Source organism: Streptomyces sp. NPDC020489 (genome assembly GCF_044386545.1).
Classification (GTDB): Bacteria; Actinomycetota; Actinomycetes; order Streptomycetales; family Streptomycetaceae; genus Streptomyces.
Genome location: NZ_JBIRUZ010000007.1, coordinates 484,430 through 527,921 on the forward strand (window position 1 = coordinate 484,430; position 43,492 = coordinate 527,921).

Consider the following 43,492-nt stretch of genomic DNA (forward strand, 5'->3'; position numbering starts at 1 on the left):
CGACCTCGGCGCCCTCGGCCCGCAGGTGCTCCACCAGGTGGCGGCCGACCTTCCCGACGCCGGCGACGCCGACCTTCCGGCCGGCCAGTGAGGGGCTGCCCCACAGGTGCCGGGCGGAGGCCCGCATGCCCTGGTAGACGCCGAAGGACGTGAGCACGGAGGAGTCCCCGGCGCCGCCGTTCTCGGGGGACCGCCCGGTCGTCCAGCGGCACTCGCGGGCGACGACGTCCATGTCGGCGACGTACGTACCGACGTCGCACGCGGTGACGTAGCGCCCGCCGAGGGAGGCCACGAACCGGCCGTAGGCGAGCAGCAGCTCTTCCGTCTTGACGGAGTCCGGGTCGCCGATGATCACGGCTTTGCCACCGCCGTGGTCGAGACCCGCCATGGCGTTCTTGTAGGACATCCCGCGCGAGAGGTTCAGGGCGTCGGCGACGGCCTCCTCCTCGGTCGCGTAGGGGTAGAACCGGGTGCCGCCGAGGGCGGGGCCCAGCGCGGTGGAGTGGAGGGCGATGACGGCCTTGAGGCCGCTGGCACGGTCCTGGCAGAGCACGACTTGCTCATGACCGCCCTGGTCCGAGTGGAACAGGGTGTGCAGGACGCCGGCTGATACGTCGGTCACTGTGGTGACTCCTGGGTAAGTAGCCGCTGTTGGGACCAGCTCCCGTAGGGGTGGCGGGCGCTGTGAGCACGAGATTAGAGCCTGGCCGGCCCCGCGGACCTCGCCGTGCTCAGGATCACCCCCTCGCGGAGTACGCCCGTGCGACGATCTGCGGGGATTTCCGGCTCGTCCGTGAGCGGGTTCCGCAGGTTTTCCCGGCAGCGGGCGGGGGAGGGAGCAGGCGTGCCCAAGGTGTCCTCGGTGGTCGTCCCGTACGCGACCTATCTGCGCGTGTACGAGCCTCTGGCGGCCTTCCCGGAGCCGGAGCGCGGTCACTGGACGCGCTACGCGCGCCGCCCCGACCGCCCCTCGTACCAGGACGAACTGCGCCGCTCCCTGGCCGACTTGCTGCCCACCCCGCCGATCGCGGTGCCGGTGCACGAGAGCGGCGACGCGTTCGTGATCGACGTGGACGGGGTGGTCTGCGTCTGCCCCTGGCGGACCCGGCTGCGCGGCTGGCTGGCGCTCCAGGAGCTGGACGAGGAGCTGCCGGGCCCGGTCCTGGACGCGGTGCTGCCGGAGGTCGTACGACGCCAGGCGGCACAGGACTACGAGCGCTGGCTGGTCCGCAACCCCGACGCCCGGCCCTGGATCCGCACCTCGACCTGGCAGGTCCCGCTGCACTGGTTCGTGCTGGTGGCGGACGAGGAGCGGGCCTTCGACAAGGGGTCCGGGCAGGATCCGCCGACGCTGCGCTACCGGACGCCGATGGTGCAGGCGCGGCGGCGGGTGGCGCGGGCCCTGCGGACGCTGAAGGACTCCGTCGAGGAGGGGCCGCTCACCGACGGGCTGGTGGACGTGGGGCGCTGGCTGGAGGAGTTCCATCCGCGTTCGCACGTGGAACTGGACTACGGCGGTCTGGTGCACGCCCTGCCGCCGGGGGAGCTGGAGGACGACCACTCGGCGGCCGACGTCGCCGCCGGCATCGAGGCGTTGCGGCTCGGCGACGGGGCGGCCGCGGGGGAGGCGTACGCGCGGCTGGTGGAGCGCTGGCGGTCGGTGCGGGACCGTCGCTCGGCGAACTGAGTGTGCTTCAGGTCACTTTGGTCACGGACCGGTGCGCCTTCGATCACGAACTGACGTTTGACGAGACGCCCGTTTTGGGGTTTCGTCCTCGGTCAAGGAGTCACCAAGTTTCGCCTGATGCTCAGCCAACAAGGGACGTAGGTCCCTATCCGGGCGTACGCCTCACAGAGTGTCAAGCGTGACGGACCGCACGTACCCGGCCCTTGCATCTCTTGCCCCTCCTCATGCCAAAATAGGACAAGGGGCCCGGGGGAGGTTCCGCTTTGGGGGGTCTGGTGACTCCTGATCGCCTCTGTGACTGATCGTCACAGTGGCGTGACTGTCCGCTATGGCATGGTCCATCGGCCTCTGTCGCCGATGAACGTCTGGGGGGCAATTCCATCGGTTTGGCCGACGCGGCTGGACAGATGGTGTAGTTGTAGTGCCGAGGACAAGCCGTTCGTCCTATAACCGACTCGACTCGCGTCCGCCATTTCGGGCAACGCGGGTCAAGGTGCAGAATTTAGAGGAAAGAACCGAGAAGGTTCGGTTCTCCCGAGGAGGCCGCTCATGACCGCTCGCACCCCTGATGCCGAGCCGCTGCTGACCCCGGCTGAGGTCGCCACGATGTTCCGCGTCGACCCGAAGACGGTCACGCGGTGGGCGAAGGCTGGGAAGCTCACGTCTATCCGTACGCTCGGCGGGCACCGCCGCTACCGCGAGGCGGAGGTCCGTGCACTGCTCGCGGGCATCCCGCAGCAGCGCAGCGAGGCCTGAACCAACTGAATAACGGACAAACCGGCAGGTCCCCCAACATGCCGCGGCGTCCGTGACCCAAGCTCCAAGCGACGCGGGTTCTGCCCCAACAGGGCCCACGCCCAAGCTCGTCCAAGAACATCACAGGGTGCGTCGTCGATCGCGCTGGACTCCGCCGAGTCCAGCGCGATCTTTTTTGTGCGCGGAACGGGCCCTTGCGCACGGCGCTGTGAGCGGGCTTGTCGGAGTCTGGGGAGGGGTGTCGGATCTCCTGTGGGCCCTCGCGGACGTACCGACGGGTCGGCCTGCGGGCTGGTGCAATTGCACATATTAAATTGACCAGTTGTAGGCGGGTCGTAAGTACCGCAGTTTCAGAAACTCATGCGGTGACACCCGTCACATGCCAGGGTCCTTGTTGCCCCTGGCGCGGGTGCGCTAGAGGAGGCGCTTGTTCCACCGTCCCACGCCCGCACGGGTGTTGGGGCCGCCGTTGGTCACGCGTCGGCGGGACTTTCGTCCTCGACGGCCTCCCCGGCCGTCTCGCCGGCCCGGGAGGCGGAGGGGGCCGTGGGGGCGGTGGGGGCGGAGTCCAGGGCGAGCCGCAGGAGCTGGTGGCAGATGGGGCAGTGCCGCGTCAGATGGCGATAGGAGGAGGCGGCCGCCAGATGCGCACGGAGCAGCGCCCGCGTCTCGTGCCGAGCCGAAGCCGCCATGCGCCACCTCCAGGAGGCCGCCCCGGAAACGGCCCTGGTTTCTGGAGTACCGAGCGATTGTCACGCCGTCAAGACGGCCTGGGACGCCCGCGGGTGCCGCGACCGGGCGCGCTCACCGAGCCGGGGCGCAGTGGGGCACGCCGGTGCGCACCGGGAACGAAGAAGAGCCCGGATCCGAAGATCCGGGCTCTTTCACTGCGGTCCTGACGGGATTTGAACCCGCGGCCTCCACCTTGACAGGGTGGCGAGCACTCCAAACTGCTCCACAGGACCAGGTTTCGCAGTGCGATTCGTGCGTTGCGCTGCGAGAAGGACTGTACAGGAGGGGGAGCCTCCTGCGCGAACTCACCCAGGGTGCGGGGTCCGTCACGGTGCGGCGGCGTCGATGGCCTTCACGATCCGCTTGTCCGAGACGGGGTACGCGGTGCCCAGCGCGTGCGCGAAGTAGCTGACCCGGAGCTCCTCGATCATCCAGCGGATGTCCAGGACCGACGCGGGCACCGGACGGCCCTTCGGCAGCTGCTCCAGCAGCCACGCGAACTCGTCCTGCATCTCGTGGACCTTCTCCATGCGGGTGGTGTCCCGCTGGACGTTGGTCGGCATCTGCTGGAGCCGCCGGTCCGCCGCGACCAGGTACCGCATCAGGTCCGGCAGCCGCCGCAGTCCCGCCTCCGTGACGAAGCCGGGCTTCACGAGGGCGTCCAGCTGCTTGCGCACGTCCGTCAGGTTCGCCAGCAGCGCGGGGCTCCGTACGGCCTTCAGACGGCGCTCACAGGCCTGCCAGGCGGCCAGCACCTGCTGCACCTGGCCCACCGTACGGACCGTCAGGTCGACGATCTCGGCGCGCACCTTGTCGTAGAGCTTCCGGTACGACTCCTCGTCCCACGCGGGCCCCCCGAAGTCGGCGATCAGCCGGTCCGCCGCCGCCATCGCGCAGTCGTCGAAGAGCGCCTGGATCGTGCCGTGGGGATTGGCCGACAGGGCCAGCTTCTGGGGGTTCGTCAGCTTCTCCGAGGCGAACTTCCCCGGGTTCACCGGGATGTTGCGCAGGATCAGCCGGCGGGTGCCCTTCCACATCGCCTCGGCCTGTTCCGCCTCGGTGTCGAAGAGGCGCACGGAGACCGTGTCACCGTCGTCGACCAGCGCCGGGTACGCCTTCACCGGCTGCCCCGCGCGCCGGGTCTCGAAGACCCGCGTCAGCGTGCCGATCGTCCAGTCCGTCAGGCCCTTGCGTTCCAGGGACTCGCCGCCCTGGCGCTCGGCGGTGGCGGCGGCGGCCTGGGAGAGCGCCTTGCGCGCCTTGGGCTTCAGCTGGAGCTTCAGCGCCTCCAGGTCCTTGTCCTCGGCGATCTTGCGGCGCCGCTCGTCGACGATCCGGAAGGTGACGCGCAGGTGGTCCGGGACCTTCGACCAGTCGAAGTCCTCGGCCTCGAAGGGCACCCCGACCATCCGCTTCAGCTCGCGGGCCATCGTGAGGGTCAGGGGCTCCTGGAGCGGCACCGCCGTGGCCAGGAAGCGCTGCGCGAAGTTCGGTGCCGGCACGTAGTTGCGCCGGATCGGCTTGGGCAGGGAACGGATCAGCTCCGTCACGACCTCTTCCCGGAGCCCGGGGATCTGCCAGTCGAAGCCCTCGTCCGTGACCTGGTTCAGCACCTGGAGCGGGACGTGGACCGTCACACCGTCCGCGTCCGCGCCCGGCTCGAACTGGTACGTCACCCGGAACTTCAGCTGCCCCTGCCGCCACGAGTCCGGGTAGTCGGCCTTGGTGACCGCCTCCGCCGACTCGCGGATGAGCATCTCCCGCTCGAAGTCCAGGAAGTCCGGCTGCTCGTGCCGCTTGTGCTTCCACCAGGAGTCGAAGTGGGCGCCGGAGACGACGTGTTCGGGCACCCGCTGGTCGTAGAAGTCGAAGAGGGTGTCGTCGTCGACCACGATGTCCCGGCGCCGGGCCCGGTGCTCCAACTCCTCGACCTCGCTGAGGAGTCGGCGGTTGTCGGCGAAGAACTTGTGGTGGGTGCGCCAGTCGCCCTCGACGAGCGCGTTGCGGATGAACAGCTCGCGGGAGGCCTCTGGGTCGATCCGGCCGTAGTTGACCTTCCGCTGGGCGACGATCGGCACGCCGTACAGCGTGACCTTCTCGTACGCCATCACGGCCGCCTGGTCCTTCTCCCAGTGCGGTTCGGAGTACGTCCGCTTCAGCAGGTGCTCGGCGAGCGGCTCGACCCACTCGGGCTCGATCTTCGCGTTGACCCGGGCCCACAGCCGCGAGGTCTCCACCAGCTCCGCCGACATGACGAAACGCGGCTGCTTCTTGAAGAGGGCCGAGCCGGGGAAGATCGCGAACTTGGCGCTCCGGGCGCCGAGATACTCGTTCTTGTTGCCGTCCTTCACGTCCTTCATGCCGATGTGCGAGAGGAGGCCGGCGAGCAGGGAGACGTGGACGCTCTGGTCGGCCGCGTCCTCCTCGTTGAGGTGGATGCCCATCTGCTTGGCGACCGTGCGCAGTTGGGAGTAGATGTCCTGCCATTCGCGGATGCGCAGGAAGTTGAGGTACTCCTGCTTGCACATCCGGCGGAAGGACGACGAGCCGCGCTCCTTCTGCTGCTCACGGACATAGCGCCACAGGTTGAGGTAGGCGAGGAAATCGCTCGTCTCGTCCTTGAAGCGGGCGTGCTGCTGGTCGGCCTGGGTCTGCTTGTCGGCGGGCCGTTCGCGCGGGTCCTGGATGGAGAGCGCGGCGGCTATGACCATGACCTCGCGGGCACAGCCGTTCTTGTCGGCCTCCAGGACCATGCGCGCGAGGCGCGGGTCGACCGGCAGCTGGGCGAGCTTGCGGCCGGTGTCGGTGAGCCGCTTGCGGACGTCCTTCTGCGCCGGGTCCAACGCGCCGAGTTCCTGGAGGAGTTGGACGCCGTCGCGGATGTTGCGGTGGTCCGGCGGGTCGATGAAGGGGAACTTCTCGATGTCGCCGAGGCCGGCCGCGGTCATCTGGAGGATGACGGAGGCGAGGTTGGTGCGCAGGATCTCCGCGTCCGTGAACTCCGGGCGGGCGTTGAAGTCCTCCTCGCTGTACAGGCGGATGCAGACGCCGTCCGAGGTACGGCCGCAGCGGCCCTTGCGCTGGTTGGCGCTGGCCTGCGAGATCGGCTCGATGGGCAGCCGCTGGACCTTGGTGCGGTGGCTGTACCGGGAGATGCGGGCGAAGCCGGGGTCGATGACGTACTTGATGCCCGGGACGGTCAGCGAGGTCTCGGCGACGTTGGTTGCCAGAACGATCCTGCGGCCGGTGTGCGGCTGGAAGACGCGGTGCTGCTCGGCGTGCGAGAGCCGGGCGTACAGGGGCAGGACCTCGGTGAAGCGGTAGTTCTTCTTGGTGAGCGCGTCCGCGGTGTCCCGGATCTCCCGCTCGCCCGAGAGGAAGACGAGGATGTCCCCCTTGCCCTCGCCCTGGAGCTCCTCCACGGCGTCGCAGATCGCGGTGATCTGGTCGCGGTCGGCGTCGTCCGAGTCCTCTTCCAGCAGGGGCCGGTAGCGCACCTCCACCGGATACGTCCGGCCGCTGACCTCGACGATCGGGGCGTCCCCGAAGTGCCGGGAGAACCGCTCGGGGTCGATGGTCGCCGAGGTGATGACGACCTTGAGGTCGGGGCGCTTCGGCAGCAGCTGGGCGAGATAGCCGAGCAGGAAGTCGATGTTGAGGGACCGCTCGTGGGCCTCGTCGATGATGATCGTGTCGTAGGCGCGCAGCTCGCGGTCGGTCTGGATCTCGGCGAGCAGGATGCCGTCCGTCATCAGCTTGACGAAGGTCGCCTCCGGGTTCACCTGGTCGGTGAACCGCACCTTCCAGCCGACGGCCTCGCCGAGCGGGGTGTCCAGTTCCTCGGCGACCCGCTCGGCGACGGTACGGGCGGCGATCCGGCGGGGCTGGGTGTGCCCGATCATGCCCTTGACGCCCCGGCCGAGCTCCAGGCAGATCTTGGGGATCTGGGTGGTCTTGCCGGAACCGGTCTCACCGGCCACGATCACGACCTGGTGGTCGCGGATGGCGGCCGCGATGTCGTCCTTCTTCTGGCTGACCGGGAGCTGCTCGGGATACGACACGGCGGGCACGCGGGCCCGGCGGGCGCCCACCCGCTCCTCGCCCTTGCCGATCTCCGCCTCGATCTCGGCCAGCACGGCGGACCGCGCCTCCGGCTTGCGGATCCTGCGCGCGCCTTCGAGCCTGCGCCCGAGCCGGTGCGCGTCACGCAGGGAGAGCTCGGTCAGGCGGGCGGCGAGGTCCGCGAAGGCGGGGGCGCCGGGGGCGGGGGCAGGGTGCGTAGACATACGCGATCCAGGATCTCATCCCGGGGAAATTACTGGCGAACGGTTTTGCCCCGGCATACACCAAGACCCCGATCCGAAGATCGGGGTCTGTGCTGTGGCTGGGGCCGGGGTCGAACCGGCGACCTATCGCTTTTCAGGCGATCGCTCGTACCAACTGAGCTACCCAGCCACGAGGTTTCCGGGGAAACCTCAGCGGTCCTGACGGGATTTGAACCCGCGGCCTCCACCTTGACAGGGTGGCGAGCACTCCAAACTGCTCCACAGGACCAAGCTGTGTGCGCGAACAGTCTCGCACACGGTGTTGCGTGCCCCCAACGGGATTCGAACCCGTGCTACCGCCTTGAAAGGGCGGCGTCCTAGGCCGCTAGACGATGAGGGCTATCGGCCCGCCTTGCGCTTCGCAGCGCGTCGGGGACGTGAGAAGCATATGGGATGCCGGGAGGTATCGCCAAAACGGTTTAGGGAGCGCTCGGTGAGGGGGTGGACGGCCGGGCCGGGGAGGACGGCCGCGGGGTGGGCGTCGGCGTCGGGGTGGCCCCGGGCTGGTTCTCCTCCGGCAGGTGGCGGCTGACCTCGGCCGTCGTCAGGCCGAGCCCGCCGAGCCTGATCTCGTCCCAGGCCTGGAGGCGGCGGGAGTCACGGTCGAGGTAGAGGATCGAGGCCTCGATGGGGTCCGGGTACGTCCCCTCGACGGCACGCAGGCCGCTGCCGCCGGTGGAGCCCTCGACGCGCAGCCGGGTGCCCAGGCGCATGACCTCCATCTCCTGGTGGTGCAGATGCCCGGAGAGCACCAGCGGCACCGACCCGTCGACCTCCCGCGCGGCCGACGGCTCGTGCACGACGGCCACGTCGACCGGCTTCCCGGCGGTCGTGTAGTCGCGCAGGGCGGCGGCCAGCCGGGCGCCCGCGGCCTCCTGGGACTCCTCGGCGCCGGGCTTCTCGCTGCGGTCGGGGGTGTACTGGGGGTCGCCGATCCCGGCGAAGCGCACGCCCGCGACGGTCTGTGCCCGGCCGTCGTCGAGGACGTGCACGTTCTTCAGGCCCTCCAGATAGCGCTGGGTGATCCGGGAGTCGTGGTTGCCCCGCACCCACACGTACGGCGCCCCGAGGTCCTCGACGGGATCGAGGAAGCCGTTCTCGGCGGCGGTGCCGTGGTCCATGGTGTCGCCGGAGTCGACGATGACGTTCACCTGGTACTGCTCCACCAGCGAGGCGATGATCTTCCAGCTCGCCGGGTTCAGATGGATGTCGGAGACGTGCAGGACGCGGATGGTGGTCGGGTCGGGCGCGTAGGCGGGGAGCGTGGAGGTGACGTCGTAGAGCTTCGTCACGTTGGTCACGAGGCGGGCCAGCTCGCGCTGGTAGACGTCGAACTCGGTGACGATGTTGCGGGCGTTGCCGACCAGGGACGGGGCCGAGGAGAGCAGTCCGGAGAACCTCGGCTCCAGGACGGAGTCGGGGTTCCAGGTGGCGTACGCCGTCCCGCCGGACGCGGCCAGCAGGCCGAGGGCGAGACCGCCGGCGGCGAGGGCGCGGCGGGGGCGGCGGTAGACGGCGAGACCGAGGGCGGTGGCCCCGCCGACGACGGCGACGCAGGACCGTACGGCCAGGTCGAGGGTGCCGTGCTCGACGTCCTCGGCGACCTCCTCCTGCAGTCCCGAGATGCGCTCGGGGTGGTCGACCAGGGCCTGGGAGCGGGCCGGGTCGAGCTGGTCGACGTTGACGTCCAGGCGGACGGGGGCGTGGTGGCTGTCCAGCTGGAGGGCGCCGAGCGGGGAGACGTTGATCTTCGTGCCGCCGGTGAAGGACGGGCGCAGGGTCATCGTCGTGTTCATGGGCCCGACCGGGGTGCGGACGTTGCCGACGATCAGCAGGCCCAGCCACGCCCCGAGCAGGACGACGGCCACCAGACCGAGGGCCCGGGTCCAGGGGTGCGGCTGGTGGACGAGTTCGAGGGTCGGCTGCGGGCGCCGGGTGCGGTAGCGCCGGGCGAGGGCGCGGGGGGAGCGGCGGACACGGACCAGGACGTTCAGGACTGCGGCGGGGACGCGGGCCATTGGTCCCCTATGCCCAGGTGCGGGGGTCGGTATGCGGGCGCCGAAGGCCCGCCGTGATCAGCCCCAGCCCAGTTCGTGGAGGCGTTCGTCGTCGATGCCGAAGTGGTGGGCGATCTCGTGGATCACGGTCACGGCGACCTCGTGCACCACGTCGTCCTCGGTCTCGCAGAAGCGCAGGGTGGGGCCCATGTAGATCGAGATGCGGTCGGGCAGGACGCCTGCGTACCACTCGCCGCGGTCGGTGAGGGGGGTGCCCTCGTAGAGGCCGAGCAGTTCGGGGTCGTCGGCGGGCGGCTCGTCCTCGACGAACACGGCGACGTTGTCCATGACCCGGGTCAGCTCCGGGGGGATCCGGTCCAGGGCCTGGCTCACGAGTTCTTCGAAGGCTTCGCGCGTCATCTCCAGCACAGGGACATTGTCGGGGACGCGGTGCCCGCAGCGGAGGCGGCCCGGGACGGGGCTCGCGCGTGTCCTCTTGTGGGCGGCGGGAGTTGAACGGGTTGACTCCTCACAACCGCCCTCGGAGGTGGCTGCCCGTGCGCCCCATGTACGTACCTGTCCGTCTGGCCGCCACGGTGCTGGCGGTCGCCGCCGCCACCGGCTGCATGAGCGTGGGTGACGACGACGGCGGCAAGGACGCCAAGCCGTCCCACTCCACCGGGCAGCGCGGCGGGAAGGCGCCGGACGGCGGTCCGGCGGTGTCGGGCGGGGGCGGCGGGTACGGGGCCGCCGCGGCGGACGCCAAGCACGGTCGCAAGAAGGGCAAGGGCAAGGCGGACGCGTCGGCGTCGCCCTCCGCCTCGGAGTCCGCCGGCGCCCAGGCGTCCCCCACCCCGGGGGGAAAGCCCGGCAAGCCGGACCAGCCGCAGCCGACGCCGACCAAGGCGCAGCCGACCGCGACGAAGCCCGCCGAGCCCACCCCCACTCCGACCCCGGAACCCCCCACCCCCACGCCGACGCCGACGGTCGCCGAGCCCTCCTCCTCCGCCCACCCGGACAACCAGCCGCAGCTGGCCCAGCGGGAGCCGGCACCGGCGGCGGGGGCGCCCGCGTAGGCGGACTCGCATCGGTGTGACGTACGTCTACGGGGGTCGGTTTGCCTTCAGGGGTGATGGGTGCGTATGGTTATAGATCGTTTGATTCATTTGCCCGGCGCCAACGCAGAAGCGCGCCGTGTGGCGCGTTCTCTCCCCTTACCGTGGCTGACCGCATCGAGGCGGTCGTATTGCGAAATCACGGAGTTGACGGGCGCGTGCCGACGAGACTCCGGAAGGTTTCGCATACGCATGTCCATTTCCAGTTCTGATCACGCCGTCATGCCCGGGAACGGCGAGAACGAGATCGTCGAGGAGACCCCCGAGGTCACCTTCGCCACGCTCGGTCTCCCGGAGGGCGTCGTGCGCAAGCTCGCGCAGAACGGCGTGACCGCCCCCTTCCCGATCCAGGCCGCGACCATCCCGGACGCCCTGGCCGGCAAGGACATCCTCGGCCGTGGCCGCACCGGCTCCGGCAAGACCCTCTCCTTCGGTCTGCCGACCCTGGCGCGACTCGCCGGCGGCCGCACCGAGAAGCACAAGCCCCGCGCGATCATCCTCACCCCGACCCGCGAGCTCGCCATGCAGGTGGCGGACGCGCTCCAGCCGTACGGCGACGTCGTCGGCCTGAAGATGAAGGTCGTCTGCGGCGGTACGTCGATGGGCAACCAGATCTACGCCCTCGAGCGCGGCGTCGACATCCTCGTCGCCACCCCGGGCCGGCTGCGCGACATCATCAACCGCGGCGCCTGCTCCCTGGAGAACGTCGAGGTCGCCGTCCTCGACGAGGCCGACCAGATGTCCGACCTGGGCTTCCTGCCCGAGGTCACCGAGCTGCTCGACCAGATCCCGGGCGGCGGCCAGCGCATGCTGTTCTCGGCCACGATGGAGAACGAGATCTCCACGCTGGTCAAGCGCTACCTGACCAACCCGGTCACGCACGAGGTCGACAGCGCCCAGGGCAACGTCACGACGATGTCCCACCACATCCTCATCGTGAAGCCCAAGGACAAGGCGCCGGTCACCGCCGCGATCGCCGCCCGCAAGGGCCGCACGATCATCTTCGTCCGCACGCAGCTGGGCGCCGACCGTATCGCCGAGCAGCTGTGCGAGTCGGGCGTGAAGGCGGACGCGCTGCACGGCGGTATGACGCAGGGCGCCCGTACCCGCGTGCTGGAGGACTTCAAGAAGGGCTACGTCAACGCGCTCGTCGCCACGGACGTCGCCGCGCGTGGCATCCACGTCGACGGCATCGACCTGGTGCTGAACGTCGACCCGGCCGGTGACCACAAGGACTACCTGCACCGCGCGGGCCGCACGGCGCGTGCCGGTCGCACGGGCACGGTCGTCTCCCTGTCGCTGCCGCACCAGCGCCGCCAGATCTTCCGCCTCATGGAGGACGCGGGCGTCGACGCCGGACGGCACATCATCCAGGGCGGCGCCGCCTTCGACCCCGAGGTCGCCGAGATCACCGGCGCCCGGTCGATGACCGAGGTGCAGGCGGAGGCCGCGGGCAACGCGGCCCAGCAGGCCGAGCGTGAGGTCGCCTCCCTGACCAAGCAGCTGGAGCGGGCGCAGCGGCGCGCGACCGAGCTGCGCGAGGAGGCCGACCGTCTCGTGGCCCGGGCCGCCCGTGAGCGCGGTGAGGACCCGGAGGCCGCGGTGGCCGAGGCGCAGGCCGCGGCGGTCGTCGAGGCCGCCGAGGCGTCGGTGCCCGAGCAGTCGCCGGCGCAGGACGCCGACCGCGCCGAGGGCTCGTCGTACGAGCGTCGTGACCGTCGGGACAACGACCGTGGCGGTTTCCGCCGTGACGAGCGTCGTGACGACCGTGGTGGCCGTTCCTTCGAGCGCCGCGACGACCGCGGTGGCCGTTCCTTCGAGCGTCGGGACAACGACCGTGGCGGTTTCCGTCGCGACGAGCGTCGGGACGACCGTGGTGGCCGCCCCTTCGAGCGCCGCGACGACCGCGGTGGGGTCAACCGCGACCGCGGTGAGCGTGGGTTCGAGCGTCGGGACAACGACCGTGGCGGGTTCCGCCGTGACGAGCGTCGGGACGACCGTGGTGGCCGTTCCTTCGAGCGCCGCGACGACCAGGGCGGCCGTTCCTTCGAGCGCCGGGACAACGACCGTGGCGGCTTCCGTCGCGACGAGCGTCCGGCCGCCGGCCGTTCCTTCGAGCGCCGTGACGAGCGCGGTGGCCACCGGGGCAGCGACCGCCCCTTCAACCGTGACCGCCGCGACGACCGCCCGGGCTTCCGCTCCGGCGGCCACGAGCGCCCCTACGGCCGCCGTGACGACCACCGCGGTACCGGCACCGGCACCGGTACGGGTTCCGGTTCCTCCTTCGGCCGCCGTGACGACAAGCCGCGCTGGAAGCGCAACGGCTGACGGCCCGTAGGCACCTAGGCACATAGCTGCGCGAAGGGCCCGTACGACTCCGGTCGTACGGGCCCTTCGGCGTTCGTTTTTGGCCATGCTGTGACGTGTGTCACGCCTCTCGTGAGGGAATTGCTGGGGGCATGACAGATGACGCGATAGCGAGCGGGCAGTCCAAGGGCTCATCCGGCCTGTCGGACGAGGAGCGGCTGGCCCAGCTCGGTTACACGCAGGTCCTGGCCCGCCGCATGTCGGCGTTCTCCAACTACGCGGTCTCCTTCACGATCATCTCGGTGCTGTCGGGCTGTCTGACGCTGTACCTGTTCGGGATGAACACCGGGGGCCCGGCGGTGATCACCTGGGGCTGGGTGGCCGTGGGCCTGATGACGCTGTTCGTCGGGCTGTCGATGGCCGAGATCTGCTCGGCCTACCCGACCTCCGCGGGCCTGTACTTCTGGGCCCACAAGCTGGCCCCCACCCGCACCGCCGCCGCCTGGGCGTGGTTCACGGGCTGGTTCAACGTGCTCGGCCAGGTCGCGGTGACCGCCGGCATCGACTTCGGCGCCGCGTCCTTCCTGGGGGCGTACCTCAACCTCCAGTTCGACTTCGAGGTGACCCCGGGCCGCACGATCCTGCTCTTCGCGGGCATCCTCGTGCTGCACGGGCTGCTGAACACCTTCGGCGTCCGGATCGTCGCGATCCTCAACAGCGTCAGCGTGTGGTGGCACGTGGTGGGCGTGGCCGTGATCGTCGGTGCGCTGACCTTCGTACCGGACACCCACCAGTCCGCGTCCTTCGTGTTCACCGAGTTCGTCAACAACACGGGCTGGGGGAGCGGGGTCTACGTCGTCGCGCTGGGCCTGCTGATGGCCCAGTACACCTTCACCGGCTACGACGCCTCCGCCCACATGACCGAGGAGACCCACGACGCCTCGACGGCCGGCCCGAAGGGGATCGTGCAGTCGATCTGGACCTCGTGGATCGCCGGATTCGTGCTGCTGCTCGGCTTCACCTTCGCCATCCAGTCCTACGACGGGGCGCTGGGGTCCCCGACCGGCGCGCCCCCCGCCCAGATCCTGCTGGACGCCCTCGGCGCGACCGCGGGCAAGCTGCTGCTGCTCGTCGTGATCGGCGCGCAGCTGTTCTGCGGGATGGCCTCGGTGACGGCCAACAGCCGCATGATCTACGCCTTCTCGCGCGACGGCGCCCTGCCGTTCTCGCACCTCTGGCACACCGTCAGCCCGCGCACCCGGACACCCGTCGCGGCGGTGTGGCTGGCGGCGCTGAGCGCGCTGGTGCTGGGCCTGCCGTACCTGATCAACGTGACCGCGTACGCGGCGGTGACCTCGATCGCGGTGATCGGGCTCTACATCGCCTACGTCATCCCGACCCTGCTGCGGCTGCGCCGGGGCGAGGCCTTCGAGCGCGGGCCGTGGCACCTGGGCCGCTGGTCGAGGGCGATCGGCGTGGTGTCGGTGGTGTGGGTCGCCGTGATCACGGTCCTCTTCATGCTGCCGCAGGTCTCGCCGGTCACCTGGGAGACCTTCAACTACGCCCCGGTGGCCGTGCTGGTGGTCCTCGGCTTCGCGGCGACCTGGTGGTGGGCGTCGGCCCGGCACTGGTTCCTCAACCCCGAGCACGAGCGGACCCGGGCCCGTGAGGCGGCGCGCAAGGGGGCCCCGGAACCGGTCGATCCGTGACCTTTCCGCCCCGACCCGCCCATCCGGCGCGGCCGTGTCCCCGATACCCGATCGGAGAGGCGGCCGCGTCCGGCTATGCTCGGGGAGGCAACATCGCCTGGGCCCTTAGCTCAATTGGCAGAGCAGTGGACTTTTAATCCATTGGTTGTGGGTTCGAGTCCCACAGGGCCTACCCGCGAGCCCCCGCGTCAGACGGTTCTGAGGTGGGGGCTTCGGTGTGTCCGGGGGACCCGCCCGGTTAGCCGGCGATCGGTTCCGTCAGTTCGGTCAGTGGCAGGGTGTGCTGGGTCTGGAGGACCTTGGCGCGCAGGTAGCGGACGTTGTGGGCGGTGGTGAAGACCCCCGTGGGGACCCGGTCGTGGACGTCGATGCCGAGGGCGCGCAACTGGCCCGCCTTGTCGGGGTTGTTGGAGAGCAGGTCCAGCCCGCCGATGCCGAGGGCGTGCAGCATCTGGGCGGCGGCCGTGTAGTCGCGGTCGTCCTCGGGCAGGCCCAGCGCGGTGTTCGCGGCGTAGGTGTCCAGGCCCTGGTCCTGGAGGGCGTAGGCGTCGAGCTTGTTGTAGAGGCCGATGCCGCGGCCCTCCTGGCGCAGGTACAGCAGGACGCCGCCGTGGTCCGCGATCCGCTCGACCGCCTCGCGCAGCTGGGGGCCGCAGTCGCAGCGCGCGGAGCCGAAGACGTCGCCGGTCAGGCACTCGGAGTGCAGCCGCACCAAGGGGCGGGGGCCCGGTTCGCCGAGGACGACGGCCACGTGCTCCTGGCCGTCGACCAGGCCGTGGAAGGTGACGAGCTCGGCATCGACGCTGTAGCCGTCCCCGAAGCGCAGCGGGACGCGGACGCGGGAGCGGGGGGTGGCGGCGGGGAGGTCGATCATGCGGTTACTCCGGTCCGTGGGGTCCGTAGCCTGCGTGGGCACATATCTGCTTAAGATTTGAAGCATCTCTACGGATCGAGACCCTACCTCATGCTTGAAAGTTGAAGCAAAGGGTTTGTGGAGTGGCTCAGGAGCACGAGGGCGAGGAGCGCCGCCGCCACGGCACCTCGTCGCCCGCCGGTTCCTGGAGCCCTGCCGCGATCCCCGAGCAGATCTCCTCCAACTGGGCCACCTGCTCGGGGGTGAGCCGGTCGAAGAGCGCGGAGCGGACCGTCTCGACATGGCCCGGTGCCGTCTCCTCCAGCACCGCCATGCCCTCGTCGGTCAGCACCGCGACGCTCCCGCGCTTGTCCCACGGGCAGCTCTCGCGCCGGATCAGCCCGTCCTTCTCCAGTCGTGTCACGGCGTACGTCAGCCGTGGGCGCGTGATCTTCAGCCCCTCGGCGAGATCGGTCATGCGCAGCCGCCGGTCCGGGGTCTCGGACAGGAGGGCGAGGATGGAGTAGTAGAGATGGGGCATGCCGGCGTCCTGCTGGAGCTGCCGGTCGATCGCGTCCTCCAGGAGGTGCGTCGCGGCCACGTAGGCGCGCCAGGCGCGCTGCTCCTCGGCGGTGAGCCAGCGGGTCGTCATGCCTCCAGTGTAGGTTTGCTTCAAAATTTAACCAAGCTCGCCGTCCGTCGACCGGAGGAACCGCGCCGATGTCCCACCCGTACGTCCTCCTCTCCGCCGCCGTCTCCCTCGACGGCTACCTCGACGACACCGGCCCCGACCGCCTCCTGCTCTCCAGCCCCGCCGACTTCGACCGCGTCGACGAGGTCCGCGCCTCGGTCGACGCGATCCTGGTCGGCGCCGGCACGATCCGCGCCGACAACCCCCGCCTGCTGGTCAACTCCCCCGAGCGGCGCGCGGCCCGGGTCGCGGCGGGCCTTCCGGAGTACCCCCTGAAGGTCACGGTCAGCGGCTCGGGCGACCTGGACCCCGGGGCGAGGTTCTGGCACACCGGCGGCGACAAGGTCCTCTACACGACGGAGAAGGGCGCCGAGCGGGCCCGCGCCGTCGGTCTCGCCGCCGACGTGGTCAGCCTCGGCACCGACCTGCACTGGCCCCGGCTCCTGACGGACCTGGCCGGCCGCGGTGTGCGGCGCCTCATGGTCGAGGGCGGCGGCACCATCCACACCCAGCTCCTCCAGCAGGGCCTCGCCGACGAACTCCAGCTGGTCCTCGCCCCCCTCTTCGTCGGCACCCCCGAGGCGCCCCGCCTCTTCGGCCCCGGCGCCTACCAGGGCGGACGCCTCCGGCTGGTGGAGTCGAGGCGGATCGAGGACGTCGTCCTCATGCGCTACGAGCCGACCGCGCCGGGCGGTCCCGCCGCCGACCGCCACTGGCTCCGCCTCGCCTGCGAACTGGCGGCCCTGTGCCCGCCCTCGCGGACCGCGTTCAGCGTGGGCGCGGTCGTGGTCGCCGCCGACGGCACCGAGCTCGCGCGCGGGTACTCCCGCGAGGGCGGGGACGAGGTGGTCCACGCCGAGGAGGCGGCCCTGGCCAAGATCGCCGCGGACGACCCCCGGCTGGCCTCGGCGACGGTGTACAGCAGCCTGGAACCCTGCGCCCGCCGCGCCTCCCGCCCCGCCCCCTGCGCCCGGCTGATCCTGGACGCCGGTGTACGCCGGGTCGTGACGGCCTGGCGGGAGCCCGACACGTTCGTGACGGCGGCCGACGGGAGCGGGCTGCTCGCGGCGCAGGGCGTGGAGGTCGTCCTCCTCCCGGAGTTCGAGGAACGGGCCAAGGCGCCCAACCTCCCCCTGCTCAGCTGACAGGGAACGACAGGAGACGGGGCCCTGACGACCGATCAGCCCAACATCTCCTGCGCGCCGCCCGCGGCAGGGTGACGCTGCCTGCATGAGGTCAGCCCGAATCCGTGCCGCCGCCGTGCTCCTGCTCCTCCCCCTTCTCGCCACCGCCTGCGGGGACACCGGGGCGGGGACCCGCACCATGGCCCGCGCCCTGCCCCCGGACGCGGAGTTCACCCACCCCGGGGTCCTCGTCAGCGACGCCCAGCTGGACGCCGTACGCACGCACGTCACAGCGGGGAAGCAGCCGTGGCTGAAGGCGTACCTGGAGATGCGGGACAGCAAGTACGGGGCGTACCGGTACCGGCCCGAGCCGTACGCGAGTGTCGACTGTCCCGGCGGGGACCACACCGACCGGCCCGCGCACGGGTGCGTGCAGGAGCGCGAGGACGCCATCGCCGCCTACACGCAGGCACTGCTCTTCCGGGTCACCGGCAAGCAGCGGCACGCCGTCAAGGCGCGGGAGATCATGGATGCCTGGTCGGCGAGGATGCGGCGGCACACCGAGGAGGACGCCGGGCTCCAGACCGGATGGGCCGGGGCGACCTGGGCGCGGGCGGCGGAGATCGTGGCGCACAGCCCGGGCGCGGGGTGGCCCGAGGAGCGGGTCGAGCGGTTCCGGACCATGCTGCGCAGCGCGTATCTGCCGACCGTCACCCGCAAGGTCCCCGCCCACAACGGCAACTGGGACCTCGTCATGACCGGCGCGGCCATCGGCATCGCCGTCTTCCTCGACGACCACCAGGCCTTCGACCACGCCCTGGAGCGCTTCCGGGAGCGCGTGCCCGCCTACTTCTACCTGGAGGAGGACGGCCAGGTGCCGCTCACCCCCAAGGGGGCGGGCGTGAACACCCCCGCCAAGCTGACGACGTACTGGTTCGGGCAGAAGACGTACCAGGACGGCGTCTCCCAGGAGACCTGCCGCAACTTCAAGCACGTCGGCTACTCGATCGCCGCCACCGCCCACATCGCCGAGACCGCCTGGCACCAGGGCGTCGACCTCTACGACGAGGTCGAGGACCGGCTGAAGGCGGCGCTCGACCTCCACGCCCGGTACCAGGCCGGCGAGCCCGCGCCCGCGTGGCTGTGCGGCGGGAAGGTGGAGCGGACCATGGGCCCGGACCTGGAGGTGGCCCTCAACCACCTGGAGAACCGCCTCGACGTCTCCGTCCCGGCCGCCCACCGGCTCGCCGAGGAGACCCGTCCCGCGGGCACCGACAACCTCTTCGTCTCCTGGGAGACCCTCACCCACGCGGACAACCCCGGCAGCTGAAAAAGCAGGTCAGTGGCGCCGTGAGCCCACCGTGGTGCTGAGCGTCCCGCGAATGGCGTATGCTGGTTTCAACGACGCGGGGTGGAGCAGCTCGGTAGCTCGCTGGGCTCATAACCCAGAGGTCGCAGGTTCAAATCCTGTCCCCGCTACTGAAGGCCCAGGGCCGGAGTCCAGTTCATGGACTCCGGCCCTGAGCGTTTCCCCCGGTCGGGCCACACCGCTCGCCGCCCCGTCCGGCTCCGGGAAACCTGGGGGCGTGGACCAGGAGGCGGAGGAGGGGCGGCACGTCTCCGCCCTCTTGCGGATGCTGCCCGCCGTACTGATCGTCGGCGGGATCCTCTACGACCTCCTGACCCCCCGCGCGTTCACCGCGATCCCCTTCTTCACCGCCGCCCCGCTGGTCGCCGCTCCCCTGTGCCCGCTGCTCGGCACCCTGGCCACCGGGGCCGTTGCGCTGGTCGCCGCCTTCGCCGTGCATCTGCGCTACGGCCTCCACCTGGACGCGGACGCCCTCACCGAGGTGCTCACCGTGGCCACCGTCGCCGTGCTGGCCACCGTCCTCAACCGGGTGGTGCGCCGCGGCGACCAACGGCTCGCCTCGCAGCGGGAGATCGCCGAGGCCGCCCAGCGGGCCGTGCTGCCCCGCCCCGCCGACCGGATCGCCGGTTTCGACATCGCGGTGCGCTACGAGGCGGCGCAGCAGGACGCCTTCATCGGCGGGGACCTGTACGCCGTCCAGGACAGCCCCCACGGGGTGCGGCTGGTGGTGGGGGACGTGCGCGGCAAGGGCATGGGCGCGGTGGCGGCCGTCGCCGTCGTCATCGGGGCGTTCCGGGAGGCCGCCGAGCAGGAGGCGGGCCTGGAGGCGGTCGCGCGGCGGCTGGAGCGGGCGCTGGCCCGGGAGGGGACCCGGCGCGAGGGGCTGGACGCCTTCGAGGGGTTCACCACCGTCGTCCTCGCCGAACTGCCCCACGGTGACGGGCTGGTCCGGATCCTCAACCGCGGCCATCCGCCGCCGCTGCTGCTGTGTCCCGACGGCACCGTGCGCTCGCTGCCCGCCGCCGAGGCCGCGCTGCCGCTCGGGATGGGGGAGTTGGGGACCTGGCCGGACCGCGCCGAGGAGGTCGCCTTCCCGGCCGGGGCGACGCTGCTGCTGTACACCGACGGGCTCTCCGAGGCCCGGGACCGGAACGGGGAGTTCTACGACCCGGCGGCGCGGCTCGCGGGACGCGCCTTCCGCGATCCGGGGGTGCTGCTGTCCGCGCTCGCGGCGGAGGTGCGCCGGCACACCGGGGGTGCGCTGACGGACGACATGGCGCTGCTCGCCGTACGCCGCCCGTGACATGGTCACGTCCGGTGACCGGTCGGGCGCCCTCCGCAGGGCGACTGACGTGCCGTCAGTTCCGGTGGGCCTGCTGAGGCGTGGTCAACTCGCCCGATTTTCACCGCTCATAGGTCTGTACGTCCCGCCGAGAAAGGTTAATGATCAAGCGGAACAGCTTGGAATCCACACCCCGGGTCTATTAACGTTCGATAACGCAGCGCGGTCGTCCCAGCCGTCACAAGAGACGGCTCCGTGCTCACGCGCTTAATCCCGCAAGGGAGCCGGGGAACCACCACCCTGGGGTGAATCGCGCGGATCCCGCCGTGGCACCACGGTCGGTATACGCGCGTAGGAGACCTTCCTGCTCCGAACCCGTCAGCTAACCCGGTAGGCGAGAAGGAAGGAAAGGAGTACGCCCACGTGGCGTCGAACCCGCCTGCCCCCGAGGCCCCGTACGTGCCGAGCCAGCGCAGCACCGATGCCTTCGGCCACGGCAGCTACCACCACGACGAGGGTCCGCAGGACGTCTGGAATCCCACCGAGGACTCCGTCCGACCGGCACGCGGAAAGCACCGGGTCAGCAAGCAGCGCAGCGGCGGATTCGCCCGCAGCTCCACCGTCCTGGGCGTAGGCGTCATAGCCGCCGTCGGCGGGGCCGGGATGGCCAGCGCCAACACCGGCAAGCCGCCGGTCTCCCTCTCGATACCGGACCTGCCGTTCGTGTCGGGCGAGGAGGAGGCGCCGCAGGGCTCGGCCACCGTGCTGAGCGACCTCGCCGCGGCCCCCGCGGCCCCCACGGCCGCCCCCGCGACCACCACGAACGCGATCCAGGCCGCCACCACCACCTCCGGCGCCGGCGAGACGCTGCGCAACCGGATCATGGCGCAGGCCGAGAGCCAGCAGACCCAGGTCGCCGACAAGGCGCAGCTCGCCACCCAGACCGCCCTCGCCGACGAGGCCGCCAAGGCCGAGGCCGCCGCGCTGAAGAAGGCCGCGGACGACGCCGCCGAGGCGAAGAAGAAGGCGGAGGCGGACGCCGAGAAGGCCGCCGAGGCCAAGCGTCTGGCCGAGCTGGCCAAGCAGTACACGCTGCCGACCTCCGCGTACACCATCACCTCCACCTACATGCAGGCCGGCTCCCTGTGGTCCTCCGGCTACCACACGGGTCTCGACTTCGCCGCCCCCACCGGCACGCTCATCAAGGCGGTCCACAACGGCACCATCACGCAGGCGGGCTGGGACGGCTCGTACGGCTACAAGACCGTCCTCACCCTCGACGACGGCACCGAGGTGTGGTTCGCCCACCAGTCCTCGATCAGCGTGAGCGTGGGGCAGAAGGTCGCCACCGGTGACGTGATCGGGCGCGTGGGCGCGACCGGCAACGTCACGGGCGCACACCTGCACCTGGAGGTCCACCCCGGCGGTTCGTCCAGCGGCATCGACCCGATGGCGTGGCTGCGCAGCAAGGGGCTCACGCCCTGAGGCTCCCCCCTTCCTGAGCACCGGCGGCCCTGACGCACACCCCCCGACGTCAGGGCCGCCGGTTTTGCGTGTGCTTTGCGGCCGTCGCGGAAGAGCGCCCTGTCCGCGGGCGTTGATCCTGCACATGACTTCTCTTCGCAAGCTGGGTTCGTCCGACCTCGAGGTCTTCCCGCTCTCCCTCGGCGGCAACGTCTTCGGCTGGACCGCCGACGAGGCGCAGTCCTTCGCCGTCCTGGACGCCTACACGGCCGCGGGCGGCAACTTCGTGGACACCGCCGACTCCTACTCGGCGTGGGTCGACGGCAACGCCGGCGGCGAGTCCGAGACCATCATCGGCAACTGGGTCAGGGCCCGCGGCAACCGCGACGACCTCGTGATCGCCACCAAGGTCAGCCAGCACCCCGACTTCCAGGGCCTGACCGCGGCCAACATCAAGGCCGCCGCGGACGCCTCGCTGAGCCGCCTCGGCACCGACCACATCGACCTCTACTACACCCACTTCGACAAGCCCGAGGTGCCGGTCGAGGAGATCATCGGCGCGCTCGACGAGCTGGTGAGGGCGGGCAAGGTACGCCACATCGCCGCCTCCAACATCTCCGCCGAGCGCCTGGAGGCCTCCCTGGCCTTCTCCGAGCGCGAGGGCCTGGCGCGGTACGTGGCGCTCCAGCCGCACTACAACCTGGTCTCGCGCGAGACGTACGAGGGTGAGCTCCAGGACCTGGCCGAGCGCGCCGGGCTGGCCGCGGTGCCGTACTTCGCGCTGGCCGCCGGGTTCCTCACCGGCAAGTACCGCGACGGCGAGGTGGTGGAGGGCGCCCGTGCCGCCGGCGCCGGCAAGCACCTCCGGACCGAGCGCGGCCGCAGGGTCCTCGCCGCCCTCGACGACATCGCCGAGGCCCATCGGGTGCCCGTCGCCACGGTCGCCCTCGCGTGGCTGGCCGCCCAGCCGACGGTGGCCGCGCCGATCGCCTCCGCGCGGACGGTGGAGCAGCTGCCGGCCCTGCTGAAGGTGGCGGACGTGAACCTGACGGACGACGAGGTGGAGGCCCTGACGACGGCGTCCGCCTAGGACGTGGCGGGGCGGGGGCGGCTCGCGCGCCGCGCCGGGGCGAACGTCGCCGGCCCCGCGGCCCTAGGTCCGGTACGGGTTGTACGCGGGGTACTGGACCGCCTGGTACCCGTGCACGGGCCACTGGGCCGGCGGGACGGGGGCGGGGACCGGCGGGGCCGTCATCCGGGCCGCGTGGTCCAGGGCCGGGCGCGCCACCTCCCGCCGGACCCACAGCTCGTGCAGCAACTCCCGCTCCCGTACGACGAAGTCGGCGTTGGCCCGGCCGAGGCGCCCCCGGTGGCGCAGGAACGCCAGGGACGTCGCGTACGCCTCGTACTGCGCCACCGCCCGCGCCGCCGCCTTGCCGGCGTGGGCGCGCGCGTACTGGCGGGCGATACGGCGGGCCCGCATCGAGCTGAGCGCGAAGGGCTCGGCGGGGGTGAGCCAGCCGGCCGCGGCGTAGGCGGGCAGCTCCTCGCGCACGGTGCGCAGCTCGCGCTGCCGGGTCCAGATGACGAGCCAGGTCAGCAGCCCGAACGCGGGGAGCATGAAGGCGGCGTACACCGCGAAGAAGCCGTACTCGCCGAAGGTCGCGGAGCCGTTCCAGACGGCGTGCATGGCCATCGCGAGCAGCAGGCCGGACAGGGGCAGGAGCACCCGGCGCACCTGGTGGCGGTCCGCGGACAGCGCGGCGATGCCGAATCCGATGCCGGTGAGCACGGTGAACAGCGGGTGCGCGAACGGCGACATGATGACGCGGACGAAGAACGTCGCCGCGGTGACCGAGGCGATGCCGCTGTCGCCGGTGAGCTGGTCGGTGCCGAAGGCGGTGCCGAGGTAGAGGATGTTCTCGGTGAACGCGAAGCCGGTGGCGGTGACCCCGGCTATCACCACCCCGTCGACGATCCCGGTGAAGTCCCGTCTGCGGAACAGGAAGACCAGCAGCACGGCCGCGGCCTTGGCGGTCTCCTCGACGATCGGCGCTATGACGGTCGCGCCCAGGGTGTCGGCGCTGGAGGGGTCCGCGGTCGCCGTCGCTATCCAGCGGGTGGCGAAGCTGTTGGCGACGATCGCTATCAGCGCCGCCGCGCAGGCACCCCAGGAGAAGGCGAACAGCAGATTGCGCCACGGCCCCGGCTCCACCCGGTCCAGCCAGCGGAAGGCCGCCATCAGCAGCGGCACGGGCAGGATCGCGAGCCCGAGCCCGACCAGGAAGCCCTCGGTGCCGGTCTGTTCGCGCACCAGAGCGAGGATGACGAGCCCGGAGAGCGCGAGCAGGGTGATGAGCGCGCCGTAACGCACCTCCTTGCGCTGCCACCAGTGCGCGTGCCGCAGCGCACCGCCGCCGGGAGGACCGGTGGGGTGGTGCGTCGGGTACGGGGGAAAGGTGGTCACGGCATCGACCCTAACGAGTCAGGGGCGCCGCCCGCAGGAGGGCCGAGACGGTCTCCGGCGCCGGTGGGGGGTGGTCGTCGCACGGTTGTCGCTGTTGTCCTACCGCTGTACGCGCCGGAACAACAGGTCGTTCACGACATGTCCCTTCTCCAGTCCCTGGCCCTCGAAACGGGTCAGCGGGCGATACTCCGGACGCGGCGCGAAACCCCCGTCGGCCTGGGTGTTCTCGAAGTCCGGGTGCGCCGTGAGGACCTCGAGCATCTGTTCGGCGTACGGCTCCCAGTCGGTCGCGCAGTGCACGATCGCCCCGGGCTTCAGCCGGGTCGCGGCCAGGGTGAGGAACTCCGGCTGGATCAGCCGCCGTTTGTGGTGCCGCTTCTTGGGCCAGGGGTCGGGGAAGTAGACGCGCAGCCCGTCCAGCGCGTCGGGGGCGAGCATCTCGCGCAGCAGGATGATGGCGTCGCCGTTGCCGACCCGGACGTTGGAGAGGCCGTGCTGGTCGGCGAGGTTGAGCAGGTTGCCCTGGCCGGGGGTGTGGACGTCGACGGCGAGGATGTTGGTCCCCGGGTCGGCGGCCGCCATCCGCGCGGTGGCCTCGCCCATCCCGAACCCGATCTCCAGCACGACCGGGTGGTCGTTGCCGAACAGCTCCACGGGGTCGATCACCCGCTGCCCGTCGATGTCCAGCCCCCACTGGGGCCACAGCCGTTGCAGGGCGTCCGCCTGCCCGGCCGTCACCCGGCTCCGGCGCGGCTGGAAGCTGCGGATCCGCCGCTCGAAGTGCGACCCGGCGGGATCGGCTTTCGGCCCGTCGGGAAAGCGCGGCTCCCCCTTGGTCCGGGTGTGCCGAACGGGCGCACCGGGGGTGGGGGCGGACTGGGACGCGTCGGGGGCGTTGGGGGAGTCAGACACAGTGGGGTCGATTTTACGGGGGTGGGGGCGAGCGCATCGGCCGCTGGGGAGGGGACGGGGCGGGGTGGCGGGGACGGCGGCGGGACGGCGGCGGGCGCGAGACCCCCCGCACCGCGGCCACCACGTCCCGTCACACGGCTCCGAGTGCGGCCACCGCGCCGCGTCACACGCCCCCCAGCGCGGCCACCGCGCCCCGCGTCACACGGCCGGTGCGGCCACCACGTCCCGCACACGCCCCCCAGCGCAGCCACTACGCCTGTCACACGGCTTCCAGCGTGGCCAACGCCCTCCTCGCCACCTCCCGCCCGATCGGCAGCGAGGCCGTCGCCGCCGGGGACGGCGCGTTCAGCACATGCACGGTCCGCGGGCCCTCCTTGATCAGGAAGTCGTCCACCAGCGTCCCGTCCCGCAGCACCGCCTGCGCCCGCACCCCCGCCGCTGCGGGCACCAGGTCGTCCTCCCGGACCGCGGGCAGCAGCCTGCGCACCGCCTCGGTGAACGCCGCCCTGGACACCGACCGCCGCAGTTCACCGGCCCCGTACCGCCAGTGCCGCCGCGCTATCCGCCACGACCCGGGCCAGGCCAGCGTCGCACCGAGTTCCCGGGGGTTCACGACCCCCCACCCGTACCCCTCGCGGGCCAGCGCCGGGACCGCGTTGGGTCCGATGTGCACGCCGCCGTCGATCCCGCGGGTGAGATGCACCCCGAGGAAGGGGAACGCCGGATCGGGCACCGGGTAGACCAGCCCCTTCACCAGCTCGGGCCGCGCGAGGGTGAAGTACTCGCCCCGGAACGGCACGATCCGCATCCCGGGGTCGTCCCCGGTCAGCCGCGCCACCTCGTCGCAGTGCAGCCCGGCGCAGTTCACCAGCACGCGTGCCCGGACGACGTCCCCGGCGGTCGTCCGCACGGCCACGCCGAGCTCGGGCCGACGGTCGACCCGCTCGACCCGGGCGCCGTAGCGGATGTCGGCGCCCGAGGCCTCCGCCAGCTGCCGGGCGACCCCGGTGAAGTCGCAGATGCCGGTCGTGCCGACGTGTATGGCCGCCAGTCCGCGCACCTCCGGCTCGTACTCCGTGATCTGCGCGGGGCCCATCTCGCGCACCGGGATGCCGTTCTCCCGGCCGCGCTGCACGAGCGCGTGCAGGCGCGGCAGCTCCGAGCGCTCGGTGGCGACGATCAGCTTCCCGGTCACGGCGTGCGCGATGCCGTACTCGGCGCAGAACTTCACCATCTCGGCGGCGCCCTCGACCGCGTACCGCGCCTTCAGCGACCCCGGCCGGTAGTAGATCCCACTGTGGATCACCCCGCTGTTGCGCCCGGTCTGATGCCGGGCGGGCCCGTCCTCCTTCTCCAGCACGGTCACCCGCGTCCCCGGAACGGCACGCGTGATCGCATACGCCGTCGACAACCCGACGATCCCGCCCCCGACCACGAGCACGTCGCAGTCATAAGCGATCTCCGGCCGCACCTGCACCACCTCCCGCTCTAGATAGTGCACTGCGCCACTGACAGAGCCTTCAAACGCGGGGGACGGCGGCAGGCGCCGCGGCCTACGCGGGGGCCATCAGCAGGGGGCGGGCGCGCTCCCGCAACTCGACGACCCGCGGCTCGTCGCCGTAGGGCTCCAGCCGGTGGAGGAGATCCTTCACGTACTCGGTGGTGCGGGCCGAGGAGATGCGCCCCGCTACCTCCACCGCCCGTACGCCCTGCTCGCACGCGGCATCGAGGTTGCCCGACTCCAGCTCCGCCACCGCCGACACCACCAGCCGCAGCCCGTGCGACCGTACGAACTCCTCCGTCGGCTTCGACAGGGCCTGCTCGGTGAACCTGCGGACCTGTCGTGGTGCCTTGAGGTCGCGGTAGCACTCGGCGGCGTCCGCGGCGAAGCGGTCGTAGGAGTAGAAGCCCAGCCACGACGGGTCCTGGTCCCCGTCCCGGGAGCGCTCCAGCCATCCCTCGGCCGCCTTCAGCGCGGCCCCGGCGGCCTGCGCGTCACCCGCGCGCGCGTGCGCACGTGCCTCGACGAGCCGGAAGAAGCTCATGGTGCGGGCCGTGGCCAGGCCGCGGTTGCGTTCCAGCGCGGCCTGGGCGAGGTCGACGCCCTCGTCGCCGAAGCCCCGGTAGGTCGCCTGCAAGGACATCGATGCCAGCACATACCCGCCGAGGGGTACGTCGGCTGCCGCGCGGGCCAGTCGCAAGGCCTGGATGTAGTACCTCTGCGCCGCCTCCTGCTGGCCGGTGTCGAAGGCCATCCACCCGGCCAGCCGGGTCAGTTCGGCGGAGGCGCCGAACAGGGCGCGGCCCACCTCGTCGGAGTACGAGCCGAGCAGCAGCGGTGCCGCCTCCACCCGTAAGCACTCCGGCACCATGGACGAACGCCAGTCGCCGCCTCCGTACTTGGAGTCCCAGCGCCTGGCGTCCTCGGCGGCCTCCCGCAGCTTCTGTACGTCGCTGTGGCCGACTTTGAGCGGTGCGCCGGAGGCTTCCGCGGAGTTCACCTCGCGCGCGACCGAACTGTCGGCCGGGGTTATCAGCCATCGTGAGGCGGGCGTCGCGTAGGCGCTCACCGCGAAGGAGCCGGCCAGCGACTGCCAGATGCCACCGGCACCGGAACGGCGCCCGGCGAGGTCCAGCCGGTACAGCTCGGTGGCCGAGCGGACGGCCTGTCCGACGTCCCTGGGGAAGGCGAGGCCCACTTCGGGTGCGGGGTCCGCGTCCGCCAGACCGATCTCGTGGAGCGGTACCGGGCGGCCGAGCTTCTGGCCGATCGCGGCGGCGATGAGGTGCGGCGCGGCGCCCTGCGGCACCATGCCCTTCGACACCCAGCGCGCGACCGAGGTCTTGTCGTAGCGAAGAGTCAACCCGCGTTGAGCGCCAAGATCGTTGACGCGACGCGCGAGTCCTGCGTTGCTGATTCCCGCGAGGGCGAGAACGGCGCCGAGTTTTTCGTTCGGCCCGCGTTGCTCCCTGGACATGCGCCACCCCTCGACACAGACGGCTGCCGCGCTGGCATAACCACCCGGCATTCGTAAACCCAGCGTAGTTCGCCGGATCCCAAGCGTTAAGGGGCATTGTTCCGGATGGCGGGATTGTGGTCCGTACGCGCGTACGGACTCCATACGCACCGTTGCGTCGTGCCCCCGCCGTGTGGCCGTGCGCCTGCGCGTGCGCTCTTCTCCGGCCATCGGGGGAGCGGTTCCATGGATCGTGCGTGGGTCGGCCCGCTGTACTGGATCCAGTGGGCTGGGGGATTCCGCCACCTCCATCCCCGCGGGTGGCGGAACGGTCCGGGGGGCGAACTCCGTTCCCCGGACTGCGCGTTGCCGATGCGGTGCGCAGAGCGTGTACGGAGCGTGCGCGAGCCTGTCCTCGCTTCGCCAACTTGGCCGAAAACCGACCCCGCGCCCAGCGGTCAATTACCGCTCCCACCACGGAAATTGACGGCGCGAAGGGCGTTCTGGGGGAGCGTATCGGGGGCGCATTCGCGTCGCGGACCCCCCGCCCCGTACAGGCGTCCGCCTCTTCACCGGCACGCGCGCGACGGCGCGTTGCCCGGCGCTCAAGCGGCTCCACCGCCTCTCCGGCGAGCCTCCTTCATGGCAGCATGGGGAACCGGTTCGTTCGGTGCACTGGTGGTCCACAGCCTGTGGAGGCGTCGATGCGGTGGTTGGTGGGGTGGAGCAGCACCGCAGCGGGGGCAGTCGAGATCGGCTCCGCGGGGGCGGCGGGCGGTGACGGCGAGACCGTGCACCCGGTGGGCTCCCAACTCCTGTGGGGCGACCCCGATCCGCTCTGGGCGGTCGGCGACTGGCGCCCCGACGAGGTGCGGGTGGTGCGGGCCGACGCGCAGAACCGCATCGCCGTCCTCGGCACCTGCGGGGCGACGGACGAACAGCTCAGGGTCGGTCTCTTCGCCGCGCGCGGAGGCGCCCTGCGGCATCTGACGGCCTGGCCCGGCAGCTACACGGCCATCGTCCAGGCGGGCCGCCGGATCACCGTCTGCGGCGATCTCGCGGGCGCGCGCCCGGTGTTCTACACCCCCTGGTCGGGCGGCACGGCGTACGCGACCGCCGCCCTCCCGCTCGCCGACCTCATCGAGGCCAACCTCGACTTCGGACATCTCGCCGCCCTGCTCGCCGCCCCCGACGTGCCGGCCGCGCTGCACGACTCCACCCCGTACGACGGCGTGCGGCGCATTCCGCCGGGGCACGCGCTGATCCTGCGCACCGGCGCGCGCGAGATCGCCGGGTACGAGCCGGTCGCCTCCCTCGCCGTGGCCGCGCCCTCGGCCGACCCGGACAGCGCCGTGGACGCCGTACGGGACGCGCTGGTGGAGGCGGTACGCGCGCGTCTGTCGGCACCTCGGCACGTGCCCGGCGCCGACATCGACCCCGGTCCGGTCCCGGGCATGGGTCCCGCCGAACGGCGCGCCGCGCGCGGGATGCCGGTCCCGGGGATCGGGGCGGACCTGTCGGGCGGGCCCGCGTCGGGAACGCTGGCGCTGCTGGCCGCGGGCCTGCCGGGCATGCCGGGCACGGTCCTCGGCCACGGCACGGGCGCCGGTGAGCGGCTGCTGGCGGTCACCTTCAACGACCTGGTCGTCGGCGGCCGGGAGGCCGAGGTGGAACGGGCGGGCTCGCTGGCGGCCAACCCGCGCCTGCACCACGTGGTGGTGGCCGGCGGCGAGGAGACACTGCCGTACGCCGACCTGGACGGCCCGCTGACCGACGAGCCGGCCCCGTCCCTGGTGACGGCCGCCCGCCACCGCGCGCGCCTGGCCTCGGGCAGCGCGGACCACTTCACCGGCTACGGCGCCCGCCAGGTCCTGGACGCGCATCCCGCGCGTCTCGCGGACCTCCTGATGGACCGCAAGCGCCGCCACCTGGTCCGCCCGGTCGCCGCGCTGGCCAGGGCGGACGGCTCGGTGATGGTCCCCGCGCGCGTGTACGGCGCGGCGCGGCGCCTGGCCCGCACCCCCTACCGCACCGGCCTGGACGTGCTCGCCGACCGCCTGATGGCGCGCAGCTTCGACGAACCGGGCGGCGCGGTGGGTGCCTCGCTCGCGGCCCTCGCCTGGGCCAGACCGGGCCCGGCGGCACGGTGGCTGACCGGGGAGGCGCTGGCTGAAGTATCGGTTCGTCTTCAGAGTGCGACGAGCCGCTCGGGCGTCGGCCCGGGACAGCGCCCCGGCGACTACCGCGCGCGTGCGGCCCTGGCACGCACCGCCGCGGACGTACGCATCCTGGAGCAGGCCGCCGAGATCCGCTTCCAGCGGCTGCACGCCCCCTTCCTCGACAACCAGGTCGTCCGCGCCTGCCGCGCCCTTCCGGAAGCCCTGCGCGTCCAGCCCGGCGCCCGGGCGGCGATCCTGCGCACGGTCCTCCAGGGCGCGGGCGTCGCCGACCTCCCGCCGGGCTGGGGCGCCCCCTCCCACGCCTCCGCGGCGGTGGCGGCCCGCACCGGCCTGCGGGTGGCGGCCGACTCCCTCATGTCCCTCTTCGGCACGCCGCTCCTCGCGGAAGCGGGCCTGGTCGAGGCCCGGGTCGTCCGCAAGGCCCTCCGCGCCGCGGCGGACGGCGAACCCCTCCCCCTGGACGGCCTCGCCGACCTCGTCTCCCTGGAACTCTGGCTCCGCCGCCTCCTGGCCCGCCGAGGCACCTGCTGGACCGGCACCCCGGCCCGAGCCCGCGCGGTACCGGCGGGGATCACACCACAGAGGGGGGCGTTGGGGGCGGGGGCTCGGAGGGGGTAGGGGGCGCCTGCCTGTTTTTCAGCCCGTCCAAGCGTCAGAGGACCGGGGTTCCTGTCTTTCAGCCCGTTCGGCGTCAGAGGACGGGGGTTCCTGTCTTTCAGCCCGTTCGGCGTCAGAGGACGGGGGTTCTTGCCTTTCAGCCCGTCCGGCGTCAGAGGACGAAGGCGCGTGTTTTTCAGCCCGTCCGGCGTTTGAGGACGAGGCCCTTTCGGGGCCGTCGGGGGTCTGGGGGCGGAGCCCCCAGGAGGCGGGGCCGAAGGGGCGGCAGCCCCTGGGGGACGGGACGGGTAGGGGCGGCGGGGGCGAGAAAAAACCTCCGCGAACCCCCACGACGCCGCACCCGCCCAGCCGACCCCGCCCCGCCCCCCCGCCGAGAGTCCCCCACGCCCGCCCCCCACACACGCCTCGCCCCAAAATCCCGCGCCCCCCACAGCCACCCCAGCGACAATGACCCGGTGCAGTACAGAATCCTGGGCGTCACCCAGGCCGAGGACGACCACGGCAACGCCATACCCCTGCCCGGCCCCCGCCTACGGGCCCTGCTCACCTCCCTCGCCCTCCGCCCCGGCACCCTCACCACCCCCGACACCCTGATCGACGACGTCTGGGCGGCAGACCCTCCCCAGGACGCCCCCGCCGCCCTCCAGGCCCTCGTCGGCCGCCTCCGCCGCACCCTCGGCAAGGACGCCGTCGCCTCCGTCCCCGGCGGCTACCGCCTCACCGCCACCAGCGACGACGTCGACCTCTACGTCTTCGAACGGCTCACCCGCCAAGGCACCGAAGCCCTCCACCGAGGCGACCCCCGAACCGCCACCCGCACCCTGGACGAGGCCCTCGCCCTGTGGCGCGGCCCCGCCCTCGCCGACCTCCCCGACCGCACCGCCGCGACCCGCGCGGAGACCCGACGCCTGGAGGCGCTCCGCACCCGCGCCGAGGCCGCGCTGAGGCAAGGCCGGGCCCAGGACGTCGTACCGGAGCTGACCGAACTGACCGCGGCGCACCCGTACGACGAACCGCTGCACGCCCTCCTCATCCGCGCCCTGCGCGACACCGGCCGCACCGCGGACGCGCTCGCCGCGTACGAGTCGGTCCGCCACACCCTGTCGAACGCCCTCGGCACCGACCCGGGCCCCCAGCTCCGTTCCCTGCACGCGGAACTGCTCAGCCCGTCACCCACACGGCCCACCGCACCCACGACACTCACACCGGCCACGGCACCCACGCAGACGCCCCCCACCCGCCCCGGCAACCTCCGCCCCCGCCTCACCTCTTTCGTGGGCCGGGAACCCGAGCTCGACGCCATCCGTTCCGAACTGCACAGGGCCCGCCTCGTCACCCTCACCGGACCGGGCGGCTCGGGAAAGACCCGTCTCGCCGAGGAAGCCGCCGCCGGGCGACCAGAGGCGTGGCTCGTCGAGCTGGCGCCGCTCGACCGGCCGGAGGCGGTGCCAGGGGCGGTGGTCAGCGCGCTCGGTCTGCGGGAGACCAAGCTGATCACCACCGAGCTGACACCCCAGCAGGACGACCCGCTCGCCCTGCTCGTCGAGCACTGCGCCCCGCGCAGCCAACTCCTGATCCTTGACAACTGCGAACATGTCATCGACGCGGCGGCCCACCTCGCCGAGACCCTGCTGACCCGCTGCCCGGGGCTCACGATCCTCGCCACCAGCCGTGAACCCCTGGGCGTCCCCGGCGAGTCCGTGCGCCCGGTCGAACCCCTCCTGCCCGACCAGGCCCACCGCCTCTTCACCGAGCGCGCGACGGCGGTCCGCCCCGACGCGGACGTCGTCCTCCGCGACACCGAGGCCGTCACCGAGATCTGCCGCCGCCTCGACGGACTGCCGCTCGCCATCGAACTGGCCGCCGCGCGGCTGCGTCTGCTCACCCCGCGCCAGATCGCCGACCGCCTCGACGACCGCTTCCGCCTCCTCACCTCCGGGAGCCGTACCGTCCTGCCCCGCCAGCAGACCCTGCGCGCGGTCGTCGACTGGTCCTGGGACCTGCTCGACGAGCGGGAGCGCCGGGTGCTGATCGAGGTGTCCGTCTTCGCCGGCGGGTGGGACCTCGCCGCCGCGGAGGCCGTGTGCACCGGCCCCGCCGCGGAGCTGATCGGGGCGCTCGTCGACAAGTCCCTGATCGTGGCCGCCCCGCACGAGGGAGCCGACGGCGGTGCCGCCATGCGCTACCGCATGCTGGAGACGATCCACGAGTATGCCGTGGAGCGCGCCGCCGAAGACCCCGCCGTGCACGCCGCGGCCCTGCGCCGGCACCGCGCGTGGGCCCTCGCCCTGGCAGAGGAGGCCGAGCCCGAGCTGCGCTCCGCCGGTCAGCTCCCGTGGATCTCCCGCCTGGAGACCGACCTGGACAACATCCGCGCGGCCCTGCACCGCGCGATCGAGGTCGGTGAGGAGACCGAGGCCGCCGCCCTGGCCCTCGCGATGACCTGGTTCTGGTGGCTGCGCAACTACCGCAGGGAGGGCGCGGACTGGGCCGGGCAGGTGCTGCGGCTGGGCGCGGCCCTGGACGCGGCCGGCGGCACGCTCCCCGCCGAACCGGACGCGATGTGCGCCCTGATGGCGTCCGTGGACCCCGTCGACGCCTTCCTCGCCACCCCCGAAGGTGAGACGCACCACCCGCTGCACGTCCTGCGGATGGACGTCAGGATGCTGCATCTGTTCCTCATGGCCGACGCCGAGCCGCCCCTGGACGGGCTGGACGAGCGGATGCGCCGGTACGTGGCACGGATCGGGGCCCACTTCGAGAAGGGCGGGCCACCGGCGGCCCGGCTGCCGGGCGTGGCCTGGCCGGTGACGCTCTTCGTCTTCCCCGGCCCGGTGGAGGACGCGCGGCCGATGCTGGACAGAGCGGTCGCCAACTGCCGCGTCCACGGCGGCGCCTGGGAGACCGGCGTGGTGCTGATGTTCCGCACGCACATGGTCGTCGACTCGCCCGGGGGCATGGACGGCATCGACGAGGACCTCGCCGAACTGCGGGTGCTCAGCCGGCGGGTCGGCGACCGCTGGCTGCGCGCCCAGGTGTGCAGCGCCGCGGGCGAGGCGGCCATGGCGCGGGGCCGCTCCGAGGAGGCCCGGGGCGACTACGAGGAGGCGCTGCGGCTCGCCCACGAGGTGGGGGCACACACCGAGAAGCCGTTCCTGCTGGCGCGGCTCGCCGAGATCGCCTTCCGCGCGGGCGACCGTACGACGGCGGTGGCCACGCTGGACGAGGCGAGCGCGATGGCCGCGCGGTACGCCGTGGCGGACTCCGAGGCCTTCGTGCTGCTTCAGCGCGCCTGGCTCGCGCTGGAGGAGAAGGACGCCGCCCGCGCGCGCGAGTTGTACGAGGCGGCTCGGGCGGCCATGGAACGGGGCACCCCGCCCCCGCAGTTCAGGGTGATGCTGCGATCGGTCGACGCCATGGTGTCGGCGGCCGAGTCCGGTCCCGCGGCGGCCCTGTCGAAGCTGGCCGACGCGCTGCGCACGGCGATCGAGACACGCTGCTCGGACGTCATCAGGGCGGCGCTCGCCGACAACACGGCGGGCCTGCTGACCGAGCTCGGCGACCACCCGCGCGCGGCCCGTCTGCTCGCCGTCGGCGACCACTGGCGGGACGGCAACCCGCGCTCCATGCCGGAGCGTGCGGACGCCGAACGAGCCGAGGCCGAGACCCGCGCGGCCCTCGGCGAGGAGCGTTACGCGGCGGAGTACACCAAGGGCTCCGCCCTCACCCCGGACGACGTCCTCGGCGAACTCGACGAGGCCCTGCGCGTCCTGCACCCAGCCCCAGCCCCAACCCGAGCCGTCACCATGGCCGAGGCTCCCGGCACCGCCACGGACCCGCCCCCTAGACGCACCTGACCTTCTAGGCGCACCTGAACTTCGACTCCGCCCAGTCCGCGAGCGCCAGGTCGTCGAAGGGGCTGTGCGGCTCCACCACCAGCCGTACGCTGTCGCGCCCGGCGAGGTTCACATGCACCGGCACCGCCGCGTCCCCGCCCTCGACCAGCCCGGACTTCCACAGCCGCACCCCGTCCGCGTAGACGGAGAAGTAGACCTTGCCGAGACCCAGCGCCATGTCGTCCACGCCGACCAGCGCGTCATAGGTGGTGCAGGCGCGGTTGAGGTCGATGGTGACGGAGGACCGGCCGTGGACGGTGACGCCGTGCGCGTACCGCGTGCCGCCGACCGAGACGCCGTAGCGCTGCCACACCCAGCTGCTCTCGGCGATCCGCATCTCCGGCCGGGTGCCGTCGCCGTTGATGTCGTAGGCCAGCTCGCTCCACTGGTAGACGGCCGGCGCGGGTGGCGGGGGCGGGGTCGGGGTGGGCGTGGGCGTGGGGCTCGGCCTGGGTTTCGGCTTTGGCTCCGGCTTCGGGGTGGGTTTCGGCTTGGGGGTGGGGGTCGGGCTGGGTTTGGGAGCCGGGGTGGGGGTGGGTGTCGGGGTCGGGGCGGGGCCGATGACCGGCGGGGCGGCGGCGGGCTCCTTCCGCGGGGGGTGGGGTGCGTTCTCGGCCGGTTTCACCACCGGGGTGGTGGCGGGCGGGCGCGCTTCCGGCTTGCTGTCCACCGGCGTGTCGTCGTTGGCCAGGGCGAGCGCCACCACCACGCCCACCGCGACCATCGCGCCCGCGGCGAGGCCCACCTTCACCGGCATGCCGACGCCCTCGGAGGCCGCCGCGCCCCCGCCCGCGCCCGCGCCGGAGGAGCCGCCGCTCGCCGCGGCCGCGCCCGCGACACCCGCCGCGCCCGCACCCGTGCCACCGGCGATGAGCGCCGCGACCTTGGCGTACCCGGCGGCGCCGAACCAGCCGATGACCGCGACCGGCACCACGGCCGGGATGCTGCTCGCGACCTCCGAGATCTGGGCGGCGGCGAGGCGGCACTTGGCGCACTCCTCCAGGTGCTTGCGCAGGCCCCGTTCGGCACGGGTGCGCAGCCGGCCACGGGCGTAGGTGCCGAGCTGGTCGGCGTAGCGGGCGCACTCCTCGTCGTCGGCGAGGGCGGCGCTGACATGGGCCTGGAGGTAGGCCTGCTTGAGGCCCTCACGGGCACGGCTGGCGAGCACGCGCGTGCCGTTGGCGTCGAGTCCGAAGAGCGTGGCGACCTCGCTCGGCGACTCGTCCTCGACCTCGGTGTGCCACAGCACCGCCTGCCAGCGCTCGGGCAGCGACCGGAAGGCCTGCATGGCCATGGACTGCTCGGCCTCGTGCATCGCGCGCACATCGGCGCCCAGGTCCAGGGTGTCGTCGTCGGAGCCCTGGGTCACGCGCGCGGACTGCGCGGCGAACAGCGCGAAGTCGTCGACCAGTTGCTCCCGCCTGGCGGACTTCGTCCAGTGCGCGGCCACGCGGCGGACCGTCGTCAGCAGGTACGCGCGTACGGCGTGCTCGGGCCCCGAGCCGCCGCGCACCGCCTGGAGCATGCGGGCGAAGACCTCGGCCGTGAGGTCGTCGGCGGTGTGGGCGTCGCGGCAGCAGGTGCGGGCGTACCGGCGTACCGCTTCCGCGTGGCGCCGGTACAGCTCCTCGTAGGCCGTGTCGTCCCCGGAGCGCATCCGACCGATGAGGTCGGCGTCGGAGGGCGGCGCCTCGATCGGGGGCGGCAGGACGCTGTCCTCGCCCCAGTCGCGCTGGGTCGGGACGCTGCGTTCGACCGGGACACCGCCGACCGGCCGACGGCCCGTGCGGCCCCCCTGGCTGGGCACCTGGGGCGACACCGGGTCGTTGGCCTCCGCGTCTCCGTCACCCTGTGACTCGTCCCGCCCGTCAACGCTCATCGCGGAAAGCCCCCGCCGCCTGCCCAACCAGTCACGAACACCGGGTCAGCGTGCCATATGGGCTTTTGGTCAAGACCCGTCAGCGCGGGGCTACCACTCGTCCGTGGGGATTCACCGCACCGCAGTACTAGCCGTCACCCGTGCGGGGAAGGATCAACTGACGTGGCTTGAGCGGGAGTTGGGGACGTGTCGGACAAGCCGGGCATGCCGACGGGGCGCGGGCGGCAGAGCACCCGCACCCCGTCGTCACCTGATCGAGGCACCGCGTCAAGCGGCCTTTACGACGGCCGCGACCGCAGACCCTCCAGCAGGATGTCCAGCAGCCGCGCCGAGGCCGCCGCCTGCTGCGCCGCGTCCGGCAGCGAGGGCGCCGCCGTGGCGATCACCAGCAGCACGTCCGCCACCGACACGTCGGCCCGCAGCTCACCCGCCGCGCGCGCTCGCTCCACGAGCTGACCCACCACGTCGAGCAGCGCCGCCGCCCCCGCGTCGTCATCGGCCGCGCTTCCCGGGTTCTCCGGCACCAGCCGCAGTTCCCCGGTGCCCGGCTGCGTCCGCTGCTGCGGCACCCGCGCCGCGTCGTACCCGGCGCTCTCGGTGCCCTCGTCCGCCACACCCACCCGCAGCACCTGCGGCGGCAGCAGCCGCCCGGCACCCGACGCCACCGACGTCCGCAGGAAGCGCGAGAGCGCCGACCACGGCTCGTCCTCCTGGCCGAGCGCCGCACGTGCCTGGTCGGTCAGCCGGGAGGTCTCCTCCTCGGCTATCCGGCGCACCAGGACGTCCTTGCTCGGGAAGCGCCGGTACACCGTGCCGACGCCGACCCGCGCGCGCCGCGCCACGTCCTCCATCGGCGCGCCGTACCCCAGCTCGCCGAAGACCTCGCGTGCCGCACGCAGTACGTGCTCCAGATTGCGCTGTGCGTCCACGCGCAGCGGGGTCGAACGCGAACCGCCGCGTCCGTTGCCCACCGCCGCGCTCATCGCTCCGCCACCTGGTGTGATGGCAGACGCGGAAGACCAATGAGAGTCCTGAACATGCATAAGCGTTCCCCCGGTAATGACGTCTCCCCCCGGAGACTCTCCCCGCCACTGAAAGCCGGAGTCGTGGGGAACACACACGGCTCACGGGCCGCCCGTCGCGGTCCCGCAGAGCGCATCCCCCTACACCCCGTCGACACACGAACATAGTTGAGAGGGGGTCAATTCAGAAGGGGCAGGTTCCGCACAGAGCGCCCCCCGATCGGAGTACGGGCCGTATACGTCCCGATTGCACCCCGCGCACACTCCCGGCGCGTACCCACTGACCTGCACATACTTCCCGTACACCGGCGATTCGGCCAACCCCGCCCGCGCGAGACGCGCGGTCACACAAATTGTCGGGCCTGTGGACAAACTCAAGCGCCGGGTGCGTCATGGGGTGGTGAAGGAACGCGCGCGCATTCTCGTTGTCGGTGGCGGCTACGTCGGGATGTACACGGCCCTGCGTCTGCAACGGAGGCTGAAACAGGAACTCCGGCGCGGCGACGTCGAGATCACCGTCGTCACCCCCGACCCGTACATGACCTACCAGCCCTTCCTTCCCGAGGCGGCCGCCGGCTCCATCTCCCCCCGCCATGTCGTCGTCCCGCTGCGCCGCGTCCTCGACGCCTGCCACGTGATCGTCGGCGAGGTCACCGCCCTCGACCACGCCAAGCGCACCGCCACCCTCACCACCCTCGCCACCGAGGAGGAGGGCACCGGGCCCCGGCAGCTGACGTACGACGAACTCGTCCTCGCCCCCGGCTCGATCTCGCGCACCCTGCCCGTCCCCGGCCTCGCCGACCACGCCATCGGCTTCAAGACCGTCGAGGAGGCCATCGGACTGCGCAACCACGTCATCGAGCAGATGGACATCGCCTCCTCCACCCGCGACCCCGCGATCCGCGACGCGGCCCTGACCTTCGTCTTCGTGGGCGGCGGCTACGCGGGCGTGGAGGCGCTCGGCGAACTGGAGGACATGGCCCGCTACACCACGCGCTACTACCACAACCTCCAGCCCGAGGACCTGAAGTGGATCCTCGTGGAGGCCTCCGACCGCATCCTCCCCGAGGTCGGCGCCGAGCTGGGCCGCTACACCGTCACCGAACTGCGCCGCCGCAACATCGACGTACGCCTGAACACCCGCCTCGAATCCTGCGCCGACCGTGTCGCCGTCCTCAGCGACGGCGCCCGCTTCCCGACCCGTACGGTCGTGTGGACCGCCGGCGTCAAACCCCACCCGATCCTCGCCGCCAGCGGCCTTGCGCTCACGGACCGGGGTCGGCTGAAATGCACCCCCCAGCTCACGATCGAGGGCACCACGCACGCGTGGGCGGCCGGAGACGCCGCCGCCGTCCCGGACGTCACGGCCGGCGAACCCGGCAGGGAGACCGCGCCCAACGCCCAGCACGCCGTCCGCCAGGCCAAGGTCCTCGGCGACAACATCGTGCACGCGCTGCGCGGCGAGGAACTCGAGACCTACTCCCACCGTTACGTCGGCTCGGTGGCCTCCCTGGGTCTGCACAAAGGTGTCGCGCACGTCTACGGGCGCAAGCTGAAGGGCTACCCTGCGTGGTTCATGCACCGCGTCTACCACCTCAGCAGGGTGCCCACCTTCAACCGCAAGGCCCGCGTCCTGGCCGAATGGACCCTCTCCGGGCTCTTCAAGAGGGAGATCGTCTCGCTGGGTTCCCTCGAACATCCCCGGGCGGAGTTCGAACTCGCGGCCGGTGGAAAGCCTCCTCAGGACCCCTCGAACGACCCGAAGGGGTCGTCCTGACCGGACCCAGGAACTCCACCGGCACGGTAGGCGTCTGACGGATGTCGACCCGGTCGGTCACACTGCCACACTGATCCCCGACCCAAGGACGGGTGGACGCCCGCCTTCCGCACCCGCGACGACCCGACACCGGGTCCGGAGCCGGCCGCAGACGACGACACGAGGCAAGGATTCGTGAACTTCACGCGCTGGAGCGCCCGGCTCCCCGGAACGCAGCGCCGCGCCGCAGCGCGGACCGACCACGAGCTCACCCCGGACCGACTCGGGGAGGGCTCCGTACCCGCGGCCCGCGCCGAACAACTCACCGACGAGGCACCGCCCGTGCCCGCCGTCGACGAACTCCCCGTACGCGAGGTGCTCGACCGCGTCCCGGCCCTCGTCGCCCTCGTGCACGGCCAGGACCACCGCCTCGCCTACGTCAACGACGCCTATGCGACGGCCTTCGGCCCGCGCGCCCCCGGCCCACCCGCCCGCGAAGCCCTCCCCGAGCTCGAGGAGATCGGCCTCCTCCCCCTCCTCGACCAGGTCCTGCGCAGCGGCAGGACCCGCACGGTTAAGTCCCGCAGGGCCCTCGACGGCCGCTCCTACACGTTCACCTGCACCCCGGTGACGGAAGGCGACACCGGCGCGGTCCTCGTCTTCGCCACCGACGTCACCGACCACGCCGAGGCCGCCGAACGCCTCAGGGCCAGCGAACGCCGCCAGCGCGAGACGGCCGTGACCCTCCAGCGCTCGCTGCTCCCGCAGGTCCTGGAGGAACCCGACGACCTCCGCATCGCCGCCACCTACCAGCCGGGCGGCACCGAGGCCGCCGTCGGCGGCGACTGGTACGACGTCATCACCCTCGGCGGCGGCCGCACCGCCCTCGTCATCGGCGACGTCATGGGCCGGGGCGTCCGCGCGGCGGCGGTCATGGGCCAGTTGCGCACAGCGGTCCGGGCGTACGCCCGCCTGGACCTCCCCCCGCACGAGATCCTGCAACTCCTCGACGGCCTCGCCACCGAGATCGACGCCAACCAGATCGCCACCTGCGTCTACGCCATCCACGACCCCAACGAGGGCAAGCTGGTCTACGCCTCCGCCGGCCACCTCCCGATCCTGGTCCGCGACGAGAGCGGGGCGGTGCTCCGCGCGGACGAACCCACCGGCCCGCCCCTGGGCACGGGCGGCTGGGTGCACGCGTCGGGCTCGATCCCCCTGGGCCCCGGCGCCACGGCCGTCCTCTACACGGACGGCCTGGTAGAGCGCCGCAACGAGGACCTGGACGAGGGCATCGCGGCACTGGAACGCGCCCTGTCCGGCGCGACCGGCACCCCCCAGGTCGTGTGCGACCGCCTGGTCCGCTCGGCCGGCGTCACCGCCGACCACGACGACGACGTGGCGGTCCTGGTCCTCCAGCAACCCGCCCGCACCGGCCCCGACAGCGACCTCTTCCGCAACGCCGCGCTGGAACTCCTCGGCGGCATCGAGGCGGCCCCACGCGCGCGTGCGTTCGCCTCCGGCGTGCTGACCAGCTGGCGGTTCCCGACGGAGCTGCACGACCTGGGGGTGCTGGCGGCGAGCGAACTGGTCGCGAACTCGCTCCAGCACGGGACGCCACCCATGCGGCTGCGCCTGCGCAGGACCGACCGCCGGCTGATCATCGAGGTCACCGACGGCGACGACCATCTGCCGCGGCGCCGCCGGGCCGAGCACGGCGACGAATCCGGCCGGGGGATCGCCATCGTGGCGACCATCGCGTCGAACTGGGGCTCACGCAGGACACCAGGGGGCGGCAAGGCCGTCTGGTGCGAGTTCGTGCTGCCCAAGGGGTAGGCGCGCAGGGCCGTATGGCGGCTATGGGGGCGTGCGACTGACCGCACGCCCCGAGGTGCCCCCCAATTACGCGGCGAGGGACTCCTGCTGTGCGCCGCCCTTGGCCACCACCCGGCTCCGGGCCCGCCACGGGTGGTCCTGCACCGCGGTGAGCTGCCGCCCGAGCCTGAGCGCAAGGAACGTGATGCCCACCGAGAACAGCAGAAACGTCACGATGTACGGGGCGTGCAGCGAGGCACCCATCGGGCCGCCCACCGCCGGACCCACGGCCAGCGCGAGCTGCTTCACCAGGGCGAACGCCGAGTTGTACTGACCAGCCATCCCGGTCGGCGCGAGATCCGCGACCAGCGGGGCGACGGTCGGCGACAGCATCGCCTCACCCAGACCGAAGAGGGCGTACGTCGAGACGAACGCGGCCGTGGCCATGGTCTGGCTGCCGTGACCGAGGCCCGCGTACCCCGCGATGACCCAGGCGAAGGCCCAGATGAGGCCGACCGCGGCGATCACACGGGAGCGCCTGCGCCGCTCGACGAACCTCAGCACGGCGAACTGCGCCACGACGATCATCGCGGTGTTGGCGGCCAGTGCCGTACCCAGAGCGGAGGTGGAGATCCCGGCGGCCTCGACGCCGTACGCGGCCAGACCCGACTCGAACTGGCCGTAACAGGCGAAGAACAGCACGAAGCCCAGGACGCCCAGCTGCACCATGGCCCGGTTACCCAGCAGCTGCTTCCAGCTGCCCTTGGCGGACCGCGGCGCGCCCTCGACGTGCGGCGCGTGCGGCACGCGCACCGTCGCCATCACCACGACCAGCAGCAGGAACATCGCCGCCTCGATCGCGAACAGCAGGGTGAAGGAGGAGACGTTCGTCGTGTCGACGAGGTGACCGCCGATGAGACCGCCGACCCCGAGCCCGAGGTTCTGCAGGAAGAACTGCATCGCGAAGGCACGTGAGCGGGTCTCGGACGTGGAGCAGTCCACGATCATCGTGGCGAGCGCCGGCTGCATGACGGCCTGCCCCGCACCGAGGGCGGCGGCGGACAGCAGCACGGTCGTCGCGTTGCTCGCGAGCCCCAGGCTCAGCGCCCCGATCGCGGCGGAGACCAGGGCGGCGAACAGCACCGGAAGCGGGCCCCGCCGCACGATCGCCCGGCCGGCGAACGGCAGCACGATCAGCGCGGCCACGGCGAAGACGGCGAGGACGAGCCCCGCCGTCATGGCCCCCAGCCCCCGCACCTGCGCCACATAGACGTACAGGTAGGGGACGGTGAAGCCGAGCCCGAACGCGCTGAGTGCGTTGCCCACGTGGATCCGGCGCATCGCTGCGCCCATGGCCCTGGTCACGTTCACCTCTCTCAGGTAATTGGAATCCCTCAGTACTTAGCACCGAAGACTTCAAAGCTAAAGTTCGAAGCTAAACAGTACACCTAGAAGAACTTCAACGCCAAGCAGCCCCGTGCGATACTTCGGCCCATGGGTGACACCCCCGGCAACGGCCTCGGCATCGGCGGCGAGCCGACTCTCGAAGAGCAGATCGCCGCCTACCAGCGCGAGTTCCAGGACCTCGACCCCCAGGTCGAGCAGATCGTCTCGGCGCTGTCCCGGCTGAACCGCCGGATGAACGTCGCCTACGGCCGTCAGACCTCCGCCCTCGGCATCAGCAACGCGGAGTGGGAGGTCCTCAAGGCGCTCGTCCTCTCCGGCGCCCCCTATCGGATGGGTCCCAGCGACCTCGCCAAGCGCCTCGGCCTGACGCCGGCCGCGATGACGCACCGGATCGACCGCATGGTGACGGAGGGGCTGGTGACCCGGGAGCGGGACGAGTCCAACCGCGTACGGGTGATCGTGGAGCTGACGGACGAGGGGCGCGAGAAGTGGCTGGAGGCCATGCGCATGGCCACCGTCTTCGAGGAGGACCTCCTCCAGGACCTCTCCGCCGAGGAGCGGACCAGCCTCGGTGACGTCCTGACCCGCCTCCTGCGCCGGGTGGAGCATGCTCAGCCCGACGCCGGCGGTCGCCTCACCGACCTGGACTGATGGAGCGGTCGACGGGCCCCGAAAAGATCTTGACAGGGGGTGCTTGACACGCACCCCCACGGTCCGTAGAGTTCTTCGGGTTGCCGCAGAGCCGTAACGGTTCTTCGACAGCACCTCCGCCGCATCAGCGGCACACAAACCACCAGCACGATCTCCCAACGGGATTCAATTCGGCGTGCCCGAATTGAATTCGATTTGGATTCGGCAGCTCGATTAGGAACTGCCGAGAGGATCCGCTAAGGTTTGAGACGTCGGAACGGCCCAACGGCCGCGAGGACAAGCCCCTCTGACTGGGAGTCAGGCCCGAAAGGATCTGATAGAGTCGGAACCGCCGGAAAGGGAAACGCGAGAGCGGGAACCTGGAAAGCACCGAGGAAATCAGAACCGGAAACGGTCTGATAGAGTCGGAAACGCAAGACCGAAGGGAAAGCCCGGAGGAAAGCCCGAGAGGGTGAGTACAAAGGAAGCGTCCGTTCCTTGAGAACTCAACAGCGTGCCAAAAATCAACGCCAGATTTAGTT

General features: G+C 71.9%; 29 protein-coding genes, 6 tRNA genes and 1 riboswitch (1 of these 36 only partly in view). Of the genes, 17 read left to right on the forward strand and 18 right to left on the reverse strand.

The features are described from left to right. A protein-coding gene (locus ACH41F_RS21975; RefSeq protein WP_398837022.1) for a Leu/Phe/Val dehydrogenase crosses the window boundary here: on the reverse strand, positions 1 to 622 show its 5' portion. Its footprint begins 476 nt before the window's first position; 622 of the gene's 1,098 nt are visible here — the first part of the coding sequence; its start codon is at positions 620 to 622; its stop codon lies off the left edge, out of view. A 222-nt stretch (positions 623 to 844) separates the two neighbouring features. On the opposite strand from ACH41F_RS21975, the gene ACH41F_RS21980 reads away from it, so the two are divergent. Then, the gene (locus tag ACH41F_RS21980; protein WP_391233629.1) at positions 845 to 1,687 is read left to right on the forward strand and encodes a hypothetical protein; all 843 of its coding nucleotides are present in this window, start codon (positions 845 to 847) and stop codon (positions 1,685 to 1,687) included. Positions 1,688 to 2,236: 549 nt separating this feature from the next. Continuing rightward, the gene (gene bldC, locus ACH41F_RS21985) at positions 2,237 to 2,443 is read left to right on the forward strand and encodes a developmental transcriptional regulator BldC (RefSeq protein ID WP_003949541.1); all 207 of its coding nucleotides are present in this window, start codon (positions 2,237 to 2,239) and stop codon (positions 2,441 to 2,443) included. A gap of 473 nt (positions 2,444 to 2,916) precedes the next feature. On the opposite strand, the gene ACH41F_RS21990 is transcribed toward bldC, so the two are convergent. The 8 genes from ACH41F_RS21990 to ACH41F_RS22025 form a co-directional block, all read right to left on the reverse strand. Beyond that, the gene (locus ACH41F_RS21990; RefSeq protein ID WP_391233630.1) at positions 2,917 to 3,135 is read right to left on the reverse strand and encodes a DUF6274 family protein; all 219 of its coding nucleotides are present in this window, start codon (positions 3,133 to 3,135) and stop codon (positions 2,917 to 2,919) included. A gap of 198 nt (positions 3,136 to 3,333) precedes the next feature. Further along, positions 3,334 to 3,408, reverse strand: a tRNA-Asp gene (locus ACH41F_RS21995). 93 nt (positions 3,409 to 3,501) lie between these two features. Beyond that, entirely contained in the window at positions 3,502 to 7,461 is a 3,960-nt protein-coding gene (gene hrpA / locus ACH41F_RS22000) for an ATP-dependent RNA helicase HrpA (RefSeq protein WP_398837024.1), read from the reverse strand. A gap of 95 nt (positions 7,462 to 7,556) precedes the next feature. After that, positions 7,557 to 7,630, reverse strand: a tRNA-Phe gene (locus ACH41F_RS22005). Positions 7,631 to 7,654: 24 nt separating this feature from the next. Next, positions 7,655 to 7,729 (reverse strand) — tRNA-Asp (locus ACH41F_RS22010). 38 nt (positions 7,730 to 7,767) lie between these two features. Continuing rightward, positions 7,768 to 7,840 (reverse strand) — tRNA-Glu (locus tag ACH41F_RS22015). A gap of 79 nt (positions 7,841 to 7,919) precedes the next feature. Continuing rightward, the gene (locus ACH41F_RS22020; RefSeq protein WP_391233632.1) at positions 7,920 to 9,518 is read right to left on the reverse strand and encodes a metallophosphoesterase; all 1,599 of its coding nucleotides are present in this window, start codon (positions 9,516 to 9,518) and stop codon (positions 7,920 to 7,922) included. A 57-nt stretch (positions 9,519 to 9,575) separates the two neighbouring features. After that, positions 9,576 to 9,926: a metallopeptidase family protein gene (locus tag ACH41F_RS22025; RefSeq protein WP_391233633.1), complete on the reverse strand. Its 351-nt coding sequence runs from the start codon at positions 9,924 to 9,926 to the stop codon at positions 9,576 to 9,578. A gap of 128 nt (positions 9,927 to 10,054) precedes the next feature. On the opposite strand from ACH41F_RS22025, the gene ACH41F_RS22030 reads away from it, so the two are divergent. The 4 genes from ACH41F_RS22030 (at position 10,055) to ACH41F_RS22045 (ending at position 14,800) form a co-directional block, all read left to right on the forward strand. Continuing rightward, positions 10,055 to 10,573, forward strand: coding sequence for a hypothetical protein (locus ACH41F_RS22030; RefSeq protein ID WP_391233634.1), 519 nt, complete (start codon positions 10,055 to 10,057; stop codon positions 10,571 to 10,573). 231 nt (positions 10,574 to 10,804) lie between these two features. Further along, entirely contained in the window at positions 10,805 to 12,940 is a 2,136-nt protein-coding gene (locus ACH41F_RS22035) for a DEAD/DEAH box helicase (protein WP_398837026.1), read from the forward strand. Positions 12,941 to 13,071: 131 nt separating this feature from the next. Beyond that, positions 13,072 to 14,628 (forward strand): amino acid permease, encoded by a 1,557-nt coding sequence (locus ACH41F_RS22040; protein ID WP_391233636.1) that lies wholly within the window; start codon positions 13,072 to 13,074, stop codon positions 14,626 to 14,628. Between the two features lie 99 nt (positions 14,629 to 14,727). Beyond that, positions 14,728 to 14,800, forward strand: a tRNA-Lys gene (locus tag ACH41F_RS22045). A gap of 66 nt (positions 14,801 to 14,866) precedes the next feature. On the opposite strand, the gene ribA is transcribed toward ACH41F_RS22045, so the two are convergent. Both ribA and ACH41F_RS22055 read right to left on the reverse strand, forming a co-directional pair. After that, the gene (gene ribA / locus ACH41F_RS22050; RefSeq protein WP_391233637.1) at positions 14,867 to 15,502 is read right to left on the reverse strand and encodes a GTP cyclohydrolase II RibA; all 636 of its coding nucleotides are present in this window, start codon (positions 15,500 to 15,502) and stop codon (positions 14,867 to 14,869) included. A gap of 127 nt (positions 15,503 to 15,629) precedes the next feature. Then, positions 15,630 to 16,133 (reverse strand): MarR family transcriptional regulator, encoded by a 504-nt coding sequence (locus ACH41F_RS22055; RefSeq protein WP_391233638.1) that lies wholly within the window; start codon positions 16,131 to 16,133, stop codon positions 15,630 to 15,632. A gap of 68 nt (positions 16,134 to 16,201) precedes the next feature. On the opposite strand from ACH41F_RS22055, the gene ACH41F_RS22060 reads away from it, so the two are divergent. From ACH41F_RS22060 to ACH41F_RS22085, 6 genes are all read left to right on the forward strand, one after another. After that, positions 16,202 to 17,317, forward strand: a complete 1,116-nt coding sequence (locus ACH41F_RS22060) for a dihydrofolate reductase family protein (protein WP_391233639.1) — start codon at positions 16,202 to 16,204, stop codon at positions 17,315 to 17,317. 85 nt (positions 17,318 to 17,402) lie between these two features. Further along, a complete protein-coding gene (locus ACH41F_RS22065) occupies positions 17,403 to 18,626 on the forward strand; it encodes an alginate lyase family protein (protein ID WP_398837028.1) in 1,224 nt (407 codons plus the stop codon). 75 nt (positions 18,627 to 18,701) lie between these two features. Then, positions 18,702 to 18,775 (forward strand) — tRNA-Met (locus ACH41F_RS22070). Positions 18,776 to 18,882: 107 nt separating this feature from the next. After that, positions 18,883 to 19,968, forward strand: a complete 1,086-nt coding sequence (locus ACH41F_RS22075; protein ID WP_398837030.1) for a PP2C family protein-serine/threonine phosphatase — start codon at positions 18,883 to 18,885, stop codon at positions 19,966 to 19,968. A 233-nt stretch (positions 19,969 to 20,201) separates the two neighbouring features. After that, positions 20,202 to 20,359: riboswitch (cyclic di-AMP (ydaO/yuaA leader) on the forward strand. Positions 20,360 to 20,370: 11 nt separating this feature from the next. Then, positions 20,371 to 21,432 (forward strand): M23 family metallopeptidase, encoded by a 1,062-nt coding sequence (locus ACH41F_RS22080; protein WP_398837032.1) that lies wholly within the window; start codon positions 20,371 to 20,373, stop codon positions 21,430 to 21,432. Between the two features lie 124 nt (positions 21,433 to 21,556). Further along, complete coding sequence (locus tag ACH41F_RS22085) at positions 21,557 to 22,501, forward strand: aldo/keto reductase (protein WP_391233643.1); 945 nt, start codon at positions 21,557 to 21,559, stop codon at positions 22,499 to 22,501. 63 nt (positions 22,502 to 22,564) lie between these two features. Here the strand turns inward: ACH41F_RS22085 and ACH41F_RS22090 are convergent, their stop codons facing one another. The 4 genes from ACH41F_RS22090 to ACH41F_RS22105 form a co-directional block, all read right to left on the reverse strand. Beyond that, on the reverse strand, positions 22,565 to 23,878 hold the full coding sequence (locus ACH41F_RS22090; protein ID WP_398837034.1) for a PrsW family intramembrane metalloprotease: 1,314 nt from the start codon (positions 23,876 to 23,878) through the stop codon (positions 22,565 to 22,567). A 99-nt stretch (positions 23,879 to 23,977) separates the two neighbouring features. Next, a complete protein-coding gene (gene trmB, locus ACH41F_RS22095) occupies positions 23,978 to 24,790 on the reverse strand; it encodes a tRNA (guanosine(46)-N7)-methyltransferase TrmB (RefSeq protein WP_398837035.1) in 813 nt (270 codons plus the stop codon). A 259-nt stretch (positions 24,791 to 25,049) separates the two neighbouring features. Beyond that, positions 25,050 to 26,291 carry an L-2-hydroxyglutarate oxidase gene (lhgO, locus tag ACH41F_RS22100; protein WP_391233646.1) on the reverse strand — a complete coding sequence of 414 codons (1,242 nt, stop codon included), beginning with the start codon at positions 26,289 to 26,291 and terminating at the stop codon, positions 25,050 to 25,052. Positions 26,292 to 26,343: 52 nt separating this feature from the next. Beyond that, on the reverse strand, positions 26,344 to 27,768 hold the full coding sequence (locus ACH41F_RS22105) for a hypothetical protein (RefSeq protein ID WP_046259622.1): 1,425 nt from the start codon (positions 27,766 to 27,768) through the stop codon (positions 26,344 to 26,346). A 683-nt stretch (positions 27,769 to 28,451) separates the two neighbouring features. Between ACH41F_RS22105 and ACH41F_RS22110 the strand changes: the two genes are divergently transcribed. Together ACH41F_RS22110 and ACH41F_RS22115 are read left to right on the forward strand one after the other, a co-directional pair. Then, positions 28,452 to 30,545 (forward strand): asparagine synthase-related protein, encoded by a 2,094-nt coding sequence (locus tag ACH41F_RS22110; protein WP_391233647.1) that lies wholly within the window; start codon positions 28,452 to 28,454, stop codon positions 30,543 to 30,545. 455 nt (positions 30,546 to 31,000) lie between these two features. Continuing rightward, entirely contained in the window at positions 31,001 to 34,402 is a 3,402-nt protein-coding gene (locus tag ACH41F_RS22115) for a BTAD domain-containing putative transcriptional regulator (protein WP_398837037.1), read from the forward strand. Positions 34,403 to 34,406: 4 nt separating this feature from the next. Here ACH41F_RS22115 and ACH41F_RS22120 read toward each other — a convergent pair whose 3' ends face one another. Then, the gene (locus tag ACH41F_RS22120; protein WP_391233649.1) at positions 34,407 to 36,320 is read right to left on the reverse strand and encodes a sigma-70 family RNA polymerase sigma factor; all 1,914 of its coding nucleotides are present in this window, start codon (positions 36,318 to 36,320) and stop codon (positions 34,407 to 34,409) included. A gap of 278 nt (positions 36,321 to 36,598) precedes the next feature. Then, complete coding sequence (locus ACH41F_RS22125) at positions 36,599 to 37,363, reverse strand: TetR/AcrR family transcriptional regulator (protein WP_398837039.1); 765 nt, start codon at positions 37,361 to 37,363, stop codon at positions 36,599 to 36,601. A 376-nt stretch (positions 37,364 to 37,739) separates the two neighbouring features. Between ACH41F_RS22125 and ACH41F_RS22130 the strand changes: the two genes are divergently transcribed. Together ACH41F_RS22130 and ACH41F_RS22135 are read left to right on the forward strand one after the other, a co-directional pair. Further along, complete coding sequence (locus tag ACH41F_RS22130) at positions 37,740 to 39,119, forward strand: FAD-dependent oxidoreductase (RefSeq protein WP_391233672.1); 1,380 nt, start codon at positions 37,740 to 37,742, stop codon at positions 39,117 to 39,119. A 174-nt stretch (positions 39,120 to 39,293) separates the two neighbouring features. Next, positions 39,294 to 40,934, forward strand: a complete 1,641-nt coding sequence (locus ACH41F_RS22135) for a SpoIIE family protein phosphatase (protein ID WP_398837040.1) — start codon at positions 39,294 to 39,296, stop codon at positions 40,932 to 40,934. 66 nt (positions 40,935 to 41,000) lie between these two features. Here the strand turns inward: ACH41F_RS22135 and ACH41F_RS22140 are convergent, their stop codons facing one another. Beyond that, positions 41,001 to 42,254: an MFS transporter gene (locus ACH41F_RS22140; RefSeq protein WP_391233673.1), complete on the reverse strand. Its 1,254-nt coding sequence runs from the start codon at positions 42,252 to 42,254 to the stop codon at positions 41,001 to 41,003. A gap of 153 nt (positions 42,255 to 42,407) precedes the next feature. Here ACH41F_RS22140 and ACH41F_RS22145 point away from each other — a divergent pair, with 153 nt between their 5' ends. After that, positions 42,408 to 42,971, forward strand: coding sequence for a MarR family transcriptional regulator (locus ACH41F_RS22145; RefSeq protein ID WP_391233652.1), 564 nt, complete (start codon positions 42,408 to 42,410; stop codon positions 42,969 to 42,971). The last annotated feature ends 521 nt before the right edge of the window (positions 42,972 to 43,492 follow it).

Excerpts from the sequence above, each read along its gene's own strand:
- ACH41F_RS22060 (WP_391233639.1), top strand. The coding sequence starts at position 16,202 with ATGTCCCACCCGTACGTCCTCCTCTCCGCCGCCGTCTCCCTCGACGGC.
- ribA (WP_391233637.1), bottom strand. The coding sequence starts at position 15,502 with ATGATCGACCTCCCCGCCGCCACCCCCCGCTCCCGCGTCCGCGTCCCG.
- ACH41F_RS22065 (WP_398837028.1), top strand. The coding sequence starts at position 17,403 with ATGAGGTCAGCCCGAATCCGTGCCGCCGCCGTGCTCCTGCTCCTCCCC.
- ACH41F_RS22085 (WP_391233643.1), top strand. The coding sequence starts at position 21,557 with ATGACTTCTCTTCGCAAGCTGGGTTCGTCCGACCTCGAGGTCTTCCCG.
- ACH41F_RS22110 (WP_391233647.1), top strand. The coding sequence starts at position 28,452 with ATGCGGTGGTTGGTGGGGTGGAGCAGCACCGCAGCGGGGGCAGTCGAG.
- bldC (WP_003949541.1), top strand. The coding sequence starts at position 2,237 with ATGACCGCTCGCACCCCTGATGCCGAGCCGCTGCTGACCCCGGCTGAG.
- ACH41F_RS22055 (WP_391233638.1), bottom strand. The coding sequence starts at position 16,133 with ATGACGACCCGCTGGCTCACCGCCGAGGAGCAGCGCGCCTGGCGCGCC.
- ACH41F_RS22020 (WP_391233632.1), bottom strand. The coding sequence starts at position 9,518 with ATGGCCCGCGTCCCCGCCGCAGTCCTGAACGTCCTGGTCCGTGTCCGC.
- ACH41F_RS22040 (WP_391233636.1), top strand. The coding sequence starts at position 13,072 with ATGACAGATGACGCGATAGCGAGCGGGCAGTCCAAGGGCTCATCCGGC.
- ACH41F_RS22140 (WP_391233673.1), bottom strand. The coding sequence starts at position 42,254 with ATGCGCCGGATCCACGTGGGCAACGCACTCAGCGCGTTCGGGCTCGGC.
- ACH41F_RS22145 (WP_391233652.1), top strand. The coding sequence starts at position 42,408 with ATGGGTGACACCCCCGGCAACGGCCTCGGCATCGGCGGCGAGCCGACT.
- ACH41F_RS22105 (WP_046259622.1), bottom strand. The coding sequence starts at position 27,768 with ATGTCCAGGGAGCAACGCGGGCCGAACGAAAAACTCGGCGCCGTTCTC.
- ACH41F_RS22120 (WP_391233649.1), bottom strand. The coding sequence starts at position 36,320 with ATGAGCGTTGACGGGCGGGACGAGTCACAGGGTGACGGAGACGCGGAG.
- ACH41F_RS21990 (WP_391233630.1), bottom strand. The coding sequence starts at position 3,135 with ATGGCGGCTTCGGCTCGGCACGAGACGCGGGCGCTGCTCCGTGCGCAT.
- ACH41F_RS22035 (WP_398837026.1), top strand. The coding sequence starts at position 10,805 with ATGTCCATTTCCAGTTCTGATCACGCCGTCATGCCCGGGAACGGCGAG.
- ACH41F_RS22125 (WP_398837039.1), bottom strand. The coding sequence starts at position 37,363 with ATGCATGTTCAGGACTCTCATTGGTCTTCCGCGTCTGCCATCACACCA.
- hrpA (WP_398837024.1), bottom strand. The coding sequence starts at position 7,461 with ATGTCTACGCACCCTGCCCCCGCCCCCGGCGCCCCCGCCTTCGCGGAC.